Annotated in this window: 42 protein-coding genes, 1 tRNA gene, 6 rRNA genes and 1 other annotated feature (1 of these 50 running past the window's edge); of the genes, 44 read left to right on the plus strand and 5 right to left on the minus strand. The window is 36.4% G+C overall.

Annotation, left to right across the window (positions count from 1 at the left end):
- Window positions 1–102 precede the first annotated feature (102 nt).
- From JG553_RS00005 to rrf (JG553_RS00035), 7 genes are all read left to right on the plus strand, one after another.
- Window positions 103–1,654 (plus strand): 16S ribosomal RNA (locus JG553_RS00005).
- A gap of 94 nt (window positions 1,655–1,748) precedes the next feature.
- Window positions 1,749–1,825, plus strand: a tRNA-Ile gene (locus tag JG553_RS00010).
- Window positions 1,826–2,115: 290 nt separating this feature from the next.
- Window positions 2,116–5,036: ribosomal RNA gene (locus JG553_RS00015) — 23S ribosomal RNA — on the plus strand.
- A gap of 72 nt (window positions 5,037–5,108) precedes the next feature.
- Window positions 5,109–5,223 (plus strand): 5S ribosomal RNA (gene rrf, locus JG553_RS00020).
- 212 nt (window positions 5,224–5,435) lie between these two features.
- Window positions 5,436–6,989, plus strand: a 16S ribosomal RNA gene (locus JG553_RS00025).
- Between the two features lie 304 nt (window positions 6,990–7,293).
- Window positions 7,294–10,228, plus strand: a 23S ribosomal RNA gene (locus JG553_RS00030).
- Window positions 10,229–10,300: 72 nt separating this feature from the next.
- Window positions 10,301–10,415, plus strand: a 5S ribosomal RNA gene (rrf, locus tag JG553_RS00035).
- Together the 16S, 23S and 5S rRNA genes with 1 tRNA gene alongside form the textbook arrangement of a ribosomal RNA operon.
- Window positions 10,416–10,939: 524 nt before the next feature.
- On the opposite strand, the gene pdxR is transcribed toward rrf (JG553_RS00035), so the two are convergent.
- On the minus strand, window positions 10,940–12,322 hold the full coding sequence (gene pdxR, locus JG553_RS00040) for a MocR-like pyridoxine biosynthesis transcription factor PdxR (protein WP_000799248.1): 1,383 nt from the start codon (window positions 12,320–12,322) through the stop codon (window positions 10,940–10,942).
- A 103-nt stretch (window positions 12,323–12,425) separates the two neighbouring features.
- Here pdxR and pdxS point away from each other — a divergent pair, with 103 nt between their 5' ends.
- Together pdxS and pdxT are read left to right on the plus strand one after the other, a co-directional pair.
- Window positions 12,426–13,313 carry a pyridoxal 5'-phosphate synthase lyase subunit PdxS gene (gene pdxS / locus JG553_RS00045; protein ID WP_000034728.1) on the plus strand — a complete coding sequence of 296 codons (888 nt, stop codon included), beginning with the start codon at window positions 12,426–12,428 and terminating at the stop codon, window positions 13,311–13,313.
- 3 nt (window positions 13,314–13,316) lie between these two features.
- A complete protein-coding gene (gene pdxT / locus JG553_RS00050) occupies window positions 13,317–13,877 on the plus strand; it encodes a pyridoxal 5'-phosphate synthase glutaminase subunit PdxT (RefSeq protein ID WP_000690439.1) in 561 nt (186 codons plus the stop codon).
- Window positions 13,878–14,084: 207 nt separating this feature from the next.
- On the opposite strand, the gene JG553_RS00055 is transcribed toward pdxT, so the two are convergent.
- On the minus strand, window positions 14,085–15,299 hold the full coding sequence (locus tag JG553_RS00055) for a NupC/NupG family nucleoside CNT transporter (protein ID WP_000547794.1): 1,215 nt from the start codon (window positions 15,297–15,299) through the stop codon (window positions 14,085–14,087).
- A 157-nt stretch (window positions 15,300–15,456) separates the two neighbouring features.
- Between JG553_RS00055 and JG553_RS00060 the strand changes: the two genes are divergently transcribed.
- The 28 genes from JG553_RS00060 (at window position 15,457) to tuf (ending at window position 46,802) form a co-directional block, all read left to right on the plus strand.
- Window positions 15,457–15,918: a CtsR family transcriptional regulator gene (locus tag JG553_RS00060; protein ID WP_000551762.1), complete on the plus strand. Its 462-nt coding sequence runs from the start codon at window positions 15,457–15,459 to the stop codon at window positions 15,916–15,918.
- 18 nt (window positions 15,919–15,936) lie between these two features.
- Window positions 15,937–16,503 carry a UvrB/UvrC motif-containing protein gene (locus JG553_RS00065; protein ID WP_000882069.1) on the plus strand — a complete coding sequence of 189 codons (567 nt, stop codon included), beginning with the start codon at window positions 15,937–15,939 and terminating at the stop codon, window positions 16,501–16,503.
- Window positions 16,493–17,500: a protein arginine kinase gene (locus JG553_RS00070; protein WP_000149503.1), complete on the plus strand. Its 1,008-nt coding sequence runs from the start codon at window positions 16,493–16,495 to the stop codon at window positions 17,498–17,500. The genes JG553_RS00065 and JG553_RS00070 overlap by 11 nt, the downstream gene beginning before the upstream one ends.
- 13 nt (window positions 17,501–17,513) lie before the next feature.
- Window positions 17,514–19,970: an ATP-dependent Clp protease ATP-binding subunit gene (locus tag JG553_RS00075; protein WP_000897132.1), complete on the plus strand. Its 2,457-nt coding sequence runs from the start codon at window positions 17,514–17,516 to the stop codon at window positions 19,968–19,970.
- Window positions 19,971–20,454: 484 nt separating this feature from the next.
- Window positions 20,455–21,819: a DNA repair protein RadA gene (gene radA, locus JG553_RS00080; RefSeq protein WP_001085220.1), complete on the plus strand. Its 1,365-nt coding sequence runs from the start codon at window positions 20,455–20,457 to the stop codon at window positions 21,817–21,819.
- A gap of 24 nt (window positions 21,820–21,843) precedes the next feature.
- On the plus strand, window positions 21,844–22,917 hold the full coding sequence (locus JG553_RS00085; protein WP_001028376.1) for a PIN/TRAM domain-containing protein: 1,074 nt from the start codon (window positions 21,844–21,846) through the stop codon (window positions 22,915–22,917).
- Between the two features lie 556 nt (window positions 22,918–23,473).
- A complete protein-coding gene (gene gltX, locus JG553_RS00090; RefSeq protein ID WP_001283792.1) occupies window positions 23,474–24,928 on the plus strand; it encodes a glutamate--tRNA ligase in 1,455 nt (484 codons plus the stop codon).
- Between the two features lie 422 nt (window positions 24,929–25,350).
- On the plus strand, window positions 25,351–25,998 hold the full coding sequence (gene cysE / locus JG553_RS00095) for a serine O-acetyltransferase (protein ID WP_001805237.1): 648 nt from the start codon (window positions 25,351–25,353) through the stop codon (window positions 25,996–25,998).
- Entirely contained in the window at window positions 25,982–27,382 is a 1,401-nt protein-coding gene (cysS, locus tag JG553_RS00100; protein WP_000631963.1) for a cysteine--tRNA ligase, read from the plus strand. Before cysE ends, cysS begins: the two co-directional genes overlap by 17 nt.
- Complete coding sequence (locus tag JG553_RS00105; RefSeq protein ID WP_000370182.1) at window positions 27,375–27,779, plus strand: Mini-ribonuclease 3; 405 nt, start codon at window positions 27,375–27,377, stop codon at window positions 27,777–27,779. Before cysS ends, JG553_RS00105 begins: the two co-directional genes overlap by 8 nt.
- 7 nt (window positions 27,780–27,786) lie before the next feature.
- Complete coding sequence (rlmB, locus tag JG553_RS00110) at window positions 27,787–28,533, plus strand: 23S rRNA (guanosine(2251)-2'-O)-methyltransferase RlmB (RefSeq protein ID WP_000390328.1); 747 nt, start codon at window positions 27,787–27,789, stop codon at window positions 28,531–28,533.
- A complete protein-coding gene (locus JG553_RS00115) occupies window positions 28,533–29,057 on the plus strand; it encodes an NYN domain-containing protein (protein ID WP_000664738.1) in 525 nt (174 codons plus the stop codon). The genes rlmB and JG553_RS00115 overlap by 1 nt, the downstream gene beginning before the upstream one ends.
- Before the next feature lie 80 nt (window positions 29,058–29,137).
- On the plus strand, window positions 29,138–29,707 hold the full coding sequence (locus tag JG553_RS00120; protein ID WP_000872873.1) for a sigma-70 family RNA polymerase sigma factor: 570 nt from the start codon (window positions 29,138–29,140) through the stop codon (window positions 29,705–29,707).
- 114 nt (window positions 29,708–29,821) lie between these two features.
- Window positions 29,822–29,965 carry a 50S ribosomal protein L33 gene (gene rpmG / locus JG553_RS00125; protein ID WP_001788193.1) on the plus strand — a complete coding sequence of 48 codons (144 nt, stop codon included), beginning with the start codon at window positions 29,822–29,824 and terminating at the stop codon, window positions 29,963–29,965.
- A 55-nt stretch (window positions 29,966–30,020) separates the two neighbouring features.
- Window positions 30,021–30,203, plus strand: a complete 183-nt coding sequence (gene secE, locus JG553_RS00130; protein ID WP_001074473.1) for a preprotein translocase subunit SecE — start codon at window positions 30,021–30,023, stop codon at window positions 30,201–30,203.
- A 12-nt stretch (window positions 30,204–30,215) separates the two neighbouring features.
- On the plus strand, window positions 30,216–30,764 hold the full coding sequence (nusG, locus tag JG553_RS00135) for a transcription termination/antitermination protein NusG (RefSeq protein ID WP_001288302.1): 549 nt from the start codon (window positions 30,216–30,218) through the stop codon (window positions 30,762–30,764).
- 180 nt (window positions 30,765–30,944) lie between these two features.
- Complete coding sequence (rplK, locus tag JG553_RS00140) at window positions 30,945–31,367, plus strand: 50S ribosomal protein L11 (protein WP_001085792.1); 423 nt, start codon at window positions 30,945–30,947, stop codon at window positions 31,365–31,367.
- Between the two features lie 207 nt (window positions 31,368–31,574).
- Window positions 31,575–32,267, plus strand: coding sequence for a 50S ribosomal protein L1 (gene rplA / locus JG553_RS00145; RefSeq protein ID WP_001074619.1), 693 nt, complete (start codon window positions 31,575–31,577; stop codon window positions 32,265–32,267).
- A gap of 87 nt (window positions 32,268–32,354) precedes the next feature.
- Window positions 32,355–32,501 (plus strand) — a sequence feature (ribosomal protein L10 leader region).
- A 37-nt stretch (window positions 32,502–32,538) separates the two neighbouring features.
- The gene (gene rplJ, locus JG553_RS00150; RefSeq protein ID WP_001273085.1) at window positions 32,539–33,039 is read left to right on the plus strand and encodes a 50S ribosomal protein L10; all 501 of its coding nucleotides are present in this window, start codon (window positions 32,539–32,541) and stop codon (window positions 33,037–33,039) included.
- Between the two features lie 42 nt (window positions 33,040–33,081).
- Window positions 33,082–33,450, plus strand: a complete 369-nt coding sequence (rplL, locus tag JG553_RS00155; protein WP_001273586.1) for a 50S ribosomal protein L7/L12 — start codon at window positions 33,082–33,084, stop codon at window positions 33,448–33,450.
- A gap of 174 nt (window positions 33,451–33,624) precedes the next feature.
- Window positions 33,625–34,233, plus strand: a complete 609-nt coding sequence (locus JG553_RS00160; RefSeq protein WP_000020304.1) for a class I SAM-dependent methyltransferase — start codon at window positions 33,625–33,627, stop codon at window positions 34,231–34,233.
- Between the two features lie 214 nt (window positions 34,234–34,447).
- On the plus strand, window positions 34,448–37,999 hold the full coding sequence (gene rpoB, locus JG553_RS00165) for a DNA-directed RNA polymerase subunit beta (protein ID WP_000918667.1): 3,552 nt from the start codon (window positions 34,448–34,450) through the stop codon (window positions 37,997–37,999).
- A 163-nt stretch (window positions 38,000–38,162) separates the two neighbouring features.
- Window positions 38,163–41,759, plus strand: coding sequence for a DNA-directed RNA polymerase subunit beta' (rpoC, locus tag JG553_RS00170; protein ID WP_001788197.1), 3,597 nt, complete (start codon window positions 38,163–38,165; stop codon window positions 41,757–41,759).
- A gap of 136 nt (window positions 41,760–41,895) precedes the next feature.
- Complete coding sequence (locus tag JG553_RS00175; RefSeq protein WP_000031892.1) at window positions 41,896–42,150, plus strand: ribosomal L7Ae/L30e/S12e/Gadd45 family protein; 255 nt, start codon at window positions 41,896–41,898, stop codon at window positions 42,148–42,150.
- Between the two features lie 97 nt (window positions 42,151–42,247).
- Complete coding sequence (gene rpsL, locus JG553_RS00180) at window positions 42,248–42,661, plus strand: 30S ribosomal protein S12 (protein ID WP_001142337.1); 414 nt, start codon at window positions 42,248–42,250, stop codon at window positions 42,659–42,661.
- A gap of 65 nt (window positions 42,662–42,726) precedes the next feature.
- The gene (rpsG, locus tag JG553_RS00185; protein ID WP_001137495.1) at window positions 42,727–43,197 is read left to right on the plus strand and encodes a 30S ribosomal protein S7; all 471 of its coding nucleotides are present in this window, start codon (window positions 42,727–42,729) and stop codon (window positions 43,195–43,197) included.
- Window positions 43,198–43,319: 122 nt separating this feature from the next.
- Window positions 43,320–45,401 (plus strand): elongation factor G, encoded by a 2,082-nt coding sequence (gene fusA / locus JG553_RS00190; RefSeq protein WP_000090315.1) that lies wholly within the window; start codon window positions 43,320–43,322, stop codon window positions 45,399–45,401.
- 216 nt (window positions 45,402–45,617) lie between these two features.
- Window positions 45,618–46,802 (plus strand): elongation factor Tu, encoded by a 1,185-nt coding sequence (gene tuf / locus JG553_RS00195; RefSeq protein ID WP_001040568.1) that lies wholly within the window; start codon window positions 45,618–45,620, stop codon window positions 46,800–46,802.
- A 281-nt stretch (window positions 46,803–47,083) separates the two neighbouring features.
- On the opposite strand, the gene JG553_RS00200 is transcribed toward tuf, so the two are convergent.
- Window positions 47,084–48,259: a M20 family metallopeptidase gene (locus tag JG553_RS00200; RefSeq protein WP_000887915.1), complete on the minus strand. Its 1,176-nt coding sequence runs from the start codon at window positions 48,257–48,259 to the stop codon at window positions 47,084–47,086.
- Window positions 48,260–48,429: 170 nt separating this feature from the next.
- Between JG553_RS00200 and JG553_RS00205 the strand changes: the two genes are divergently transcribed.
- The 6 genes from JG553_RS00205 to JG553_RS00230 all read left to right on the plus strand — a co-directional run bounded on the left by JG553_RS00205 (window position 48,430) and on the right by JG553_RS00230 (window position 56,080).
- Window positions 48,430–49,617, plus strand: coding sequence for a glycine C-acetyltransferase (locus JG553_RS00205; protein WP_000250824.1), 1,188 nt, complete (start codon window positions 48,430–48,432; stop codon window positions 49,615–49,617).
- 265 nt (window positions 49,618–49,882) lie between these two features.
- Window positions 49,883–50,761: a glyoxalase III HchA gene (gene hchA / locus JG553_RS00210; protein ID WP_000076404.1), complete on the plus strand. Its 879-nt coding sequence runs from the start codon at window positions 49,883–49,885 to the stop codon at window positions 50,759–50,761.
- 158 nt (window positions 50,762–50,919) lie between these two features.
- Entirely contained in the window at window positions 50,920–52,557 is a 1,638-nt protein-coding gene (locus tag JG553_RS00215; RefSeq protein ID WP_000122340.1) for a ribulokinase, read from the plus strand.
- A gap of 213 nt (window positions 52,558–52,770) precedes the next feature.
- Window positions 52,771–53,736 carry an NAD-dependent epimerase/dehydratase family protein gene (locus JG553_RS00220; protein WP_000723301.1) on the plus strand — a complete coding sequence of 322 codons (966 nt, stop codon included), beginning with the start codon at window positions 52,771–52,773 and terminating at the stop codon, window positions 53,734–53,736.
- Window positions 53,737–54,070: 334 nt separating this feature from the next.
- Window positions 54,071–55,147: a branched-chain amino acid aminotransferase gene (locus tag JG553_RS00225; RefSeq protein WP_000076036.1), complete on the plus strand. Its 1,077-nt coding sequence runs from the start codon at window positions 54,071–54,073 to the stop codon at window positions 55,145–55,147.
- A 249-nt stretch (window positions 55,148–55,396) separates the two neighbouring features.
- Window positions 55,397–56,080, plus strand: coding sequence for an HAD family hydrolase (locus JG553_RS00230; protein WP_000454784.1), 684 nt, complete (start codon window positions 55,397–55,399; stop codon window positions 56,078–56,080).
- A 115-nt stretch (window positions 56,081–56,195) separates the two neighbouring features.
- On the opposite strand, the gene JG553_RS00235 is transcribed toward JG553_RS00230, so the two are convergent.
- Together JG553_RS00235 and JG553_RS00240 are read right to left on the minus strand one after the other, a co-directional pair.
- Window positions 56,196–56,858, minus strand: a complete 663-nt coding sequence (locus tag JG553_RS00235; protein ID WP_001067262.1) for a deoxynucleoside kinase — start codon at window positions 56,856–56,858, stop codon at window positions 56,196–56,198.
- The gene (locus JG553_RS00240) at window positions 56,851–57,468 is read right to left on the minus strand and encodes a deoxynucleoside kinase (protein ID WP_001039519.1); all 618 of its coding nucleotides are present in this window, start codon (window positions 57,466–57,468) and stop codon (window positions 56,851–56,853) included. Before JG553_RS00240 ends, JG553_RS00235 begins: the two co-directional genes overlap by 8 nt.
- A gap of 66 nt (window positions 57,469–57,534) precedes the next feature.
- On the opposite strand from JG553_RS00240, the gene tadA reads away from it, so the two are divergent.
- A protein-coding gene (gene tadA / locus JG553_RS00245; protein WP_000180281.1) for a tRNA adenosine(34) deaminase TadA crosses the window boundary here: on the plus strand, window positions 57,535–57,671 show its 5' end (the start). Its footprint extends 334 nt past the window's final position; 137 of the gene's 471 nt are visible here — the first part of the coding sequence; the start codon lies at window positions 57,535–57,537; the stop codon falls past the right edge of the window.

Consider the following 57,671-nt stretch of genomic DNA (forward strand, 5'->3'; position numbering starts at 1 on the left):
ATTGAAAACTGAATGACAATATGTCAACGTTAATTCCAAAAAAACGTAACTATAAGTTACAAACATTATTTAGTATTTATGAGCTAATCAAACATCATAATTTTTATGGAGAGTTTGATCCTGGCTCAGGATGAACGCTGGCGGCGTGCCTAATACATGCAAGTCGAGCGAACGGACGAGAAGCTTGCTTCTCTGATGTTAGCGGCGGACGGGTGAGTAACACGTGGATAACCTACCTATAAGACTGGGATAACTTCGGGAAACCGGAGCTAATACCGGATAATATTTTGAACCGCATGGTTCAAAAGTGAAAAGACGGTCTTGCTGTCACTTATAGATGGATCCGCGCTGCATTAGCTAGTTGGTAAGGTAACGGCTTACCAAGGCAACGATGCATAGCCGACCTGAGAGGGTGATCGGCCACACTGGAACTGAGACACGGTCCAGACTCCTACGGGAGGCAGCAGTAGGGAATCTTCCGCAATGGGCGAAAGCCTGACGGAGCAACGCCGCGTGAGTGATGAAGGTCTTCGGATCGTAAAACTCTGTTATTAGGGAAGAACATATGTGTAAGTAACTGTGCACATCTTGACGGTACCTAATCAGAAAGCCACGGCTAACTACGTGCCAGCAGCCGCGGTAATACGTAGGTGGCAAGCGTTATCCGGAATTATTGGGCGTAAAGCGCGCGTAGGCGGTTTTTAAGTCTGATGTGAAAGCCCACGGCTCAACCGTGGAGGGTCATTGGAAACTGGAAAACTTGAGTGCAGAAGAGGAAAGTGGAATTCCATGTGTAGCGGTGAAATGCGCAGAGATATGGAGGAACACCAGTGGCGAAGGCGACTTTCTGGTCTGTAACTGACGCTGATGTGCGAAAGCGTGGGGATCAAACAGGATTAGATACCCTGGTAGTCCACGCCGTAAACGATGAGTGCTAAGTGTTAGGGGGTTTCCGCCCCTTAGTGCTGCAGCTAACGCATTAAGCACTCCGCCTGGGGAGTACGACCGCAAGGTTGAAACTCAAAGGAATTGACGGGGACCCGCACAAGCGGTGGAGCATGTGGTTTAATTCGAAGCAACGCGAAGAACCTTACCAAATCTTGACATCCTTTGACAACTCTAGAGATAGAGCCTTCCCCTTCGGGGACAAAGTGACAGGTGGTGCATGGTTGTCGTCAGCTCGTGTCGTGAGATGTTGGGTTAAGTCCCGCAACGAGCGCAACCCTTAAGCTTAGTTGCCATCATTAAGTTGGGCACTCTAAGTTGACTGCCGGTGACAAACCGGAGGAAGGTGGGGATGACGTCAAATCATCATGCCCCTTTATGATTTGGGCTACACACGTGCTACAATGGACAATACAAAGGGCAGCGAAACCGCGAGGTCAAGCAAATCCCATAAAGTTGTTCTCAGTTCGGATTGTAGTCTGCAACTCGACTACATGAAGCTGGAATCGCTAGTAATCGTAGATCAGCATGCTACGGTGAATACGTTCCCGGGTCTTGTACACACCGCCCGTCACACCACGAGAGTTTGTAACACCCGAAGCCGGTGGAGTAACCTTTTAGGAGCTAGCCGTCGAAGGTGGGACAAATGATTGGGGTGAAGTCGTAACAAGGTAGCCGTATCGGAAGGTGCGGCTGGATCACCTCCTTTCTAAGGATATATTCGGAACATCTTCTTCAGAAGATGCGGAATAACGTGACATATTGTATTCAGTTTTGAATGTTTATTTAACATTCAAAAAAATGGGCCTATAGCTCAGCTGGTTAGAGCGCACGCCTGATAAGCGTGAGGTCGGTGGTTCGAGTCCACTTAGGCCCACCATTATTTGTACATTGAAAACTAGATAAGTAAGTAAAATATAGATTTTACCAAGCAAAACCGAGTGAATAAAGAGTTTTAAATAAGCTTGAATTCATAAGAAATAATCGCTAGTGTTCGAAAGAACACTCACAAGATTAATAACGCGTTTAAATCTTTTTATAAAAGAAAACGTTTAGCAGACAATGAGTTAAATTATTTTAAAGCAGAGTTTACTTATGTAAATGAGCATTTAAAATAATGAAAACGAAGCCGTATGTGAGCGTTTGACTTATAAAAATGGTGGAAACATAGATTAAGTTATTAAGGGCGCACGGTGGATGCCTTGGCACTAGAAGCCGATGAAGGACGTTACTAACGACGATATGCTTTGGGGAGCTGTAAGTAAGCTTTGATCCAGAGATTTCCGAATGGGGAAACCCAGCATGAGTTATGTCATGTTATCGATATGTGAATACATAGCATATCAGAAGGCACACCCGGAGAACTGAAACATCTTAGTACCCGGAGGAAGAGAAAGAAAATTCGATTCCCTTAGTAGCGGCGAGCGAAACGGGAAGAGCCCAAACCAACAAGCTTGCTTGTTGGGGTTGTAGGACACTCTATACGGAGTTACAAAGGACGACATTAGACGAATCATCTGGAAAGATGAATCAAAGAAGGTAATAATCCTGTAGTCGAAAATGTTGTCTCTCTTGAGTGGATCCTGAGTACGACGGAGCACGTGAAATTCCGTCGGAATCTGGGAGGACCATCTCCTAAGGCTAAATACTCTCTAGTGACCGATAGTGAACCAGTACCGTGAGGGAAAGGTGAAAAGCACCCCGGAAGGGGAGTGAAATAGAACCTGAAACCGTGTGCTTACAAGTAGTCAGAGCCCGTTAATGGGTGATGGCGTGCCTTTTGTAGAATGAACCGGCGAGTTACGATTTGATGCAAGGTTAAGCAGTAAATGTGGAGCCGTAGCGAAAGCGAGTCTGAATAGGGCGTTTAGTATTTGGTCGTAGACCCGAAACCAGGTGATCTACCCTTGGTCAGGTTGAAGTTCAGGTAACACTGAATGGAGGACCGAACCGACTTACGTTGAAAAGTGAGCGGATGAACTGAGGGTAGCGGAGAAATTCCAATCGAACCTGGAGATAGCTGGTTCTCTCCGAAATAGCTTTAGGGCTAGCCTCAAGTGATGATTATTGGAGGTAGAGCACTGTTTGGACGAGGGGCCCCTCTCGGGTTACCGAATTCAGACAAACTCCGAATGCCAATTAATTTAACTTGGGAGTCAGAACATGGGTGATAAGGTCCGTGTTCGAAAGGGAAACAGCCCAGACCACCAGCTAAGGTCCCAAAATATATGTTAAGTGGAAAAGGATGTGGCGTTGCCCAGACAACTAGGATGTTGGCTTAGAAGCAGCCATCATTTAAAGAGTGCGTAATAGCTCACTAGTCGAGTGACACTGCGCCGAAAATGTACCGGGGCTAAACATATTACCGAAGCTGTGGATTGTCCTTTGGACAATGGTAGGAGAGCGTTCTAAGGGCGTTGAAGCATGATCGTAAGGACATGTGGAGCGCTTAGAAGTGAGAATGCCGGTGTGAGTAGCGAAAGACGGGTGAGAATCCCGTCCACCGATTGACTAAGGTTTCCAGAGGAAGGCTCGTCCGCTCTGGGTTAGTCGGGTCCTAAGCTGAGGCCGACAGGCGTAGGCGATGGATAACAGGTTGATATTCCTGTACCACCTATAATCGTTTTAATCGATGGGGGGACGCAGTAGGATAGGCGAAGCGTGTGATTGGATTGCACGTCTAAGCAGTAAGGCTGAGTATTAGGCAAATCCGGTACTCGTTAAGGCTGAGCTGTGATGGGGAGAAGACATTGTGTCTTCGAGTCGTTGATTTCACACTGCCGAGAAAGCCTCTAGATAGAAAATAGGTGCCCGTACCGCAAACCGACACAGGTAGTCAAGATGAGAATTCTAAGGTGAGCGAGCGAACTCTCGTTAAGGAACTCGGCAAAATGACCCCGTAACTTCGGGAGAAGGGGTGCTCTTTAGGGTTAACGCCCAGAAGAGCCGCAGTGAATAGGCCCAAGCGACTGTTTATCAAAAACACAGGTCTCTGCTAAACCGTAAGGTGATGTATAGGGGCTGACGCCTGCCCGGTGCTGGAAGGTTAAGAGGAGTGGTTAGCTTCTGCGAAGCTACGAATCGAAGCCCCAGTAAACGGCGGCCGTAACTATAACGGTCCTAAGGTAGCGAAATTCCTTGTCGGGTAAGTTCCGACCCGCACGAAAGGCGTAACGATTTGGGCACTGTCTCAACGAGAGACTCGGTGAAATCATAGTACCTGTGAAGATGCAGGTTACCCGCGACAGGACGGAAAGACCCCGTGGAGCTTTACTGTAGCCTGATATTGAAATTCGGCACAGCTTGTACAGGATAGGTAGGAGCCTTTGAAACGTGAGCGCTAGCTTACGTGGAGGCGCTGGTGGGATACTACCCTAGCTGTGTTGGCTTCTAACCCGCACCACTTATCGTGGTGGGAGACAGTGTCAGGCGGGCAGTTTGACTGGGGCGGTCGCCTCCTAAAAGGTAACGGAGGCGCTCAAAGGTTCCCTCAGAATGGTTGGAAATCATTCATAGAGTGTAAAGGCATAAGGGAGCTTGACTGCGAGACCTACAAGTCGAGCAGGGTCGAAAGACGGACTTAGTGATCCGGTGGTTCCGCATGGAAGGGCCATCGCTCAACGGATAAAAGCTACCCCGGGGATAACAGGCTTATCTCCCCCAAGAGTTCACATCGACGGGGAGGTTTGGCACCTCGATGTCGGCTCATCGCATCCTGGGGCTGTAGTCGGTCCCAAGGGTTGGGCTGTTCGCCCATTAAAGCGGTACGCGAGCTGGGTTCAGAACGTCGTGAGACAGTTCGGTCCCTATCCGTCGTGGGCGTAGGAAATTTGAGAGGAGCTGTCCTTAGTACGAGAGGACCGGGATGGACATACCTCTGGTGTACCAGTTGTCGTGCCAACGGCATAGCTGGGTAGCTATGTGTGGACGGGATAAGTGCTGAAAGCATCTAAGCATGAAGCCCCCCTCAAGATGAGATTTCCCAACTTCGGTTATAAGATCCCTCAAAGATGATGAGGTTAATAGGTTCGAGGTGGAAGCATGGTGACATGTGGAGCTGACGAATACTAATCGATCGAAGACTTAATCAAAATAAATGTTTTGCGAAGCAAAATCACTTTTACTTACTATCTAGTTTTGAATGTATAAATTACATTCATATGTCTGGTGACTATAGCAAGGAGGTCACACCTGTTCCCATGCCGAACACAGAAGTTAAGCTCCTTAGCGTCGATGGTAGTCGAACTTACGTTCCGCTAGAGTAGAACGTTGCCAGGCAGTTTTTTAATCAAATTTTGGTTAAAAAATAAAATGGACAAGATAAAAAAAGTTATTGACTTAAATGTTAATAAAATGTATAATTAATTCTTGTCGGTAAGAAAAATGAACATTGAAAACTGAATGACAATATGTCAACGTTAATTCCAAAAAACGTAACTATAAGTTACAAACATTATTTAGTATTTATGAGCTAATCAAACATCATAATTTTTATGGAGAGTTTGATCCTGGCTCAGGATGAACGCTGGCGGCGTGCCTAATACATGCAAGTCGAGCGAACGGACGAGAAGCTTGCTTCTCTGATGTTAGCGGCGGACGGGTGAGTAACACGTGGATAACCTACCTATAAGACTGGGATAACTTCGGGAAACCGGAGCTAATACCGGATAATATTTTGAACCGCATGGTTCAAAAGTGAAAGACGGTCTTGCTGTCACTTATAGATGGATCCGCGCTGCATTAGCTAGTTGGTAAGGTAACGGCTTACCAAGGCAACGATGCATAGCCGACCTGAGAGGGTGATCGGCCACACTGGAACTGAGACACGGTCCAGACTCCTACGGGAGGCAGCAGTAGGGAATCTTCCGCAATGGGCGAAAGCCTGACGGAGCAACGCCGCGTGAGTGATGAAGGTCTTCGGATCGTAAAACTCTGTTATTAGGGAAGAACATATGTGTAAGTAACTGTGCACATCTTGACGGTACCTAATCAGAAAGCCACGGCTAACTACGTGCCAGCAGCCGCGGTAATACGTAGGTGGCAAGCGTTATCCGGAATTATTGGGCGTAAAGCGCGCGTAGGCGGTTTTTTAAGTCTGATGTGAAAGCCCACGGCTCAACCGTGGAGGGTCATTGGAAACTGGAAAACTTGAGTGCAGAAGAGGAAAGTGGAATTCCATGTGTAGCGGTGAAATGCGCAGAGATATGGAGGAACACCAGTGGCGAAGGCGACTTTCTGGTCTGTAACTGACGCTGATGTGCGAAAGCGTGGGGATCAAACAGGATTAGATACCCTGGTAGTCCACGCCGTAAACGATGAGTGCTAAGTGTTAGGGGGTTTCCGCCCCCTTAGTGCTGCAGCTAACGCATTAAGCACTCCGCCTGGGGAGTACGACCGCAAGGTTGAAACTCAAAGGAATTGACGGGGACCCGCACAAGCGGTGGAGCATGTGGTTTAATTCGAAGCAACGCGAAGAACCTTACCAAATCTTGACATCCTTTGACAACTCTAGAGATAGAGCCTTCCCCTTCGGGGGACAAAGTGACAGGTGGTGCATGGTTGTCGTCAGCTCGTGTCGTGAGATGTTGGGTTAAGTCCCGCAACGAGCGCAACCCTTAAGCTTAGTTGCCATCATTAAGTTGGGCACTCTAAGTTGACTGCCGGTGACAAACCGGAGGAAGGTGGGGATGACGTCAAATCATCATGCCCCCTTATGATTTGGGCTACACACGTGCTACAATGGACAATACAAAGGGCAGCGAAACCGCGAGGTCAAGCAAATCCCATAAAGTTGTTCTCAGTTCGGATTGTAGTCTGCAACTCGACTACATGAAGCTGGAATCGCTAGTAATCGTAGATCAGCATGCTACGGTGAATACGTTCCCGGGTCTTGTACACACCGCCCGTCACACCACGAGAGTTTGTAACACCCGAAGCCGGTGGAGTAACCTTTTAGGAGCTAGCCGTCGAAGGTGGGACAAATGATTGGGGTGAAGTCGTAACAAGGTAGCCGTATCGGAAGGTGCGGCTGGATCACCTCCTTTCTAAGGATATATTCGGAACATCTTCTTCAGAAGATGCGGAATAATGTGACATATTGTATTCAGTTTTGAATGTTTATTTAACATTCAAATATTTTTTGGTTAAAGTGATATTGCTTATGCGAGCGCTTGACTAAAAAGAAATTGTACATTGAAAACTAGATAAGTAAGTAAAATATAGATTTTACCAAGCAAAACCGAGTGAATAAAGAGTTTTAAATAAGCTTGAATTCATAAGAAATAATCGCTAGTGTTCGAAAGAACACTCACAAGATTAATAACGCGTTTCCTGTAGGATGGAAACATAGATTAAGTTATTAAGGGCGCACGGTGGATGCCTTGGCACTAGAAGCCGATGAAGGACGTTACTAACGACGATATGCTTTGGGGAGCTGTAAGTAAGCTTTGATCCAGAGATTTCCGAATGGGGAAACCCAGCATGAGTTATGTCATGTTATCGATATGTGAATACATAGCATATCAGAAGGCACACCCGGAGAACTGAAACATCTTAGTACCCGGAGGAAGAGAAAGAAAATTCGATTCCCTTAGTAGCGGCGAGCGAAACGGGAAGAGCCCAAACCAACAAGCTTGCTTGTTGGGGTTGTAGGACACTCTATACGGAGTTACAAAGGACGACATTAGACGAATCATCTGGAAAGATGAATCAAAGAAGGTAATAATCCTGTAGTCGAAAAATGTTGTCTCTCTTGAGTGGATCCTGAGTACGACGGAGCACGTGAAATTCCGTCGGAATCTGGGAGGACCATCTCCTAAGGCTAAATACTCTCTAGTGACCGATAGTGAACCAGTACCGTGAGGGAAAGGTGAAAAGCACCCCGGAAGGGGAGTGAAATAGAACCTGAAACCGTGTGCTTACAAGTAGTCAGAGCCCGTTAATGGGTGATGGCGTGCCTTTTGTAGAATGAACCGGCGAGTTACGATTTGATGCAAGGTTAAGCAGTAAATGTGGAGCCGTAGCGAAAGCGAGTCTGAATAGGGCGTTTAGTATTTGGTCGTAGACCCGAAACCAGGTGATCTACCCTTGGTCAGGTTGAAGTTCAGGTAACACTGAATGGAGGACCGAACCGACTTACGTTGAAAAAGTGAGCGGATGAACTGAGGGTAGCGGAGAAATTCCAATCGAACCTGGAGATAGCTGGTTCTCTCCGAAATAGCTTTAGGGCTAGCCTCAAGTGATGATTATTGGAGGTAGAGCACTGTTTGGACGAGGGGCCCCTCTCGGGTTACCGAATTCAGACAAACTCCGAATGCCAATTAATTTAACTTGGGAGTCAGAACATGGGTGATAAGGTCCGTGTTCGAAAGGGAAACAGCCCAGACCACCAGCTAAGGTCCCCAAAATATATGTTAAGTGGAAAAAGGATGTGGCGTTGCCCAGACAACTAGGATGTTGGCTTAGAAGCAGCCATCATTTAAAAGAGTGCGTAATAGCTCACTAGTCGAGTGACACTGCGCCGAAAATGTACCGGGGCTAAACATATTACCGAAGCTGTGGATTGTCCTTTGGACAATGGTAGGAGAGCGTTCTAAGGGCGTTGAAGCATGATCGTAAGGACATGTGGAGCGCTTAGAAGTGAGAATGCCGGTGTGAGTAGCGAAAGACGGGTGAGAATCCCGTCCACCGATTGACTAAGGTTTCCAGAGGAAGGCTCGTCCGCTCTGGGTTAGTCGGGTCCTAAGCTGAGGCCGACAGGCGTAGGCGATGGATAACAGGTTGATATTCCTGTACCACCTATAATCGTTTTAATCGATGGGGGGACGCAGTAGGATAGGCGAAGCGTGCGATTGGATTGCACGTCTAAGCAGTAAGGCTGAGTATTAGGCAAATCCGGTACTCGTTAAGGCTGAGCTGTGATGGGGAGAAGACATTGTGTCTTCGAGTCGTTGATTTCACACTGCCGAGAAAAAGCCTCTAGATAGAAAAATAGGTGCCCGTACCGCAAACCGACACAGGTAGTCAAGATGAGAATTCTAAGGTGAGCGAGCGAACTCTCGTTAAGGAACTCGGCAAAAATGACCCCGTAACTTCGGGAGAAGGGGTGCTCTTTAGGGTTAACGCCCAGAAGAGCCGCAGTGAATAGGCCCAAGCGACTGTTTATCAAAAAAACACAGGTCTCTGCTAAACCGTAAGGTGATGTATAGGGGCTGACGCCTGCCCGGTGCTGGAAGGTTAAGAGGAGTGGTTAGCTTCTGCGAAGCTACGAATCGAAGCCCCAGTAAACGGCGGCCGTAACTATAACGGTCCTAAGGTAGCGAAATTCCTTGTCGGGTAAGTTCCGACCCGCACGAAAGGCGTAACGATTTGGGCACTGTCTCAACGAGAGACTCGGTGAAATCATAGTACCTGTGAAGATGCAGGTTACCCGCGACAGGACGGAAAGACCCCGTGGAGCTTTACTGTAGCCTGATATTGAAATTCGGCACAGCTTGTACAGGATAGGTAGGAGCCTTTGAAACGTGAGCGCTAGCTTACGTGGAGGCGCTGGTGGGATACTACCCTAGCTGTGTTGGCTTTTCTAACCCGCACCACTTATCGTGGTGGGAGACAGTGTCAGGCGGGCAGTTTGACTGGGGCGGTCGCCTCCTAAAAAGGTAACGGAGGCGCTCAAAGGTTCCCTCAGAATGGTTGGAAATCATTCATAGAGTGTAAAGGCATAAGGGAGCTTGACTGCGAGACCTACAAGTCGAGCAGGGTCGAAAGACGGACTTAGTGATCCGGTGGTTCCGCATGGAAGGGCCATCGCTCAACGGATAAAAAGCTACCCCGGGGATAACAGGCTTATCTCCCCAAGAGTTCACATCGACGGGGAGGTTTGGCACCTCGATGTCGGCTCATCGCATCCTGGGGCTGTAGTCGGTCCCAAGGGTTGGGCTGTTCGCCCATTAAAGCGGTACGCGAGCTGGGTTCAGAACGTCGTGAGACAGTTCGGTCCCTATCCGTCGTGGGCGTAGGAAATTTGAGAGGAGCTGTCCTTAGTACGAGAGGACCCGGGATGGACATACCTCTGGTGTACCAGTTGTCGTGCCAACGGCATAGCTGGGTAGCTATGTGTGGACGGGATAAGTGCTGAAAGCATCTAAGCATGAAGCCCCCTCAAGATGAGATTTCCCAACTTCGGTTATAAGATCCCTCAAAGATGATGAGGTTAATAGGTTCGAGGTGGAAGCATGGTGACATGTGGAGCTGACGAATACTAATCGATCGAAGACTTAATCAAAATAAATGTTTTGCGAAGCAAAATCACTTTTACTTACTATCTAGTTTTGAATGTATAAATTACATTCATATGTCTGGTGACTATAGCAAGGAGGTCACACCTGTTCCCATGCCGAACACAGAAGTTAAGCTCCTTAGCGTCGATGGTAGTCGAACTTACGTTCCGCTAGAGTAGAACGTTGCCAGGCAAAAAATGGATGCGATGAGCCGCATTGAGACCGCAAGGTCTCTTTTTTTTATGTCTAAAACGTCAAAATAAAAAGCAAACACAAAGAAAAATGGCTTGGCGAAGTGAAAACGTTTGAATCTGACGAAACGAGAAAAGAACGCAACGAGTTTAGTAGAGCTAAATGAGTAAGTGAGAGCCGAAGGAGAGGAAAGAAGCAAGCGATTGTCACAAGTCAAGAAAGGTTCTTAGCGAGGATGGTAGCCAACTTACGTTCCGCTAGAGTAGAACTGGAAATGATAATTTAATAATGTACACTTTCGATTGTCTAAGTATGTACAACTTTAATTTTGTGTTTATATAAATTTAAAATGATATCATCGAAAACAAAATATTGTATAAATAGAGAAGAGCAGTAAGACGGTATCTAATTGAAAATGATCTTACTGCTCTTTTATATACTTTATTGAAATACAAAAAGGAAATTAATTATTATACAATAGACAAGCTATTGCATAAGTAACACTAACTTTTATCAAAGAAGTGTTACTTTATAATTAATGATTTTATTAGAGCGTCTACATGCGGTTTTAAAGCATCATCGTCTATACCGCCAAAGCCTAATATAAATTTAGGGGTTTTCTTATAGTCTTGATCATCATCAAAATTATAAACTTGTAATTTTAACTTTACTTTGTTTGCTCTATCAAGACACTCTTGTAATGTTAATCCATTTTTTACTGTAATTGTAAAATGCATACCCGTTTCAGCACCTTGAATATCAAGCTGCTCTTTGTAAGGTTTCAATCTTTTTAAAATATAGGTTAGTTTTCTACGATAAATTCGTCTCATTTTATTTAAATGCCTTTCAAAACCACCGGAAGATATAAACGTTGCAATAAGGTTTTGCATATGAACAGGTACAGTGTTGCCTTCAATGTGATTTTGAGAATGATATTTTTTCATTATAGAATAGGGTAACACCATATATGCAACTCGACAGCTAGGAAAAATAGACTTTGAAAATGTACTGATATAAATCACTTTTTCTCCTCTTGAATATAGACCTTGAATTGCTGGAATGGGTTTGCCGAAATATCTAAACTCGGAATCATAATCATCTTCTATAATAAATCGTTCTTCTTTTTCTTGAGCCCATTGTATTAATTGAGTTCGTTTTTTTAAGTCCATCACATATCCAGTTGGAAATTGATGGGAAGGCGTTATATATACTATATTTTTTTGTGATTTAATAACTTCATCTACGTTTATTCCATTATCTTCAACTTCAATTTGTTCATATTCAACTTGTTTTTTATCTAAAATATTTTTGATTGGTGGATAACTAGGTTTTTCGATAATAAATGTTGAAGTATAAAGTAAATCGACTAATTGATTTACTAATTGTTCGGTAGATGAGCCAATTATAATTTGATTAGGATCACAAATTACGCCACGATTAGTAAATAAATAAAATGCCAGTTGAAACCGCAAATGTAATTCTCCTTGAAAATGTCCTCTACGTAATTGATTTAAATGATTTGTATCATAAAGATCTTTGGAATACTTTCTGAAAAGTTCTATAGGGAAATGTTTCGTATCTATTTCATCCAAATTAAAAGCATAATCATAAGCTTCATCACTCGCTTTTGGTTTATATGAATCATCATCAAAAAGAGAGGGGATAGGTTGATTGTTTAAAATTGTTAAAGATTCAATTTCGGACACAAAATATCCAGAGCGAGGTCTTGAATAAATGTAACCTTCGTCTAATAGAAGTTGATATGCATGCTCTACGGTTGTTTGGCTAATAGATAAATGTTTGCTTAATTGTCTTTTAGAATAAAATTTATCGCCTTCTTTAAATTGACCTTCAATTATTTGTTTTTTTAATTTTTCATAAAGTTGATGGTATAAAGTGTTTTTCAATTTTATAACTGACCTCCTAAATTTATCTTATTTTGTACCTTTTTAAATATCAGTTTATACATTACAATGTATTTAATCAACTTGAAAAGGGGTTTTATGTATAATGAGTAAAATTATTGGATCAGACAGAGTCAAAAGAGGTATGGCTGAAATGCAAAAAGGCGGCGTTATTATGGATGTCGTTAATGCTGAGCAAGCAAGAATTGCAGAAGAAGCTGGCGCGGTAGCAGTTATGGCATTAGAACGAGTACCTTCTGATATTAGAGCTGCTGGTGGTGTTGCACGTATGGCAAACCCTAAAATTGTAGAAGAAGTAATGAATGCTGTTTCTATTCCAGTCATGGCTAAAGCACGTATTGGTCATATCACTGAAGCAAGAGTATTAGAGGCGATGGGTGTTGACTATATTGATGAATCAGAAGTGTTAACACCAGCAGATGAGGAATATCACTTAAGAAAAGATCAATTTACAGTACCATTTGTATGTGGATGTCGTAATTTAGGTGAAGCTGCGCGTAGAATTGGTGAAGGTGCTGCTATGTTACGTACTAAAGGTGAACCAGGTACAGGTAATATTGTTGAAGCTGTAAGACATATGAGACAAGTTAATTCAGAAGTTAGTCGATTGACTGTAATGAATGATGATGAGATTATGACTTTTGCGAAAGATATCGGTGCGCCTTATGAAATTTTAAAACAAATTAAAGACAATGGTCGTTTACCGGTAGTTAACTTTGCAGCTGGTGGCGTTGCGACTCCTCAAGATGCTGCTTTAATGATGGAATTAGGTGCTGACGGTGTATTCGTTGGATCAGGTATTTTTAAATCAGAAGATCCAGAAAAATTTGCTAAAGCAATTGTTCAAGCAACAACACATTACCAAGACTATGAACTAATTGGAAGATTAGCAAGTGAACTTGGCACTGCTATGAAAGGTTTAGATATCAATCAATTATCATTAGAAGAACGTATGCAAGAGCGTGGTTGGTAAGATATGAAAATAGGTGTATTAGCATTACAAGGTGCAGTACGTGAACATATTAGACATATTGAATTAAGTGGTCATGAAGGTATTGCAGTTAAAAAAGTTGAACAATTAGAAGAAATCGAGGGCTTAATATTACCTGGTGGCGAGTCTACAACGTTACGTCGATTAATGAATTTATATGGATTTAAAGAGGCTTTACAAAATTCAACTTTACCTATGTTTGGTACATGCGCAGGATTAATAGTTCTAGCGCAAGATATAGTTGGTGAAGAAGGATACCTTAACAAGTTGAATATTACTGTACAACGAAACTCATTCGGTAGACAAGTTGACAGCTTTGAAACAGAATTAGATATTAAAGGTATCGCTACAGATATTGAAGGTGTCTTTATAAGAGCCCCACATATTGAAAAAGTAGGTCAAGGCGTAGATATCCTATGTAAGGTTAATGAGAAAATTGTAGCTGTTCAGCAAGGTAAATATTTAGGCGTATCATTCCATCCTGAATTAACAGATGACTATAGAGTAACTGATTACTTTATTAATCATATTGTAAAAAAAGCATAGCTTAATGTATGCTAAATCAACGAATTATTGATATTTATAGATTTGTTGAGAAGAAAATATCTCCTTCAAACTTAGCTTTGGAGGAGTTATTTTTTATGTCAAAATTAAAAATGATAAAAAATAAAGCTATACATAAGAAAAAAACCCTTCAAAGAGACTGAGAATAGTCAAAATTTTGAAGGGGTTAATTCGATGTTGATGTATTTGTTAAATAAAGAATCCAGCGATTGCAGCTGAAATGAAAGATACTAGTGTTGCACCGAATAATAATTTCAAACCAAAGCGGGCAACTGTATCTCCTTTTTTGTCATTAAGTGATTTAATCGCACCTGAAATAATACCGATAGAGCTAAAGTTAGCAAATGATACTAAGAATACAGATGTAACACCTTTTGCGTGTTCAGATAAATCACTAAGTTTACCAAGTGCTTGCATTGCTACAAATTCGTTAGATAATAGTTTTGTCGCCATAACTGAACCGGCTTGAACTGCATCTTGCCATGGCACACCGACTAAGAATGCAAATGGTGCAAAGACAAAACCAATTAATGTTTGGAAATCCCAAGAAATAGCGCCACCTGAAACTGTACTAAAGATATTGCTTACAATTCCATTTAATAGAGCGATAATGGCAATGTATCCGATTAACATTGCGCCTACAATGACAGCTACTTTAAATCCATCTAAAATATATTCTCCTAGCATTTCGAAGAATGATTGTTGTCTTTCTTCAGTTTCTTCAACTAATAATTTGTCATCTTCTTCATTAACTTTATAAGGGTTAATAATTGAAGCGATGATGAAACCACCAAATAAGTTTAAGACAACAGCCGTTACAACATATTTAGGTTCAATTAAGGTAAAGTATGCACCGATAATTGAAGCAGAAACAGTCGACATTGCTGAAGCTGTTAATGTGTATAAACGTTGCTTAGGTATGTATGGTAATTGTTTTTTAATTGAAATAAATACTTCAGATTGTCCCAAAATTGCTGCAGCAACTGCATTGTATGATTCTAAACGTCCCATACCATTAATTTTAGAAATTAAGAATCCTAAAACATTAATGATTAAAGGTAAAATCTTTGTGTATTGAAGGATACCGATAATCGCTGAAATAAATACGATAGGTAATAATACACTGAAGAAGAATGGTGGTTGCTTAGGATCGATATATTGAATACCACCGAATACAAAGTTAACACCATCTGCTGCTTTTAATAATAAGTAGTTAAAACCGTTTGAAATACCACCAATAACCTTGATTCCCATTGTAGTTTTAAGCAAGATAAATGCAAAGATAAGCTGAATTGCAAGTAAAATTCCTACATATTTCCAGCGAATATTTTTCCTGTCTGAGCTAAATAGAAACGCAAGTGCTAAAAAGAAGATAATTCCGATAATCCCAATTAGAATATGCATATATTTCTCATTCCTTTAGTTTTTTCTACAATCTATCATACAATAAAATGGAAGGGCTAACATCATAAATTTTTGAAAATATAAAAACAAATTAATTGAAAAAGGTCAAAATAGGTCATATAATATAGTCAAAGAAGGTCAAAAAGGGGTGATATACATGCACAATATGTCTGACATCATAGAACAATACATCAAACGTTTATTTGAAGAGTCGAATGAAGATGTCGTTGAAATTCAGAGAGCGAATATCGCACAGCGTTTTGATTGCGTACCATCACAATTAAATTATGTAATCAAAACACGATTCACTAATGAACATGGTTATGAAATCGAAAGTAAACGTGGTGGTGGTGGTTACATCCGAATCACTAAAATTGAAAATAAAGATGCAACAGGTTATATTAATCATTTGCTTCAGCTGATTGGACCTTCTATTTCTCAACAACAAGCTTATTATATTATTGATGGGCTTTTAGATAAAATGTTAATAAATGAACGTGAAGCTAAAATGATTCAAGCAGTTATTGATAGAGAAACGCTATCAATGGATATGGTTTCTAGAGATATTATTAGAGCAAATATTTTAAAACGTTTGTTACCAGTTATAAATTATTACTAAATGAAATGAGGTGTTGAAGTGCTTTGTGAAAATTGTCAACTTAATGAAGCGGAATTAAAAGTTAAAGTTACAAGTAAAAATAAAACAGAAGAAAAAATGGTGTGTCAAACTTGTGCTGAGGGGCACCATCCGTGGAATCAAGCTAATGAACAACCTGAATATCAAGAACATCAAGATAATTTCGAAGAAGCATTTGTTGTTAAGCAAATTTTACAACATTTAGCTACGAAACATGGAATTAATTTTCAAGAAGTAGCGTTTAAAGAAGAAAAACGTTGCCCATCATGTCATATGACTTTGAAAGATATTGCACATGTTGGTAAATTTGGGTGTGCTAATTGTTATGCAACATTTAAAGATGACATCATTGATATCGTCCGCAGAGTTCAAGGTGGACAATTTGAGCACGTTGGAAAGACACCACATTCTTCACATAAAAAGATAGCTTTAAAGCGAAAAATCGAAGAAAAGAATGAATATTTGAAAAAACTTATTGAAATCCAAGATTTTGAGGAAGCAGCCATTGTTAGAGATGAAATTAAAGCACTAAAAGCTGAGAGTGAGGTGCAACATGATGACGCATAATATTCATGATAATATCAGCCAATGGATGAAAAGTAATGAAGAAACACCAATTGTTATGTCTTCTAGAATTCGGTTAGCGCGTAATTTAGAAAATCATGTGCATCCACTAATGTATGCTACTGAAAATGATGGATTTAGAGTTATAAATGAGGTACAAGATGCCTTGCCAAACTTTGAATTAATGCGTCTTGATCAAATGGATCAACAAAGTAAAATGAAAATGGTTGCAAAGCATTTGATTAGTCCTGAACTAATAAAACAACCAGCAGCCGCAGTATTAGTGAATGACGATGAATCTTTAAGTGTCATGATAAATGAAGAGGACCATATTCGTATTCAAGCTATGGGAACTGACACGACATTACAGGCTTTATATAATCAAGCTTCATCAATTGATGATGAATTAGATCGAAGCCTTGATATAAGTTATGATGAACAACTTGGTTATTTAACTACATGTCCTACCAATATAGGTACTGGTATGAGAGCAAGCGTGATGCTACATTTGCCAGGTCTATCTATTATGAAAAGAATGACACGGATTGCTCAAACCATTAATCGTTTTGGATATACAATCAGAGGTATTTACGGTGAAGGTTCGCAAGTTTATGGACATACTTATCAAGTATCCAACCAACTTACACTTGGTAAATCTGAGTTAGAAATCATAGAAACATTAACAGAAGTTGTTAATCAAATCATTCATGAAGAAAAACAAATACGACAAAAGTTAGACACTTATAATCAATTAGAAACACAAGACCGTGTTTTTCGCTCGCTAGGTATTTTACAAAACTGTAGAATGATAACTATGGAAGAGGCTTCTTATAGATTAAGCGAAGTTAAACTTGGTATAGATTTAAATTACATTGAATTACAAAACTTTAAATTTAATGAATTGATGGTAGCTATACAGTCACCATTTTTATTAGATGAAGAAGATGACAAATCTGTAAAAGAAAAACGAGCAGATATACTAAGAGAACATATAAAGTAGGAGGTCATTATTTATGTTATTTGGTAGATTAACTGAGCGTGCACAGCGCGTATTAGCACATGCCCAAGAAGAAGCAATTCGTTTAAATCATTCAAATATAGGAACAGAACACCTATTATTGGGGTTAATGAAAGAACCTGAAGGAATTGCTGCAAAAGTATTAGAAAGTTTTAATATCACTGAAGATAAAGTAATTGAAGAAGTTGAAAAATTAATCGGACATGGTCAAGATCATGTTGGTACATTGCATTATACACCTAGAGCTAAAAAAGTCATTGAATTATCGATGGATGAAGCTAGAAAATTACATCACAATTTTGTTGGAACGGAACATATTTTATTAGGCTTGATTCGTGAAAATGAAGGTGTTGCAGCAAGAGTTTTTGCAAATCTAGATTTAAATATTACTAAAGCACGTGCACAAGTTGTGAAAGCTTTAGGAAACCCTGAAATGAGTAATAAAAATGCACAAGCTAGTAAGTCAAATAATACTCCAACTTTAGATAGTTTAGCTCGTGACTTAACAGTCATTGCCAAAGACGGTACATTAGATCCTGTTATAGGACGTGATAAAGAAATTACACGTGTAATTGAAGTATTAAGTAGACGTACGAAAAACAATCCTGTGCTTATTGGAGAGCCAGGTGTTGGTAAAACTGCTATTGCTGAAGGTTTAGCGCAAGCCATAGTGAATAATGAGGTACCAGAGACATTAAAAGATAAGCGTGTTATGTCTTTAGATATGGGAACAGTAGTTGCAGGTACTAAATATCGTGGTGAATTTGAAGAGCGTCTGAAAAAGGTTATGGAAGAAATCCAACAAGCAGGTAATGTCATCCTATTTATTGATGAGTTGCATACTTTAGTTGGTGCTGGTGGTGCTGAAGGTGCTATCGATGCTTCGAATATTTTGAAGCCGGCATTAGCACGTGGTGAATTACAATGTATTGGTGCTACTACATTAGATGAATATCGCAAAAATATTGAAAAAGACGCGGCTTTAGAACGTCGTTTCCAACCTGTACAAGTTGATGAACCTTCAGTAGTAGATACAGTTGCTATTTTAAAAGGATTAAGAGATCGTTACGAAGCACACCATCGTATTAATATTTCAGACGAAGCTATTGAAGCAGCTGTTAAATTAAGTAACAGATACGTTTCAGATCGTTTCTTACCAGATAAAGCAATTGATTTAATTGATGAAGCAAGTTCTAAAGTAAGACTTAAGAGTCATACGACACCTAATAATTTAAAAGAAATTGAACAAGAAATTGAAAAAGTTAAAAATGAAAAAGATGCCGCAGTACATGCTCAAGAGTTTGAAAATGCTGCTAACCTGCGTGATAAACAAACAAAACTTGAAAAGCAATATGAAGAAGCTAAAAATGAATGGAAGAATGCACAAAATGGCATGTCAACTTCATTGTCAGAAGAAGATATTGCTGAAGTTATTGCAGGATGGACAGGTATCCCATTAACTAAAATCAATGAAACAGAATCTGAAAAACTTCTTAGTCTAGAAGATACATTACATGAGAGAGTTATTGGGCAAAAAGATGCTGTTAATTCAATCAGTAAAGCGGTTAGACGTGCCCGTGCAGGGTTAAAAGATCCTAAACGACCAATTGGTAGCTTTATCTTCCTTGGACCAACTGGTGTTGGTAAAACTGAATTAGCTAGAGCTTTAGCTGAATCAATGTTTGGCGATGATGATGCGATGATCCGTGTAGACATGAGTGAATTTATGGAAAAACACGCAGTGAGCCGATTAGTTGGTGCTCCTCCAGGATATGTTGGTCATGATGATGGTGGACAATTAACTGAAAAAGTTAGACGTAAACCATATTCTGTAATTTTATTTGATGAAATTGAAAAAGCTCATCCAGATGTATTTAATATTCTATTACAAGTTTTAGATGATGGACATTTGACAGATACAAAAGGACGTACAGTTGATTTCAGAAATACAATTATCATAATGACATCAAACGTTGGGGCACAAGAATTACAAGATCAACGATTTGCTGGATTCGGTGGTTCAAGTGATGGACAAGATTATGAAACAATTCGAAAAACGATGTTAAAAGAATTAAAAAATTCATTCCGTCCAGAATTTTTAAACCGTGTAGATGATATCATTGTATTCCATAAACTAACAAAAGAAGAATTAAAAGAAATTGTAACAATGATGGTTAATAAATTAACAAATCGATTATCTGAACAAAACATAAATATTATTGTAACTGATAAAGCGAAAGACAAAATCGCAGAAGAAGGATATGATCCAGAATATGGTGCAAGACCATTAATTAGAGCGATACAAAAAACTATCGAAGATAATTTAAGTGAATTAATATTAGATGGTAATCAAATTGAAGGTAAGAAAGTTACAGTAGATCATGATGGTAAAGAGTTTAAATATGACATTGCTGAACAAACTTCAGAAACTAAAACACCATCGCAAGCATAATTATAAAACAGTCCAAAACAAATTAAAGTTTTGGGCTGTTTTTTTAGTAGCATTGAACTATAGAAATTCGTGAAAGTATCCATCAACGAAACAATCTAATAAAACAATCATCAAAGGATAGTTAAGAATTATATGTAACAAGTTAATGAGCCTACAGCGATAGCATAAAGGTATGAATTTTTATAAAGGTTTTTTGTTTGAAGATACTAGCAACTTACGTCAAAATAAAATAGGTCTATATAATATTGTGATAAATCTAGAGAAAAGAGTTTACTAAGAAATTATTAAGATTTTATCTTTGAAAGATACCGACTATCAACATGATGTAAGTTTATTTTATAATATTCATAAAAAATAAATCTGGTAAAACAGTTTGCGTTAGTAGTCATGTTAAAATACAAACAAATGTAACTCACATTTAATTTGTCATAATGGGAATGTGCGTTTAAAATAGATTTGTTCAAAGGAAAGTGGAGGTGCAATTTTGGCCAAGAAAAAAGTGATTTTTGAATGTATGGCTTGTGGTTATCAATCTCCTAAATGGATGGGGAAATGTCCTAATTGTGGCGCTTGGAATCAAATGGAGGAAATTGTTGAAAAAGCAGCCAATCCTAAACATGGAGTTAAAACCAAGGAATTAGCAGGTAAAGTACAAAAATTAAATAGTATTAAACATGAAACAACGCCGAGAGTGTTAACAGATTCAGCAGAATTCAACCGTGTATTAGGTGGAGGTATTGTGAGCGGATCGTTAGTACTTATTGGTGGGGATCCAGGTATTGGTAAGTCAACGTTACTTTTACAAATTTGTGCATCGTTATCTCAAAAGAAAAAAGTACTATATATTACTGGAGAAGAATCGCTTAGTCAGACTAAATTACGTGCAGAGCGATTAGATGAAGATTCAAGTGAATTGCAAGTATTAGCTGAAACAGATCTTGAAGTTATTTATCAAACAGTAAAAGAAGAACAACCTGATTTATTAGTAGTGGATTCGATTCAAACAATATATCATCCTGAAATCAGCTCTGCGCCAGGTTCTGTTTCACAAGTTCGTGAAAGTACACAAAGTTTAATGAATATTGCTAAACAAATGAACATTGCAACTTTTATAGTGGGTCATGTAACGAAAGAAGGTCAAATTGCTGGCCCAAGATTGCTAGAACACATGGTTGATACTGTGCTTTATTTTGAAGGCGATGAACACCACGCATATCGAATTTTGCGAGCTGTTAAAAACCGTTTTGGTTCAACGAATGAAATGGGAATCTTCGAAATGAAGCAAAGTGGATTAAAAGGTGTAAATAATCCATCTGAAATGTTTTTAGAAGAACGTTCAACAAATGTTCCAGGTTCAACAATTGTTGCAACCATGGAGGGAACCAGACCACTTTTAATAGAAGTTCAAGCGCTGGTAACTCCAACGACTTTTAACAATCCGAGACGAATGGCAACAGGGATTGATCATAATCGATTAAGTTTGTTGATGGCTGTTTTGGAAAAGAAAGAAAATTATCTATTACAACAACAAGATGCTTATATCAAAGTAGCTGGCGGTGTAAAGTTAACGGAGCCAGCAGTTGATTTAAGTGTAATTGTAGCAACTGCATCTAGCTTTAAAGATAAAGCTGTCGACGGATTAGATTGCTATATTGGAGAAGTTGGTTTAACGGGTGAGGTACGTCGTGTATCTCGGATAGAACAACGCGTGCAAGAGGCTGCAAAACTAGGTTTCAAACGTGTAATTATTCCTAAAAATAATATAGGCGGATGGACATATCCTGAAGGTATACAAGTAATAGGTGTAACTACTGTACATGAAGTATTGTCATTTGCTCTTCATTCATAAAACATCAAGAAAGGAGGACATTGTGTGAATATCGTTAAACTAATGGTTATTATTATTTACTTAATTATTGGGAGCGCATTAGGAATAATTATTATTCCTGAAATTGCAAATGATCTTGGATTACAAAACTCCAGCTTTTTAAAAAATCACTATGTAGATGGCATTATCGGTAGTATTTTTATGTTCTTAATTTTTGGTGTATTTATTAGACGAGTTACTAACGCTATAAAAGGTTTAGAACATTTTATTATGCGTAGAAGTGCTGTTGAAATACTATTCGCAACAATAGGTTTAATAATCGGATTACTTATTTCTGTTATGGTGTCGTTTATATTAGAATCAATTGGCAACTCTATTTTTAATCATTTCATTCCTGTCATAATTACGATATTACTATGTTATTTCGGTTTCCAATTTGGCCTTAAAAAACGAGATGAAATGTTAATGTTTTTACCTGAGAATATAGCGCGTTCCATGTCACAACATACTAAAAGTGCTACGCCAAAAATTATCGACACAAGCGCAATTATTGATGGTCGTATTTTAGAAGTCATTCGTTGCGGTTTTATCGATGGCAATATTTTAATTCCACAAGGTGTTATTAATGAATTACAAATTGTTGCAGATTCAAATGACAGTGTTAAACGTGAAAAGGGTAAAAGAGGCTTAGATATTTTAAATGAATTGTATGATTTAGACTATCCTACAAAGGTTATACATCCAACTAAAACACATAGTGATATTGATACGATGTTATTAAAATTAGCAAAACAATATCATGCAAGTATTATAACGACAGATTTCAACCTAAATAAAGTTTGTCATGTACATGGTATCAAAGCATTAAATGTTAATGATTTATCAGAAGCAATCAAACCTAATGTACATCAAGGTGATCAACTGCATATTTTACTGACAAAAATGGGTAAGGAGCCTGGTCAGGCAGTAGGATATCTAGATGATGGTACGATGGTAGTTGTTGATAATGCTAAAAATCTTATTGGCAGTCATGTCAATTTAGAAGTAGTCAGCTTATTGCAAACATCTTCAGGAAGAATTGTTTTTGCTAAAAAAATCGAAGATACAGTATCATTATAAAAACTGTAGTTGACGAAAACAAAATAGATATTAAAAGGTATATGAAATGGCGAAGTTTGTAATTTGAAGTATAACTATAAATAAATGCAAAACATATTAGTTATCAAAAAATACAAATAGTGCTAATATATCATTGAAACAAGTTCATTAAGTGTTAAATTTTAGATATTAATAAAGTTATTCTTATAGCAATCAAGACATACAAAATTAGAATCAATTTTAACGTATTTGAATAGTTAATTTGAAGTTTAATTTCACAGTACATAATATTCATTTTTAAGTCGTTGAAATGTTTATGTAGTGCAGTCTTGATTCTTAGGGATAGCTTTTTTAAAGTGTTGAAAAAACAACAGCTTTCTATTTAAAATTTAAGCATATTACCCAGGGAATTATGTTATGATTAAACAATGAAATTATTTTAAGGTCATGTTAAAAAGCATTGTTTCGTTTTAACAATAAGACGAGTTAGACATTTGTTATGACGGTCGAAGATAGCAAATGAACAATTTATATGAACTAACTTGAAAATCTGATATTTAATTTAGGAGTGAAAAAAATGAGCGATCGTATAAGAGTAAGATATGCACCAAGTCCAACTGGGTATCTTCATATTGGTAATGCAAGAACAGCATTATTCAATTACTTGTATGCTAAACATTACAACGGAGATTTTGTGATTCGAATTGAAGATACTGATAAAAAACGTAATTTAGAAGATGGAGAAACATCACAATTTGATAATCTTAAATGGTTAGGATTAGATTGGGATGAGTCTGTAGATAAAGACAATGGCTACGGACCATATCGTCAATCTGAACGTCAACATATCTACCAACCATTAATAGATCAGTTACTAGCAGAAGATAAAGCATATAAATGCTATATGACAGAAGAAGAATTAGAAGCTGAACGTGAAGCGCAAATCGCTCGTGGTGAAATGCCTCGCTATGGTGGTCAACATGCGCATTTGACTGAAGAACAACGTCAACAATTTGAAGCAGAAGGACGCCAACCATCAATTCGTTTCCGAGTACCTCAAAACCAAACGTATTCATTTGATGATATGGTAAAAGGAAATATTTCATTTGATTCAAATGGTATTGGTGACTGGGTTATCGTAAAAAAAGATGGCATTCCAACGTACAATTTTGCAGTAGCTATAGATGATCATTACATGCAAATTTCAGATGTAATTCGTGGTGATGATCATATTTCAAACACGCCTAAACAAATTATGATTTATGAAGCATTTGGCTGGGAGCCACCTCGTTTTGGTCATATGTCATTAATTGTTAATGAAGAACGTAAAAAGTTAAGTAAACGTGATGGGCAAATTTTACAATTTATTGAGCAATATCGTGACTTAGGTTATTTACCTGAAGCGTTATTTAATTTTATTGCGTTATTAGGTTGGTCTCCTGAAGGTGAAGAAGAAATCTTTTCTAAAGAAGAATTTATCAAAATCTTTGATGAAAAGCGTTTGTCAAAATCACCAGCATTTTTCGATAAGCAAAAATTAGCATGGGTTAATAACCAATATATGAAACAAAAAGATACTGAAACAGTATTCCAATTAGCATTACCTCATTTAATTAAAGCAAATTTGATTCCTGAGGTGCCGTCAGAAGAGGATTTATCTTGGGGACGCAAATTAATTGCGCTTTATCAAAAAGAAATGAGTTATGCCGGTGAAATTGTACCTTTATCAGAAATGTTCTTTAAAGAAATGCCAGCTCTTGGTGAAGAAGAACAACAAGTGATTAATGGAGAGCAAGTACCAGAGTTAATGACGCACTTATTCAGTAAATTAGAAGCACTTGAACCATTTGAAGCGGCTGAAATTAAAAAGACAATTAAAGAAGTTCAAAAAGAAACAGGAATAAAAGGCAAGCAATTATTTATGCCTATTCGTGTTGCTGTAACAGGCCAAATGCATGGTCCTGAATTACCAAATACAATTGAAGTACTTGGTAAAGAAAAAGTGCTAAACCGTTTAAAACAATATAAGTAATGAAATAGACAAGATCAAGGTAGTATATACTTGAATTTTATAACGTAACCACATATGATAAAGTTGTATTAACAAATTACAACAATATGAATAAAGTATTTTATATAAAACGAAGGATTAGTAATTAAATTTATACGATGCAGAGAGTGTACGGTTGCTGTGAGTACAACGTAGAAATTAATGAATGCACCTTCGTAAAATGAATTAAATATATAATGAGAGTGATGAGCATTAAGTTGACTTAGTTTCCTTGATAATTTGGAAGCGCCCGCAATATTATTAATGTTATTCGCTAAATTCAGAGTGGAACCGTGCGGAAGCGCCTCTAACAATACAATTTGTATGTTAGTGGTGCTTTTTTGATATTTAATTTCGCAGGTACTTCAATTATGTATTTACGTAGTTCAATCATTGAGGAGGAAATGATCTTGTTAAAAAGAATGAGAGACGATATAAAAATGGTATTTGAGCAGGATCCAGCGGCACGTTCAACATTAGAAGTCATTACAACGTATGCAGGTTTACATGCAGTTTGGAGTCATTTGATTGCACATAAGTTATACAACCAAAAAAAATATGTTGCAGCACGCGCGATATCTCAAATTTCAAGATTTTTCACAGGTATAGAAATCCATCCAGGTGCTAAAATTGGAAAGCGTCTATTTATAGATCATGGTATGGGCGTTGTAATAGGAGAAACATGTACAATTGGTGATAATGTGACAATCTATCAAGGCGTGACACTTGGTGGGACAGGGAAAGAAAGAGGGAAAAGACACCCAGATATAGGAGACAATGTTTTAATAGCAGCCGGTGCGAAAGTTTTAGGAAATATTAAAATAAATTCAAATGTAAATATTGGTGCAAATTCAGTTGTTTTACAATCAGTTCCAAGTTATTCAACGGTTGTTGGTATACCAGGACATATTGTTAAGCAAGATGGTGTTCGAGTTGGAAAAACATTTGATCATCGCCATCTACCTGATCCAATTTATGAACAAATTAAGCATTTAGAACGACAACTTGAAAAGACTAGGAATGGAGAGATTCAAGATGATTACATTATATAATACGCTTACACGTCAAAAAGAAGTGTTCAAGCCTATAGAACCAGGGAAAGTAAAAATGTATGTATGTGGTCCTACTGTATATAACTACATTCATATTGGTAACGCAAGACCAGCAATTAATTATGACGTAGTGAGACGTTACTTTGAATACCAAGGATATAATGTAGAATATGTATCAAATTTTACAGACGTAGATGATAAATTAATTAAACGTTCTCAAGAATTAAATCAGTCTGTTCCCGAAATTGCAGAAAAATATATCGCTGCTTTTCATGAAGATGTTGGTGCGTTAAATGTTAGAAAAGCGACTTCAAATCCAAGGGTAATGGACCATATGGATGACATTATTCAATTTATTAAAGATTTGGTGGATCAAGGTTATGCATATGAAAGTGGTGGCGATGTTTACTTTAGAACACGTAAATTTGAAGGTTATGGTAAATTAAGTCATCAATCCATAGATGACTTAAAAGTGGGTGCTCGTATAGATGCAGGAGAGCATAAAGAAGATGCACTTGATTTTACATTGTGGAAAAAAGCGAAGCCTGGCGAGATTAGTTGGGATAGCCCATTTGGTGAAGGTAGACCAGGATGGCATATAGAATGTTCTGTAATGGCATTTCATGAGCTAGGACCTACAATTGATATACATGCGGGTGGTTCAGATTTACAATTTCCACATCATGAAAATGAAATAGCACAATCAGAAGCACATAATCATGCGCCATTTGCTAATTATTGGATGCATAATGGTTTCATTAATATTGATAATGAAAAAATGAGTAAATCACTAGGCAACTTTATTTTAGTTCACGATATTATTAAAGAAGTTGATCCAGATGTACTAAGATTCTTTATGATTAGCGTACATTATAGAAGCCCAATTAACTATAATCTAGAATTGGTAGAATCAGCACGTAGTGGACTAGAGCGTATTCGCAATAGTTATCAATTAATTGAAGAGCGCGCACAAATTGCTACTAATATTGAAAATCAACAGACATATATTGATCAAATTGATGCGATTTTAAATCGTTTTGAAACAGTTATGAATGATGATTTTAATACAGCTAATGCAATTACAGCTTGGTATGATTTAGCAAAACTTGCGAATAAATATGTACTAGAGAACACAACATCAACAGAAGTAATTGATAAATTTAAAGCAGTTTATCAAATTTTCAGCGATGTTTTAGGTGTACCGTTAAAATCTAAAAATGCAGATGAATTATTGGATGAAGATGTTGAAAAATTAATCGAAGAGCGTAATGAAGCAAGGAAAAACAAAGATTTTGCACGAGCAGATGAAATTCGAGACATGCTGAAATCACAAAACATTATATTAGAAGACACACCTCAAGGGGTTAGATTTAAACGTGGATAATCAACAAGATAATCACATTAAATTATTGAATCCATTGACCTTAGCATATATGGGAGACGCAGTCTTAGATCAATATGTACGTACCTATATCGTTTTAAAGCTTAAAAGTAAGCCTAATAAACTACATCAAATGTCTAAAAAATATGTATCTGCCAAAAGTCAGGCGCAAACGTTAGAATATTTAATGGAGCAAGAATGGTTTACAGACGAAGAAATGGATATTTTGAAGCGAGGGCGTAACGCGAAAAGTCATACTAAAGCTAAAAACACTGATGTTCAAACATATCGTAAAAGTTCAGCGATAGAAGCAGTGATAGGTTTTCTTTATTTAGAAAAAAGAGAAGAACGATTAGAGGCATTATTAAATAAAATAATAACAATAGTAAACGAAAGGTAGTGACGATGTGGAAGATACGGTTATTGTTGGTAGGCATGCTGTTAGAGAAGCGATTATTACTGGGCATCCGATAAATAAGATATTGATTCAAGAAGGTATTAAAAAGCAACAAATTAATGAAATTTTAAAAAATGCAAAAGATCAAAAAATCATTGTTCAAACTGTACCAAAATCTAAATTAGATTTTTTAGCAAATGCACCACATCAGGGTGTTGCAGCGCTTATTGCACCATATGAATATGCTGACTTCGATCAATTTTTAAAACAGCAAAAAGAAAAAGAAGGTTTATTGACAGTACTTATATTAGACGGCTTAGAAGACCCACATAACTTGGGATCAATTTTAAGAACAGCCGATGCAACGGGAGTTGATGGTGTTATTATTCCTAAACGTCGTTCAGTTACACTAACGCAAACAGTTGCAAAAGCCTCAACAGGTGCAATTGAACATGTACCAGTTATTCGAGTGACAAATTTAGCTAAAACTATCGATGAACTAAAAGATAATGGCTTTTGGGTAGCTGGCACTGAAGCTAATAATGCAACAGATTATAGAAATCTAGAAGCGGACATGTCATTGGCTATTGTAATTGGTAGCGAAGGACAGGGTATGAGTCGCCTAGTAAGTGATAAATGCGATTTTTATATTAAGATTCCAATGGTTGGACATGTAAACAGTTTGAATGCTTCGGTTGCAGCAAGTTTAATGATGTACGAAGTATTTCGAAAAAGACATGATGTTGGAGAAATATAATGAAAGAACGTTACTTAATCATTGATGGATACAATATGATAGGACAATCACCAACGCTAAGCGCCATTGCAAAAGAGAATTTAGAAGAAGCTAGAATGCAATTAATAGATGCAATTGCAAATTATAATGCAGTTATTTCAGATGAAATTATTTGTGTTTTCGATGCTTATGACCAATCGGGTGTTGAAAGAGAATACATGTATCATGGCGTTAAAACGATTTTTACCAAGGAAAAAGAAACAGCTGATAGTTTCATAGAACGTTATGTTTATGAACTTTATGACAAGCATACTAAGCATATTACAGTTGTAACAAGTGATATGAGTGAGCAACATGCTATCTTTGGATCAGGTGCATATAGAATATCATCTCGCGAAATGTGGAGAGATTTAAAAGAAAATGAAATTGATGTGAGTAAATCATTAGATGATATAAGTGAAAACAAGCCAAGAACTCGAATTCCGTTATCTTCTGAAATCCTTGCAGAATTTGAAAAAATACGAAGAGGACATCATAAGAAATGACATTTCCGTCATCTTGAAATTTTGAATGTAACAATATTAAACTAACCTTAAATTTTAGATAGAAGGGGTTAGTTTAATATTTGAAATACGATTTGACAACTCAAGACAGTACAATCAAACGTAACAATGCAATAAATGATAAAGACTTCGAAAAGTTAGTAATGGATCTACAACCATTAATTATTCGACGCATCAAAACATTTGGATTTAATCATTATGATTTAGAAGACTTATATCAAGAAATACTTATACGGATGTATAGGTCGGTCCAAACATTTGATTTTAGTGGAGAGCAGCCTTTCACAAATTATGTTCAATGTTTAATTACGTCTGTAAAGTATGATTATTTGAGAAAATATTTAGCTACAAATAAAAGAATGGATAATTTGATTAATGAATATAGAGTTACGTATCCATGTGCAATAAAGCGTTTTGATGTTGAAAACAATTATTTGAATAAATTAGCAATTAAAGAGTTGATTTGTCAGTTTAAGTATTTGAGTGCATTTGAAAAAGATGTCATGTATTTAATGTGTGAACAATATAAGCCGAGAGAAATTGCTCAATTGATGCATGTAAAAGAGAAAGTGATTTATAATGCCATACAACGATGTAAAAATAAAATAAAACGTTATTTCAAAATGATTTGAAAAGCGCCTTAGGACGTGAATTGAATTATAACGTGTTACTTACTGATGGTTTGACATTTGTTATAAATTTTATGTATAGTATACTGGTATTATAATGAATAAAGGTGAATTATTGTGAGAAAAATACCTTTAAATTGTGAAGCTTGTGGCAATAGAAATTATAATGTTCCTAAGCAAGAAGGCTCGGCAACAAGATTAACCTTAAAGAAATATTGTCCAAAATGTAACGCGCACACAATTCATAAAGAATCGAAATAAATACATTCGAAATAATACTTTGATAATATGTTCAAAGGATTTGGAGGTTGAGCAGATGGCTAAAAAAGAAAGTTTCTTTAAAGGCGTTAAGTCTGAAATGGAAAAAACAAGTTGGCCGACGAAAGAAGAGCTATTTAAATATACTGTAATTGTAGTTTCTACTGTTATATTCTTCTTAGTCTTTTTCTATGCCTTAGATTTAGGAATTACAGCATTGAAAAATTTATTATTTGGTTAGAGGAGTGAAGACATGTCTGAAGAAGTTGGCGCAAAGCGTTGGTATGCAGTGCATACATATTCTGGATATGAAAATAAAGTTAAAAAGAATTTAGAAAAAAGAGTAGAATCTATGAATATGACTGAACAAATCTTTAGAGTAGTCATACCGGAAGAAGAAGAAACTCAAGTAAAAGATGGCAAAGCTAAAACGACTGTTAAAAAAACATTCCCTGGATATGTTTTAGTGGAATTAATCATGACAGATGAATCATGGTATGTGGTAAGAAATACACCAGGCGTTACTGGTTTTGTAGGTTCTGCAGGTGCAGGGTCTAAGCCAAATCCATTGTTACCAGAAGAAGTTCGCTTCATCTTAAAACAAATGGGTCTTAAAGAAAAGACTATCGATGTTGAACTCGAAGTTGGCGAGCAAGTTCGTATTAAATCAGGTCCATTTGCGAATCAAGTTGGTGAAGTTCAAGAAATTGAAACAGATAAGTTTAAGCTAACAGTATTAGTAGATATGTTTGGCCGAGAAACACCAGTAGAAGTTGAATTCGATCAAATAGAAAAGCTTTAATTAACAATTAAAGTTATTAAACTAACCAAAAGATAAAAAAGAGTATTGATTTTTTAATTAGAAAAGTGTTAAAATTATGTGGTCGCGCTTTTAGAGCGCCCATTTCGTCACGAAATGTTAAGAGTGGGAGGGCAAAACTGAGCCCTGTGACCACATCACGATATCAAGGAGGTGCACATCGTGGCTAAAAAAGTAGATAAAGTTGTTAAATTACAAATTCCTGCAGGTAAAGCGAATCCAGCACCACCAGTTGGTCCAGCATTAGGTCAAGCAGGTGTGAACATCATGGGATTCTGTAAAGAGTTCAATGCACGTACTCAAGATCAAGCAGGTTTAATTATTCCGGTAGAAATCAGTGTTTATGAAGATCGTTCATTTACATTTATTACAAAAACTCCACCGGCTCCAGTATTACTTAAAAAAGCAGCTGGTATTGAAAAAGGTTCAGGCGAACCAAACAAAACTAAAGTTGCTACAGTAACTAAAGATCAAGTACGCGAAATTGCTAACAGCAAAATGCAAGACTTAAACGCTGCTGACGAAGAAGCAGCTATGCGTATTATCGAAGGTACTGCACGTAGTATGGGTATCGTTGTAGAATAATTTTACGAATATTAAATTTGATTACATGATTTAAACGATGAAGCAGATAACAGAGATAATAATGATGAATTATAAATATAATCTGAATGACTAGATTAATGATTGATTTATTCATAAGATTAATTCTTCTGTTGTCTGCTCTTAACTTGCATATAGCAAGTAATGTGGGAGGAAATTCCGCTAAAACCACTAAAGGAGGAACTATAAATGGCTAAAAAAGGTAAAAAGTATCAAGAAGCAGCTAGTAAAGTTGACCGTACTCAGCACTACAGTGTTGAAGAAGCAATTAAATTAGCTAAAGAAACAAGCATTGCTAACTTTGACGCTTCTGTTGAAGTTGCATTCCGTTTAGGAATTGATACACGTAAAAATGACCAACAAATCCGTGGTGCAGTTGTATTACCAAACGGAACTGGTAAATCACAAAGTGTATTAGTATTCGCTAAAGGTGACAAAATTGCTGAAGCTGAAGCAGCAGGTGCTGACTATGTAGGTGAAGCAGAATACGTTCAAAAAATCCAACAAGGTTGGTTCGACTTCGATGTAGTAGTTGCTACACCAGACATGATGGGTGAAGTTGGTAAATTAGGTCGTGTATTAGGACCAAAAGGTTTAATGCCAAACCCTAAAACTGGAACTGTAACAATGGATGTTAAAAAAGCTGTTGAAGAAATCAAAGCTGGTAAAGTAGAATATCGTGCTGAAAAAGCTGGTATCGTACATGCATCAATTGGTAAAGTTTCATTTACTGATGAACAATTAATTGAAAACTTCAATACTTTACAAGATGTATTAGCTAAAGCTAAACCATCATCTGCTAAAGGTACATACTTCAAATCTGTTGCTGTAACTACAACAATGGGTCCTGGAGTTAAAATTGATACTGCAAGTTTCAAATAATAAATGATATAAACAATTACAGGCTGAAAGAAATATCTTTCAGTCTGTAAAAATATATTGACAATAAGTAATTTCCAAGTTATATTACTTATTGTGATTATTTTACCTAAGACAGTAGGAGTTATTTATAACTTAAAATTTATCCTGCCGAGGCTAAAATTGACTTGAACGTGATGATCTATGATCTTTCAAGCACTTTTTGCCGTGGGTAGAAAGTGCTTTTTTTATTAATTTTAAAAAAAGCACCAAAAATTTAAATGGAGGTGTCTGAATGTCTGCTATCATTGAAGCTAAAAAACAACTAGTTGATGAAATTGCTGAGGTACTATCAAATTCAGTTTCAACAGTAATCGTTGACTACCGTGGATTAACAGTAGCTGAAGTTACTGACTTACGTTCACAATTACGTGAAGCTGGTGTTGAGTATAAAGTATACAAAAACACTATGGTACGTCGTGCAGCTGAAAAAGCTGGTATCGAAGGCTTAGATGAATTCTTAACAGGTCCTACTGCTATTGCAACTTCAAGTGAAGATGCTGTAGCTGCAGCGAAAGTAATTTCTGGATTTGCTAAAGATCATGAAGCATTAGAAATTAAATCAGGCGTTATGGAAGGCAATGTTATTACAGCAGAAGAAGTTAAAACTGTTGGTTCATTACCTTCACACGATGGTCTTGTATCTATGCTTTTATCAGTATTACAAGCTCCTGTACGCAACTTCGCTTATGCGGTTAAAGCTATTGGAGAACAAAAAGAAGAAAACGCTGAATAATTTTTAGCGTAAAAAAATTAAAAATAATGGAGGAATTATAAAATGGCTAATCATGAACAAATCATTGAAGCGATTAAAGAAATGTCAGTATTAGAATTAAACGACTTAGTAAAAGCAATTGAAGAAGAATTTGGTGTAACTGCAGCTGCTCCAGTAGCAGTAGCAGGTGCAGCTGGTGGCGCTGACGCTGCAGCAGAAAAAACTGAATTTGACGTTGAGTTAACTTCAGCTGGTTCATCTAAAATCAAAGTTGTTAAAGCTGTTAAAGAAGCAACTGGTTTAGGATTAAAAGATGCTAAAGAATTAGTAGACGGAGCTCCTAAAGTAATCAAAGAAGCTTTACCTAAAGAAGAAGCTGAAAAACTTAAAGAACAATTAGAAGAAGTTGGAGCTACTGTAGAATTAAAATAATTCAAGTATCTTAAACTTAATAATCAAAGTTTTATAGCAAGTATTGCTATAATATAATGATTCTTTGAGAAGTTAAAACCCCGTTATTTTGATAACGGGGTTTTATTCATTTAAAGACTGAGTGAAATGTTATAATTATAATGACGAGTTACAAAGTGAAGATGAGGTGGAATAATGAGTCATTATTACGATGAAGATCCAAGTGTAATTAGCAATGAACAACGTATTCAATATCAATTAAACCATCATAAAATTGATTTAATAACTGATAACGGAGTGTTTTCGAAAGATAAAGTAGATTATGGTTCAGATGTTCTTGTTCAAACTTTTTTAAAAGCGCATCCACCTGGTCCAAGTAAGCGAATTGCCGATGTTGGTTGTGGTTACGGACCAATTGGTTTGATGATTGCTAAAGTATCACCACATCATTCAATTACAATGCTAGATGTTAATCACAGAGCGCTAGCCTTAGTTGAAAAAAACAAAAAATTAAATGGTATTGATAATGTGATCGTAAAGGAAAGTGATGCTTTGTCTGCTGTGGAAGACAAAAGTTTTGATTTTATTTTAACCAATCCACCAATAAGAGCAGGGAAAGAAACCGTGCATCGTATATTCGAGCAAGCATTACATAGATTAGACTCGAACGGTGAACTATTCGTTGTAATTCAGAAGAAGCAAGGTATGCCATCTGCAAAGAAAAGAATGAATGAACTTTTTGGAAATGTAGAAGTGGTAAATAAAGATAAAGGATATTACATTCTGAGAAGTATAAAAGCTTGAAATGAAATGGATATTCTGTTATAGTTATATAATGTAAAAATTTATGTTCAATAAGTGTGTACTTTTACGTTAAATAGATAAGTTAATTAAGAATAAATATAGAATCGAAAATGGTGTCATCATTAGTGTTGCCGTTTTCTTTTTGTCTTTTTATTAATATGCTTATGGTATTTAGCTAAAAGCGGATCACATAATTTTTGAGGGGTGAATCTGTTTGGCAGGTCAAGTTGTCCAATATGGAAGACATCGTAAACGTAGAAACTACGCGAGAATTTCAGAAGTATTAGAATTACCAAACTTAATAGAAATTCAAACTAAATCTTACGAGTGGTTCCTAAGAGAAGGTTTAATCGAAATGTTTAGAGACATTTCTCCAATTGAAGATTTTACTGGTAATTTGTCATTAGAGTTTGTGGATTACCGTTTAGGAGAACCAAAATATGATTTAGAAGAATCTAAAAACCGTGACGCTACTTATGCTGCACCTCTTCGTGTAAAAGTGCGTCTAATCATTAAAGAAACAGGAGAAGTTAAAGAACAAGAAGTCTTTATGGGTGATTTCCCATTAATGACTGATACAGGTACGTTCGTTATCAATGGTGCAGAACGTGTAATCGTATCTCAATTAGTTCGTTCACCATCCGTTTATTTCAATGAAAAAATCGACAAAAATGGTCGTGAAAACTATGATGCAACAATTATTCCAAACCGTGGTGCATGGTTAGAATATGAAACAGATGCTAAAGATGTTGTATACGTACGTATTGATAGAACACGTAAACTACCATTAACAGTATTGTTACGTGCATTAGGTTTCTCAAGCGACCAAGAAATTGTTGACCTTTTAGGTGACAATGAATATTTACGTAATACTTTAGAGAAAGACGGCACTGAAAACACTGAACAAGCGTTATTAGAAATCTATGAACGTTTACGTCCAGGTGAACCACCAACTGTTGAAAATGCTAAAAGTCTATTGTATTCACGTTTCTTTGATCCAAAACGCTATGACTTAGCAAGCGTGGGTCGTTATAAAACAAACAAAAAATTACATTTAAAACATCGTTTATTTAATCAAAAATTAGCTGAGCCAATTGTAAATACTGAAACTGGTGAAATTGTAGTTGAAGAAGGTACAGTGCTTGATCGTCGTAAAATCGACGAAATCATGGATGTACTTGAATCAAATGCAAACAGCGAAGTGTTTGAATTGCATGGTAGCGTTATAGACGAGCCAGTAGAAATTCAATCAATTAAAGTATATGTTCCTAACGATGATGAAGGTCGTACGACAACTGTAATTGGTAATGCTTTCCCTGACTCAGAAGTTAAATGCATTACACCAGCAGATATCATTGCTTCAATGAGTTACTTCTTTAACTTATTAAGCGGTATTGGATATACAGATGATATTGACCATTTAGGTAACCGTCGTTTACGTTCTGTAGGTGAATTACTACAAAACCAATTCCGTATCGGTTTATCAAGAATGGAAAGAGTTGTACGTGAAAGAATGTCAATTCAAGATACTGAGTCTATCACACCTCAACAATTAATTAATATTCGACCTGTTATTGCATCTATTAAAGAATTCTTTGGTAGCTCTCAATTATCACAATTCATGGACCAAGCAAACCCATTAGCTGAGTTAACGCATAAACGTCGTCTATCAGCATTAGGACCTGGTGGTTTAACACGTGAACGTGCTCAAATGGAAGTACGTGACGTTCACTACTCTCACTATGGCCGTATGTGTCCAATTGAAACACCTGAGGGACCAAACATTGGATTGATTAACTCATTATCAAGTTATGCACGTGTAAATGAATTCGGCTTTATTGAAACACCATATCGTAAAGTTGATTTAGATACACATGCTATCACTGATCAAATTGACTATTTAACAGCTGACGAAGAAGATAGCTATGTTGTAGCACAAGCAAACTCTAAATTAGATGAAAATGGTCGTTTCATGGATGATGAAGTTGTATGTCGTTTCCGTGGTAACAATACAGTTATGGCTAAAGAAAAAATGGATTATATGGATGTATCGCCGAAGCAAGTTGTTTCAGCAGCGACAGCATGTATTCCATTCTTAGAAAATGATGACTCAAACCGTGCATTGATGGGTGCGAACATGCAACGTCAAGCAGTGCCTTTGATGAATCCAGAAGCACCATTTGTTGGTACAGGTATGGAACACGTTGCAGCACGTGATTCTGGTGCGGCTATTACAGCTAAGCACAGAGGTCGTGTTGAACATGTTGAATCTAATGAAATTCTTGTTCGTCGTCTAGTTGAAGAGAACGGCGTTGAGCATGAAGGTGAATTAGATCGCTATCCATTAGCTAAATTTAAACGTTCAAACTCAGGTACATGTTACAACCAACGTCCAATCGTTGCAGTTGGAGATGTTGTTGAGTATAACGAGATTTTAGCAGATGGACCATCTATGGAATTAGGAGAAATGGCATTAGGTAGAAACGTAGTAGTTGGTTTCATGACTTGGGACGGTTACAACTATGAGGATGCCGTTATCATGAGTGAAAGACTTGTGAAAGATGACGTGTATACTTCTATTCATATTGAAGAGTATGAATCAGAAGCACGTGATACTAAGTTAGGACCTGAAGAAATCACAAGAGATATTCCTAATGTTTCTGAAAGTGCACTTAAGAACTTAGACGATCGTGGTATCGTTTATATTGGTGCAGAAGTAAAAGATGGAGATATTTTAGTTGGTAAAGTAACGCCTAAAGGTGTAACTGAGTTAACTGCCGAAGAAAGATTGTTACATGCAATCTTTGGTGAAAAAGCACGTGAAGTTAGAGATACTTCATTACGTGTACCTCACGGCGCTGGCGGTATCGTTCTTGATGTAAAAGTATTCAATCGTGAAGAAGGCGACGATACATTATCACCTGGTGTAAACCAATTAGTACGTGTATATATCGTTCAAAAACGTAAAATTCATGTTGGTGATAAGATGTGTGGTCGACATGGTAACAAAGGTGTCATTTCTAAGATTGTTCCTGAAGAAGATATGCCTTACTTACCAGATGGACGTCCGATCGATATCATGTTAAATCCTCTTGGTGTACCATCTCGTATGAACATCGGACAAGTATTAGAGCTACACTTAGGTATGGCTGCTAAAAATCTTGGTATTCACGTTGCATCACCAGTATTTGACGGTGCAAACGATGACGATGTATGGTCAACAATTGAAGAAGCTGGTATGGCTCGTGATGGTAAAACTGTACTTTATGATGGACGTACAGGTGAACCATTCGATAACCGTATTTCAGTAGGTGTAATGTACATGTTGAAACTTGCGCACATGGTTGATGATAAATTACATGCGCGTTCAACAGGACCATATTCACTTGTTACACAACAACCACTTGGCGGTAAAGCGCAATTCGGTGGACAACGTTTTGGTGAGATGGAGGTATGGGCACTTGAAGCATATGGTGCTGCATACACATTACAAGAAATCTTAACTTACAAATCCGATGATACAGTAGGACGTGTGAAAACATACGAGGCTATTGTTAAAGGTGAAAACATCTCTAGACCAAGTGTTCCAGAATCATTCCGAGTATTGATGAAAGAATTACAAAGTTTAGGTTTAGATGTAAAAGTTATGGATGAGCAAGATAATGAAATCGAAATGACAGACGTTGATGACGATGATGTTGTAGAACGCAAAGTAGATTTACAACAAAATGATGCTCCTGAAACACAAAAAGAAGTTACTGATTAATACGCAATTTACAAAACAGGCAAAAAGATACTAAGCTGAATTTTATTGATGATTCAGTTTAGTACTTTAAGCCATTTTAAATAAATGCAAATCAATCAAATAGCACAGCTAATCTAAATTGAAGGAGGTAGGCTCCTTGATTGATGTAAATAATTTCCATTATATGAAAATAGGATTGGCTTCACCTGAAAAAATCCGTTCTTGGTCTTTTGGTGAAGTTAAAAAACCTGAAACAATCAACTACCGTACATTAAAACCTGAAAAAGATGGTCTATTCTGTGAAAGAATTTTCGGACCTACAAAAGACTGGGAATGTAGTTGTGGTAAATACAAACGTGTTCGCTACAAAGGCATGGTCTGTGACAGATGTGGAGTTGAAGTAACTAAATCTAAAGTACGTCGTGAAAGAATGGGTCACATTGAACTTGCTGCTCCAGTTTCTCACATTTGGTATTTCAAAGGTATACCAAGTCGTATGGGATTATTACTTGACATGTCACCAAGAGCATTAGAAGAAGTTATTTACTTTGCTTCTTATGTTGTTGTAGATCCAGGTCCAACTGGTTTAGAAAAGAAAACTTTATTATCTGAAGCTGAATTCAGAGATTATTATGATAAATACCCAGGTCAATTCGTTGCAAAAATGGGTGCAGAAGGTATTAAAGATTTACTTGAAGAGATTGATCTTGACGAAGAACTTAAATTGTTACGCGATGAGTTGGAATCAGCTACTGGTCAAAGACTTACTCGTGCAATTAAACGTTTAGAAGTTGTTGAATCATTCCGTAATTCAGGTAACAAACCTTCATGGATGATTTTAGATGTACTTCCAATCATCCCACCAGAAATTCGTCCAATGGTTCAATTAGATGGTGGACGATTTGCAACAAGTGACTTAAACGACTTATACCGTCGTGTAATTAATCGAAATAATCGTTTGAAACGTTTATTAGATTTAGGTGCACCTGGTATCATCGTTCAAAACGAAAAACGTATGTTACAAGAAGCCGTTGACGCTTTAATTGATAATGGTCGTCGTGGTCGTCCAGTTACTGGCCCAGGTAACCGTCCATTAAAATCTTTATCTCATATGTTAAAAGGTAAACAAGGTCGTTTCCGTCAAAACTTACTTGGTAAACGTGTTGACTATTCAGGACGTTCAGTTATTGCAGTAGGTCCAAGCTTGAAAATGTACCAATGTGGTTTACCAAAAGAAATGGCACTTGAACTATTTAAACCATTCGTAATGAAAGAATTAGTTCAACGTGAAATTGCAACTAACATTAAAAATGCGAAGAGTAAAATCGAACGTATGGATGATGAAGTTTGGGACGTATTGGAAGAAGTAATTAGAGAACATCCTGTATTACTTAACCGTGCACCAACACTTCATAGACTTGGTATTCAAGCATTTGAACCAACTTTAGTTGAAGGTCGTGCGATTCGTCTACATCCACTTGTAACAACAGCTTATAACGCTGACTTTGACGGTGACCAAATGGCGGTTCACGTTCCTTTATCAAAAGAGGCACAAGCTGAAGCAAGAATGTTGATGTTAGCAGCACAAAACATCTTGAACCCTAAAGATGGTAAACCTGTAGTTACACCATCACAAGATATGGTACTTGGTAACTATTACCTTACTTTAGAAAGAAAAGATGCAGTAAATACAGGCGCAATCTTTAATAATACAAATGAAGTATTAAAAGCATATGCAAATGGCTTTGTACATTTACACACTAGAATTGGTGTACATGCAAGTTCGTTCAATAATCCAACATTTACTGAAGAACAAAACAAAAAGATTCTTGCTACGTCAGTAGGTAAAATTATATTCAATGAAATCATTCCAGATTCATTTGCTTATATTAATGAACCTACGCAAGAAAACTTAGAAAGAAAGACACCAAACAGATATTTCATCGATCCTACAACTTTAGGTGAAGGTGGATTAAAAGAATACTTTGAAAATGAAGAATTAATTGAACCTTTCAACAAAAAATTCTTAGGTAATATTATTGCAGAAGTATTCAACAGATTTAGCATCACTGATACATCAATGATGTTAGACCGTATGAAAGACTTAGGATTCAAATTCTCATCTAAAGCTGGTATTACAGTAGGTGTTGCTGATATCGTAGTATTACCTGATAAGCAACAAATACTTGATGAGCATGAAAAATTAGTCGACAGAATTACAAAACAATTCAACCGTGGTTTAATCACTGAAGAAGAAAGATATAATGCAGTTGTTGAAATTTGGACAGATGCAAAAGATCAAATTCAAGGTGAATTGATGCAATCACTTGATAAAACTAACCCAATCTTCATGATGAGTGATTCAGGTGCCCGTGGTAACGCATCTAACTTTACACAGTTAGCAGGTATGCGTGGATTGATGGCCGCACCATCTGGTAAGATTATCGAATTACCAATCACATCTTCATTCCGTGAAGGTTTAACAGTACTTGAATACTTCATCTCAACTCACGGTGCACGTAAAGGTCTTGCCGATACAGCACTTAAAACAGCTGACTCAGGATATCTTACTCGTCGTCTTGTTGACGTGGCACAAGATGTTATTGTTCGTGAAGAAGACTGTGGTACTGATAGAGGTTTATTAGTTTCTGATATTAAAGAAGGTACAGAAATGATTGAACCATTTATCGAACGTATTGAAGGTCGTTATTCTAAAGAAACAATTCGTCATCCTGAAACTGATGAAATAATCATTCGTCCTGATGAATTAATTACACCTGAAATTGCTAAGAAAATTACAGATGCTGGTATTGAACAAATGTATATTCGCTCAGCATTTACTTGTAACGCACGACATGGTGTTTGTGAAAAATGTTACGGTAAAAACCTTGCTACTGGTGAAAAAGTTGAAGTTGGTGAAGCAGTTGGTACAATTGCAGCCCAATCTATCGGTGAACCAGGTACACAGCTTACAATGCGTACATTCCATACAGGTGGGGTAGCAGGTAGCGATATCACACAAGGTCTTCCTCGTATTCAAGAGATTTTCGAAGCACGTAACCCTAAAGGTCAAGCGGTAATTACGGAAATCGAAGGTGTCGTAGAAGATATTAAATTAGCAAAAGATAGACAACAAGAAATTGTTGTTAAAGGTGCTAATGAAACAAGATCATACCTTGCTTCAGGTACTTCAAGAATTATTGTAGAAATCGGTCAACCAGTTCAACGTGGTGAAGTATTAACTGAAGGTTCTATTGAACCTAAGAATTACTTATCTGTTGCTGGATTAAACGCGACTGAAAGCTACTTATTAAAAGAAGTACAAAAAGTTTACCGTATGCAAGGTGTAGAAATCGACGATAAACACGTTGAGGTTATGGTTCGACAAATGTTACGTAAAGTTAGAATTATCGAAGCAGGTGATACGAAGTTATTACCAGGTTCATTAGTTGATATTCATAACTTTACAGATGCAAATAGAGAAGCATTTAAACACCGTAAGCGTCCTGCAACAGCTAAACCAGTATTACTTGGTATTACTAAAGCATCACTTGAAACAGAAAGTTTCTTATCTGCAGCATCATTCCAAGAAACAACAAGAGTTCTTACAGATGCAGCAATTAAAGGTAAGCGTGATGACTTATTAGGTCTTAAAGAAAACGTAATTATTGGTAAGTTAATTCCAGCTGGTACTGGTATGAGACGTTATAGCGACGTAAAATACGAAAAAACAGCTAAACCAGTTGCAGAAGTTGAATCTCAAACTGAAGTAACGGAATAACAAGTATATAACAGAGGCTAATGCTTTAGCCTCTTGTTATTTTTATGTAAATTATTTGATTTAATGTTGACGAATTCTCTTGTTCAATGTTAATATATTAAAGGTTGATGCAAGCAGAACTTTGGAGGATAAATTATTGTCTAAGGAAAAAGTTGCACGCTTTAACAAACAACATTTTGTAGTTGGTCTTAAAGAAACGCTTAAAGCGTTAAAGAAAGATCAAGTTACATCTTTGATTATTGCTGAAGACGTTGAAGTATATTTAATGACTCGCGTGTTAAGCCAAATCAATCAGAAAAATATACCTGTATCTTTTTTCAAAAGCAAACATGCTTTGGGTAAACATGTAGGTATTAACGTCAATGCGACAATAGTAGCATTGATTAAATGAGAATTAGTAAGTGTTTTACTTACTAAATTTTATTTAACCTAAAAATGAACCACCTGGATGTGTGGGATTAAAAAGTGAAGAGAGGAGGACATATCACATGCCAACTATTAACCAATTAGTACGTAAACCAAGACAAAGCAAAATCAAAAAATCAGATTCTCCAGCTTTAAATAAAGGTTTCAACAGTAAAAAGAAAAAATTTACTGACTTAAACTCACCACAAAAACGTGGTGTATGTACTCGTGTAGGTACAATGACACCTAAAAAACCTAACTCAGCGTTACGTAAATATGCACGTGTGCGTTTATCAAACAACATCGAAATTAACGCATACATCCCTGGTATCGGACATAACTTACAAGAACACAGTGTTGTACTTGTACGTGGTGGACGTGTAAAAGACTTACCAGGTGTGCGTTACCATATTGTACGTGGAGCACTTGATACTTCAGGTGTTGACGGACGTAGACAAGGTCGTTCATTATACGGAACTAAGAAACCTAAAAACTAAGAATTTAGTTTTTAATTAAATCTTAAACTTAAAATATTTAATATAAGGAAGGGAGGATTTACATTATGCCTCGTAAAGGATCAGTACCTAAAAGAGACGTATTACCAGATCCAATTCATAACTCTAAGTTAGTAACTAAATTAATTAACAAAATTATGTTAGATGGTAAACGTGGAACAGCACAAAGAATTCTTTATTCAGCATTCGACCTAGTTGAACAACGCAGTGGTCGTGATGCATTAGAAGTATTCGAAGAAGCAATCAACAACATTATGCCAGTATTAGAAGTTAAAGCTCGTCGCGTAGGTGGTTCTAACTATCAAGTACCAGTAGAAGTTCGTCCAGAGCGTCGTACTACTTTAGGTTTACGTTGGTTAGTTAACTATGCACGTCTTCGTGGTGAAAAAACGATGGAAGATCGTTTAGCTAACGAAATTTTAGATGCAGCAAATAATACAGGTGGTGCCGTTAAGAAACGTGAGGACACTCACAAAATGGCTGAAGCAAACAAAGCATTTGCTCACTACCGTTGGTAAGATAAAAGCTTTTACCCTGAGTGTGTTCTATATTAATGAATTTTCATTAAGCGTTCATGCTTAGGGCATCGCCATATCTATCGTATTTATTCAGTAATATAAACTGGAAGGAGAAAAAATACATGGCTAGAGAATTTTCATTAGAAAAAACTCGTAATATCGGTATCATGGCTCACATTGATGCTGGTAAAACGACTACGACTGAACGTATTCTTTATTACACTGGCCGTATCCACAAAATTGGTGAAACACACGAAGGTGCTTCACAAATGGACTGGATGGAGCAAGAACAAGACCGTGGTATTACTATCACATCTGCTGCAACAACAGCAGCTTGGGAAGGTCACCGTGTAAACATTATCGATACACCTGGACACGTAGACTTCACTGTAGAAGTTGAACGTTCATTACGTGTACTTGACGGAGCAGTTACAGTACTTGATGCACAATCAGGTGTTGAACCTCAAACTGAAACAGTTTGGCGTCAGGCTACAACTTATGGTGTTCCACGTATCGTATTTGTAAACAAAATGGACAAATTAGGTGCTAACTTCGAATACTCTGTAAGTACATTACATGATCGTTTACAAGCTAACGCTGCTCCAATCCAATTACCAATTGGTGCGGAAGACGAATTCGAAGCAATCATTGACTTAGTTGAAATGAAATGTTTCAAATATACAAATGATTTAGGTACTGAAATTGAAGAAATTGAAATTCCTGAAGACCACTTAGATAGAGCTGAAGAAGCTCGTGCTAGCTTAATCGAAGCAGTTGCAGAAACTAGCGACGAATTAATGGAAAAATATCTTGGTGACGAAGAAATTTCAGTTTCTGAATTAAAAGAAGCTATCCGCCAAGCTACTACTAACGTAGAATTCTACCCAGTACTTTGTGGTACAGCTTTCAAAAACAAAGGTGTTCAATTAATGCTTGACGCTGTAATTGATTACTTACCTTCACCACTAGACGTTAAACCAATTATTGGTCACCGTGCTAGCAACCCTGAAGAAGAAGTAATCGCGAAAGCAGACGATTCAGCTGAATTCGCTGCATTAGCGTTCAAAGTTATGACTGACCCTTATGTTGGTAAATTAACATTCTTCCGTGTGTATTCAGGTACAATGACATCTGGTTCATACGTTAAGAACTCTACTAAAGGTAAACGTGAACGTGTAGGTCGTTTATTACAAATGCACGCTAACTCACGTCAAGAAATCGATACTGTATACTCTGGAGATATCGCTGCTGCGGTAGGTCTTAAAGATACAGGTACTGGTGATACTTTATGTGGTGAGAAAAATGACATTATCTTGGAATCAATGGAATTCCCAGAGCCAGTTATTCACTTATCAGTAGAGCCAAAATCTAAAGCTGACCAAGATAAAATGACTCAAGCTTTAGTTAAATTACAAGAAGAAGACCCAACATTCCATGCACACACTGACGAAGAAACTGGACAAGTTATCATCGGTGGTATGGGTGAGCTTCACTTAGACATCTTAGTAGACCGTATGAAGAAAGAATTCAACGTTGAATGTAACGTAGGTGCTCCAATGGTTTCATATCGTGAAACATTCAAATCATCTGCACAAGTTCAAGGTAAATTCTCTCGTCAATCTGGTGGTCGTGGTCAATACGGTGATGTTCACATTGAATTCACACCAAACGAAACAGGCGCAGGTTTCGAATTCGAAAACGCTATCGTTGGTGGTGTAGTTCCTCGTGAATACATTCCATCAGTAGAAGCTGGTCTTAAAGATGCTATGGAAAATGGTGTTTTAGCAGGTTATCCTTTAATTGATGTTAAAGCTAAATTATATGATGGTTCATACCATGATGTCGATTCATCTGAAATGGCCTTCAAAATTGCTGCATCATTAGCACTTAAAGAAGCTGCTAAAAAATGTGATCCTGTAATCTTAGAACCAATGATGAAAGTAACTATTGAAATGCCTGAAGAGTACATGGGTGATATCATGGGTGACGTAACATCTCGTCGTGGACGTGTTGATGGTATGGAACCTCGTGGTAATGCACAAGTTGTTAATGCTTATGTACCACTTTCAGAAATGTTCGGTTATGCAACATCATTACGTTCAAACACTCAAGGTCGCGGTACTTACACTATGTACTTCGATCACTATGCTGAAGTTCCAAAATCAATCGCTGAAGATATTATCAAGAAAAATAAAGGTGAATAATATAACTTGTTTTGACTAGCTAGCCTAGGTTAAAATACAAGGTGAGCTTAAATGTAAGCTATCATCTTTATAGTTTGATTTTTTGGGGTGAATGCATTATAAAAGAATTGTAAAATTCTTTTTGCATCGCTATAAATAATTTCTCATGATGGTGAGAAACTATCATGAGAGATAAATTTAAATATTATTTTTAATTAGAATAGGAGAGATTTTATAATGGCAAAAGAAAAATTCGATCGTTCTAAAGAACATGCCAATATCGGTACTATCGGTCACGTTGACCATGGTAAAACAACATTAACAGCAGCAATCGCTACTGTATTAGCAAAAAATGGTGACTCAGTTGCACAATCATATGACATGATTGACAACGCTCCAGAAGAAAAAGAACGTGGTATCACAATCAATACTTCTCACATTGAGTACCAAACTGACAAACGTCACTACGCTCACGTTGACTGCCCAGGACACGCTGACTACGTTAAAAACATGATCACTGGTGCTGCTCAAATGGACGGCGGTATCTTAGTAGTATCTGCTGCTGACGGTCCAATGCCACAAACTCGTGAACACATTCTTTTATCACGTAACGTTGGTGTACCAGCATTAGTAGTATTCTTAAACAAAGTTGACATGGTTGACGATGAAGAATTATTAGAATTAGTAGAAATGGAAGTTCGTGACTTATTAAGCGAATATGACTTCCCAGGTGACGATGTACCTGTAATCGCTGGTTCAGCATTAAAAGCTTTAGAAGGCGATGCTCAATACGAAGAAAAAATCTTAGAATTAATGGAAGCTGTAGATACTTACATTCCAACTCCAGAACGTGATTCTGACAAACCATTCATGATGCCAGTTGAGGACGTATTCTCAATCACTGGTCGTGGTACTGTTGCTACAGGCCGTGTTGAACGTGGTCAAATCAAAGTTGGTGAAGAAGTTGAAATCATCGGTTTACATGACACATCTAAAACAACTGTTACAGGTGTTGAAATGTTCCGTAAATTATTAGACTACGCTGAAGCTGGTGACAACATTGGTGCATTATTACGTGGTGTTGCTCGTGAAGACGTACAACGTGGTCAAGTATTAGCTGCTCCTGGTTCAATTACACCACATACTGAATTCAAAGCAGAAGTATACGTATTATCAAAAGACGAAGGTGGACGTCACACTCCATTCTTCTCAAACTATCGTCCACAATTCTATTTCCGTACTACTGACGTAACTGGTGTTGTTCACTTACCAGAAGGTACTGAAATGGTAATGCCTGGTGATAACGTTGAAATGACAGTAGAATTAATCGCTCCAATCGCGATTGAAGACGGTACTCGTTTCTCAATCCGTGAAGGTGGACGTACTGTAGGATCAGGCGTTGTTACTGAAATCATTAAATAATTTCTAATTTCTTAGATTTTATATAAAAAGAAGATCCCTCAATCGAGGGGTCTTTTTTTAATGTGTAAATTTTGTAATGGCTATTCGATTTAGAAGAACAATAATTGATGAAAGACTGACTAATAAAACTTATAACTGATAATACTGTTTAAATAAAATTGTTGAGTCTTGGACATTGTAAAATGCTCCCTTCAAAGTTTTCATTTTTTCAATGTCTACTTTGAAGGGAGCATTTCATTAGTTTATGTCTCAGATTCATATCTTTCAATTAATTTAAATGCTTAATTTGTTTTAAATACTTGCTCTAATTCTATGATTTTTAAAAATACAGCTACAGCGTATTTTAATGATTTTTCATCAATATCAAATTTGGGATTATGGTGTGGCGCTGTAATACCTTTACTTTCATTACCACAACCAGTCAGAAAGAATGCACCTGGTCGTACTTTCAAATAATGTGAAAAATCTTCTCCAATCATCATTAAATCTGATTCATTAAAGCGTACATGTAAGTCATTTGTTGCTTCTTTAATAACTTGATATGCTTTCTCGTTATTATGGACAGGCAAATACCCTTTAATATAATTCAAATCATAGTTAATATCATTTGCTATTGCTAAACCTTGTAGAAGCTTATCCATTTTGTCCATTACATGATTCTGTATATCTGAATCGAAAGTTCTAACTGTACCTTTACAAAATGCTTGATCAGGAATAACGCTATCTGTGGTGCCTGCTTGAATCATTCCAAATGAAAGTACAGCTTGTTTAACTGGATCGATCGTACGTGAAATTATTTTTTGTGCACTTAAAATGAACTCTGCCATGATTACTATTGGGTCAATGGTTTCATGAGGTTTGGCACCATGACCACCACGACCTTTAAATGTGACGCTAAATTCATCTGGAGAGGCCATGATTGCCCCCGCACGTGAATGAATAGTTCCAGTAGGATAACCACTCCATAAATGTGTACCGTAAATTCTATCTACATTTTCCAGACATCCAGCATCTATCATTTCTTGAGAACCACCTGGCATGATTTCTTCACCGTACTGGAATATTAATACAACATTACCTTCTAATAAATGTTTATGTTCATCTAAAATCTCTGCTACAGTAAGTAAAATTGCTGTATGACCATCATGCCCACACGCATGCATACATCCTGGATTTTTAGACTTATAAGGCACATCGTTTAATTCCTCGACAGGTAACGCATCAAAGTCAGCTCTTAATGCAATGGTAGGTCCTGTGCCCAAGCCTTTAAATGTGGCTTTGATACCATTGCGGCCGATAGGAGTTTCAATATCACAAGATAACTGGCTTAATTGGTTAACAATATAATCATGTGTTTGAAATTCTTCAAAAGATAACTCAGGATATTGGTGTAAATAACGTCTGAGTTGAATTGTTTTATTTTCTTTATTATTTGCTAGTTGGAACCAATCTAACACCCTTATCACTACTTTCTAAAATAATGTTTATAGTATAACATTTTATGAAATTATCGTACTAAATGATTGCTTTGAGATATTTTATCTATGAATGATAAGGCTTTCAAGTTATGTAGAATTACTGTATGATAAAGGTATTACCAAACAATACTTAAGGGGGATTATATACTGTGGTTCAATCATTACATGAGTTTTTAGAGGAAAATATAAATTATCTAAAAGAAAATGGTTTGTATAATGAAATAGATACAATTGAAGGTGCAAACGGACCAGAAATCAAAATCAATGGGAAATCATACATTAACTTATCTTCAAATAATTATTTAGGACTAGCAACAAATGAAGATTTGAAATCAGCTGCAAAAGCAGCTATTGATACACATGGTGTAGGTGCAGGCGCTGTTCGTACAATCAATGGTACATTAGATTTACACGACGAATTAGAAGAAACACTAGCAAAATTTAAAGGAACAGAAGCTGCAATAGCTTATCAATCAGGATTTAATTGTAATATGGCTGCTATTTCAGCTGTCATGAATAAAAATGATGCTATTTTATCAGATGAGCTTAATCATGCATCAATTATTGATGGATGTCGCTTATCTAAAGCTAAAATTATTCGAGTTAACCATTCAGACATGGATGATTTACGTGCGAAAGCAAAAGAAGCAGTTGAATCAGGTCAATACAATAAAGTGATGTATATCACTGATGGCGTTTTTAGTATGGATGGTGATGTGGCTAAATTACCTGAAATTGTAGAAATTGCAGAAGAATTTGGTTTATTAACTTATGTTGACGACGCTCATGGTTCAGGTGTTATGGGTAAAGGCGCTGGTACGGTTAAACATTTTGGTTTACAAGATAAAATCGATTTCCAAATAGGTACGCTTTCTAAAGCAATTGGTGTCGTTGGCGGTTATGTAGCAGGTACAAAAGAGTTAATAGATTGGTTAAAAGCACAATCACGACCATTCTTATTCTCTACATCATTAGCACCTGGGGATACCAAAGCAATAACTGAAGCAGTTAAAAAGTTAATGGATTCAACTGAATTACATGATAAATTATGGAACAATGCACAATATTTAAAAAATGGATTGTCAAAATTAGGATATGATACAGGTGAGTCAGAAACTCCAATTACACCAGTAATTATTGGTGATGAAAAAACAACTCAAGAATTTAGTAAGCGTTTAAAAGACGAAGGTGTCTATGTGAAATCTATCGTTTTCCCAACAGTACCAAGAGGTACAGGACGTGTAAGAAATATGCCTACAGCTGCACATACAAAAGACATGTTAGATGAAGCAATTGCGGCTTATGAAAAAGTAGGAAAAGAAATGAAGTTGATTTAATATTTATTTATTCCCACGGCAAATATTGTCGTGGGCTTTTTTTAATGTTTAGTTTATTAACAGTAAGTTCGTATATCAATGTTTAGTGCTCCCCAAAATTGAAGTTTGAATTTTAAAAGCATCTTGTAGAATTTAGTTGTATTTTTTTCAAAGAAATTCATTTTGATTATTTTTGATAATGAGCATTTTAATAGTAATACATGTTTATAGTGTGTAGTATATGTCTATACTAGTAGTAACTATATAGAGAAAGTAGGAATAAACTATGTCACAAGATGTAAATGAATTAAGTAAGCAACCAACGCCAGATAAAGCAGAAGATAACGCATTTTTCCCATCACCATATTCCCTTAGTCAATATACAGCACCTAAAACAGATTTTGATGGTGTTGAACACAAAGGTGCCTATAAAGATGGTAAATGGAAAGTATTGATGATTGCTGCTGAAGAGCGATATGTATTATTGGAAAATGGAAAAATGTTCTCTACGGGTAATCATCCTGTTGAAATGTTATTACCTTTACATCATTTAATGGAAGCAGGTTTTGACGTTGATGTTGCGACATTATCTGGTTATCCAGTTAAATTAGAATTATGGGCTATGCCAACTGAAGACGAGGCAGTTATAAGTACTTATAATAAATTGAAAGAAAAATTAAAACAGCCAAAAAAATTAGCAGATGTGATTAAAAATGAATTAGGACCTGATTCAGACTATTTATCTGTCTTTATCCCAGGCGGACATGCTGCAGTTGTTGGTATTTCTGAAAGTGAGGACGTTCAACAAACATTAGATTGGGCATTAGACAATGACCGCTTTATAGTTACATTATGTCATGGACCAGCAGCACTACTTTCAGCAGGGCTTAACAGAGAAAAATCTCCATTAGAAGGATACTCTGTTTGTGTCTTCCCTGACTCATTAGATGAAGGTGCAAATATTGAAATAGGTTATTTACCTGGACGCTTGAAATGGTTAGTTGCTGATTTATTAACTAAACAAGGATTAAAAGTAGTTAACGACGATATGACAGGAAGAACGTTAAAAGATCGTAAATTATTAACAGGTGACAGTCCTTTAGCTTCAAATGAGTTAGGAAAATTAGCAGTTAATGAAATGTTAAATGCAATACAAAATAAATAATTAAATATTAATTAGAGGAGCCTCATATGTAAATGTATGAGGGCTCTTTTTTTTGGCAAAATTTAAGTGATACTTGTAAAATAGAACCTATTATGAGTATGATTTAAGAAAACGCTTGCAAAACTAATAACCGCAACTAGCGATATGGAGGAAACATGATGTCTTATAGCATTGGAATTGATTATGGAACTGCTTCAGGCCGTGTGTTTTTAATTAATACAACTAACGGTCAAGTAGTATCAAAATTTGTGAAACCATATACACATGGTGTCATTGAGAGTGAATTAAATGGTTTGAAAATACCACATACATATGCACTTCAAAATAGTAATGATTATTTAGAAATTATGGAAGAAGGAATATCATATATAGTACGTGAATCAAAAATAGATCCAGACAATATAGTAGGTATTGGTATAGACTTTACTTCATCTACTATTATTTTTACTGACGAAAACCTTAACCCGGTACATAACTTAAAACAATTTAAAAACAATCCACATGCGTATGTGAAACTTTGGAAACATCATGGTGCATATAAAGAGGCAGAGAAATTATATCAAACTGCTATTGAAAATAATAATAAGTGGTTAGGCCATTATGGATATAATGTTAGTAGTGAATGGATGATTCCCAAAATAATGGAGGTCATGAATCGAGCACCAGAAATTATGGAAAAAACGGCTTATATTATGGAAGCGGGCGATTGGATTGTAAATAAATTAACTAATAAAAATGTACGCTCGAATTGTGGATTAGGTTTCAAAGCATTTTGGGAAGAAGAAACAGGGTTTCATTATGATTTATTTGATAAAATAGACCCCAAATTATCAAAAGTAATTCAAGATAAAGTATCTGCACCGGTTGTTAATATTGGTGAAGCAGTAGGGAAACTGGATGATAAAATGGCACAGAAATTAGGATTATCAAAAGAAACTATGGTAAGTCCTTTTATTATTGATGCCCATGCTAGTTTATTAGGTATTGGGTCTGAAAAAGATAAAGAAATGACTATGGTGATGGGAACAAGCACATGCCATCTTATGTTAAATGAAAAGCAACATCAAGTGCCAGGTATATCAGGTTCTGTAAAAGGAGCAATTATTCCAGAATTATTTGCTTATGAAGCGGGGCAATCAGCAGTAGGTGATTTGTTTGAGTATGTCGCTAAGCAAGCACCAAAGTCATATGTAGATGAAGCAGAAAATAGAAATATGACTGTATTTGAATTAATGAATGAAAAGATAAAACATCAAATGCCAGGTGAAAGTGGGCTCATTGCTCTTGATTGGCATAATGGAAATCGAAGTGTATTAAGTGATAGCAATTTAACAGGTTGTATCTTTGGATTAACTTTACAAACTAAGCATGAGGATATTTATAGAGCATATTTAGAAGCTACAGCATTTGGTACTAAGATGATTATGCAACAGTATCAAGATTGGCATATGGAAGTAGAAAAGGTATTTGCATGTGGCGGTATACCTAAAAAGAATGCTGTTATGATGGATATCTATGCGAATGTACTGAATAAAAAACTAATTGTTATGGATAGTGAGTATGCACCAGCAATAGGCGCAGCAATATTAGGTGCAGTCAGTGGTGGCGCACATAATTCAATTAATGACGCAGTTGATGCTATGAAAGAGCCAATTTTATACGAAATTAATCCAGAAGCGGAAAAAGTACAAAGGTATGAAACATTATTTAAAGCTTATAAGGCTTTACATGATATCCATGGTTATAAAAAAGCTAATATAATGAAAGATATCCAGAGTTTAAGAGTTGAGGGATAAAAAATTTAATTTGACAGTAATTAGCAATAATAAACGCTATAAATTACTAAAATCAATTAATACAACTAGAATTTCCATTTACAGAAATATCAGCAACATGTACATGTCATATATACAAGAAAGCGCTTTTATATTATAATTATTATGAAAATGAATATTATGTCCGCTTGTGATGGACTATAGCTATATAGAAGAGACAAAGGAGATATTTCTATGAAAAAAATTATGATTACTGGTGCATTAGGACAAATTGGTACAGAATTAGTTGTTAAGTGCAGAGAAATTTATGGGACAGATAATGTTCTTGCTACAGATATTAGGGAACCTGAAGCAGACTCACCTGTACAAAATGGACCATTTGAAATCTTAGACGTAACAGATCGTGACCGTATGTTTGAGTTAGTTAGGGACTTTGAAGCGGATAGTCTAATGCATATGGCAGCATTATTATCAGCAACTGCTGAGAAAAATCCAATTCTAGCTTGGGATTTAAATATGGGTGGATTAATGAATGCATTAGAAGCTGCAAGAACTTATAATTTGCACTTTTTCACACCAAGTTCAATTGGTGCATTTGGAGACTCAACTCCTAAAGTTAATACGCCACAAGTAACGATTCAGCAACCTACGACAATGTATGGTGTAAATAAAGTAGCTGGAGAATTATTGTGTCAATACTATTTCAAACGTTTTGGTGTAGATACAAGAAGTGTTAGATTCCCAGGTTTAATCTCGCATGTTAAAGAGCCAGGTGGCGGTACTACAGACTATGCTGTTGAAATATACTTCAAAGCAGTAAGAGAGGGTCATTATACAAGCTTCATAGATAAAGGCACGTATATGGATATGATGTATATGGATGATGCAATTGAAGCAATTATTAAACTTATGGAAGCAGACGACGCTAAATTAGAAACTAGAAATGGTTATAATTTGAGCGCAATGAGTTTTGATCCAGAGATGGTAAAAGAAGCAATTCAAGAATACTATCCCAATTTTACATTAGATTACGATGTTGATCCTATTAGACAAGGTATCGCTAATAGTTGGCCGGATTCTATTGATACAAGCTGTTCACGTGGCGAATGGGGATTTGATCCTAAATATGATTTAGCGAGCATGACTAAATTAATGTTAGAAGCTATTGAACAAAAAGATACTGTTAAAAATAATAACTAATCATTTCCATTCACTTTAATACACGGAATGATATTTTAAATTACTCTTTATTTTAATAAACTAGTGCATGAATTCTAATATTATTCATTATACTTATTGAATTCGCGAGCTTAGTTCATTTTAAAGTAAAGAGTTTTTTGTATGTAAAGTATATTAGTAAAACACAGATTACTTGTCTCTGTGAAATTAATACGTTTATACTAAAAGATATAGTCTTTCTAGAAATCTGTTAATTAATTTTGAATTTTTAGAAAATTTGTTGAACAGCAAAATATGGATTGTTATAATTTAAGTTAAACAAATTCTTATACAATATTATTAGGAGGCAATCACCATGTCACAAGCAGTTAAAGTTGAACGACGAGAAACATTAAAACAAAAACCAAATACATCTCAACTAGGTTTTGGTAAATATTTTACTGATTATATGTTGAGTTATGATTATGATGCAGATAAAGGATGGCATGATTTGAAGATAGTACCTTATGGTCCTATTGAAATTTCACCTGCTGCACAAGGTGTTCATTATGGTCAATCGGTATTCGAAGGATTAAAAGCATATAAAAGAGATGGGGAAGTTGCACTTTTCCGTCCTGAAGAAAATTTTAAGCGTCTTAATAACTCGTTAGCACGATTAGAAATGCCTCAAGTAGACGAAGCAGAATTGTTAGAGGGGCTAAAACAATTAGTTGATATTGAAAGAGATTGGATTCCTGAAGGGGAAGGTCAATCATTATATATTCGTCCATTTGTTTTTGCAACAGAAGGGGCACTTGGCGTTGGTGCATCACATCAGTATAAATTATTAATTATTTTATCTCCTTCAGGTGCATATTATGGTGGTGAAACTTTAAAACCAACTAAAATCTATGTAGAAGATGAATATGTGCGTGCTGTTCGTGGCGGTGTAGGCTTTGCAAAAGTTGCAGGTAACTATGCGGCAAGTTTATTAGCACAAACTAATGCAAATAAATTAGGTTATGACCAAGTATTATGGCTTGATGGTGTTGAACAGAAATATATCGAAGAAGTTGGTAGCATGAACATTTTCTTCGTTGAAAATGGCAAAGTAATTACACCAGAGTTGAATGGCAGTATTTTACCTGGTATTACACGTAAATCTATTATCGAATTAGCTAAAAACTTAGGATATGAAGTCGAAGAGCGCCGCGTTTCAATCGATGAATTATTCGAATCATATGATAAAGGTGAGTTAACAGAAGTATTTGGTAGTGGTACTGCAGCAGTTATTTCACCTGTGGGTACATTGAGATACGAAGATCGTGAAATCGTTATTAATAATAATGAGACTGGTGAAATTACTCAAAAATTATACGACGTCTATACTGGTATTCAAAATGGTACTTTAGAAGATAAAAATGGTTGGAGAGTCGTTGTACCAAAATATTAATAAAAATTGAATATAATCATGAAAACAATATGCAAAAGTTAATCATGACTAAAATCCCTTTCAATGAAGCGAAGCATGGTAATAAATTAAGTTTACAATGTTTATTGTTAAGTATTGAAGGGGATTTCACTTATTATTATATTTAATTCAATATTTAAATAGAACAATACTACGAGTTCATTTTCAGGGGATAACGAATATCATAGAATCAGCATAATACGAAATAAATAAATAGGAGTATTGATATCAATGGAATGGATATTATTTGATAAAGATGGTACGTTAATTGAATTTGATAGAAGTTGGGAAAAAATAGGGGTACGATTTGTACAATCATTGCTTGAGACTTTCCCAGTACATAATAAAGAAGCTGCTTTAAGACAACTCGGTGTCATTAAAGAATCTATTGATCCAAAATCAGTGATGGGTTCAGGATCTTTACAACAAATTATCCAGGCATTTAATGATGTGACGGGACAAGATACAACCGACTGGTCCAAGTCAACAAGTCAAAAGCTGGTAGATGAACGTATTCCTGAAATTAATTGGGTAGAAGGTGTTAAAGAAGCACTTATCGATTTGAAAGCAAAAGGCTATCAACTTGGTATTGTTACGAGTGATACTAAAAAAGGTGTAGAACAATTTTTAGCACATACCAATGCTACCTCGTTGTTCGATTTGATCATTTCTACCGAAGCGGATGCCTATGAGAAGCCAAATCCTAAAGTATTATCGCCTTTATTTGAGCAATATAATGTAGATCCTCAGAAAGTAGCTATAGTAGGAGACACTGCTAATGATATGAAGACAGCAAGTAATGCAAATTTAGGTATGGCAATAGGTGTATTAACAGGTATTGCAACAAAAGAAGAATTACATGAAGCTGATATTATTTTAAATAGTGCGGCAGATATTTTAGAAGCTTTAAATTAAAAAGAAAGACATAGTGTATATGTGAATTAATGTATTCGATAGAATTGATAAAATAATCGATAATATCTATGGAATATACATTGAATATAAACATATACGCTATGTCTTTAGTCTTTTATCGTGTATCTACTTGTCGATATGTTTGAATAATTCGAGCAATTTTGTTTATCATAGGATTTAAAGATTCGGGGTCCTTATGGATATCATATTCATTAATATTGATACGTACAACTGGACATGCATTAAAGCTATTAATCCAATCGTCATAGCGTTTAAATAGCTTTTTCCAGTATTCAGGGTCTGTATTAATTTCCATTTCGCGACCACGTTCAATAATACGATCAATGACCTCATCATAGTTACATTCTAAATAAATCATTACATCAGGTTTAGGAAAATAAGGTGTCATGACCATGGCATTAAATAAGTCTGAATATGTTTTGAAATCTTCTTTACTCATTGTGCCTTCTTCTTCATGCATTTTTGCAAAAATATCAACATCTTCATAAATTGATCGATCTTGGACAAAGCCACCACCATATTCAAACATACGCTTTTGTTCTTTAAAACGTTCAGCTAAGAAGTAAATTTGCAAATGGAAACTCCATCGTTCAAAATCGCTGTAAAATTTATCTAAATATGGATTATGTTCGACATTTTCAAAAGACGTTTTAAAGTTTAATTTATCTGCAAGTGCTTGCGTTAGTGTTGATTTTCCAACACCAACTGTACCTGCAATGGTTATAATGGCATTTTGTGGAATACCGTAATTATTCATTGGTAATATCTCCTATCATAGGTAATATAATATGTAATATATCTTCGTAATCTTGTTCATTTTTAAGAAAATCAATAGAAGTTGTATCGATTAAAACTACATTTGAACCATTACTTTGTAAGGACTCATAATACTCACGATAATCTTTTTTTAACTTTAACAGATATTCATCTTCTATTTGATGCTCAAAACTACGGTTACGTTTAGCAATTCTAGATTTTAACACATCAAGGTCTGCATCTAAAAAGATAATCATATTCGGCATAATCATATCTTCAGTTAAAATATCATAAATTTTACTGAATTTCTGAAATTCAACAGAACTCAAAGTATTTTTAGCAAATATCTTATTTTTATGTATATGATAATCACTAACTACACCTTGATTTAGTTGTGTTACATCTTGAAATTGCTTATATCTATTGCATAAAAAGAACATTTCAGTTTGAAAACTCCATTTAGAGATATCTTCATAAAAGTCTGATAAAAATGGATTTTCTGTGATGATTTCTTTTTCTTCATAAAAATCTAAAGTTTGACTTAATTTGTGTGCAAGTGAAGATTTACCTACGCCAATAGGACCTTCAATTGCTATAAAAGGTTTGTTCATATTCACATCTCCAAATGTTAAAATAGACATTGAGTATTGTACCATAAGTGAGGTATCTGGACATAAATGACAAATGATATATATTTTATGACATTAGCGATTGAAGAAGCTAAAAAAGCAGCTCAACTAGGCGAAGTACCTATAGGTGCTATCATCACTAAAGATGATGAAGTTATCGCTAGAGCACATAATTTAAGAGAAAC

The sequence above is a fragment of the Staphylococcus sp. T93 genome, assembly GCF_016743875.1.
GTDB lineage: Bacteria > Bacillota > Bacilli > Staphylococcales > Staphylococcaceae > Staphylococcus > Staphylococcus aureus.

What these genes read in the sequence shown, in the direction of transcription:
- rplA (WP_001074619.1), top strand. Translation starts at nt 31,575, where the DNA reads ATGGCTAAAAAAGGTAAAAAGTATCAAGAAGCAGCTAGTAAAGTTGAC.
- JG553_RS00070 (WP_000149503.1), top strand. Translation starts at nt 16,493, where the DNA reads ATGACGCATAATATTCATGATAATATCAGCCAATGGATGAAAAGTAAT.
- JG553_RS00225 (WP_000076036.1), top strand. Translation starts at nt 54,071, where the DNA reads ATGTCACAAGCAGTTAAAGTTGAACGACGAGAAACATTAAAACAAAAA.
- JG553_RS00055 (WP_000547794.1), bottom strand. Translation starts at nt 15,299, where the DNA reads ATGCATATTCTAATTGGGATTATCGGAATTATCTTCTTTTTAGCACTT.
- JG553_RS00230 (WP_000454784.1), top strand. Translation starts at nt 55,397, where the DNA reads ATGGAATGGATATTATTTGATAAAGATGGTACGTTAATTGAATTTGAT.
- JG553_RS00240 (WP_001039519.1), bottom strand. Translation starts at nt 57,468, where the DNA reads ATGAACAAACCTTTTATAGCAATTGAAGGTCCTATTGGCGTAGGTAAA.
- gltX (WP_001283792.1), top strand. Translation starts at nt 23,474, where the DNA reads ATGAGCGATCGTATAAGAGTAAGATATGCACCAAGTCCAACTGGGTAT.
- secE (WP_001074473.1), top strand. Translation starts at nt 30,021, where the DNA reads ATGGCTAAAAAAGAAAGTTTCTTTAAAGGCGTTAAGTCTGAAATGGAA.
- JG553_RS00160 (WP_000020304.1), top strand. Translation starts at nt 33,625, where the DNA reads ATGAGTCATTATTACGATGAAGATCCAAGTGTAATTAGCAATGAACAA.
- nusG (WP_001288302.1), top strand. Translation starts at nt 30,216, where the DNA reads ATGTCTGAAGAAGTTGGCGCAAAGCGTTGGTATGCAGTGCATACATAT.
- JG553_RS00215 (WP_000122340.1), top strand. Translation starts at nt 50,920, where the DNA reads ATGTCTTATAGCATTGGAATTGATTATGGAACTGCTTCAGGCCGTGTG.
- tuf (WP_001040568.1), top strand. Translation starts at nt 45,618, where the DNA reads ATGGCAAAAGAAAAATTCGATCGTTCTAAAGAACATGCCAATATCGGT.
- JG553_RS00235 (WP_001067262.1), bottom strand. Translation starts at nt 56,858, where the DNA reads ATGAATAATTACGGTATTCCACAAAATGCCATTATAACCATTGCAGGT.
- cysE (WP_001805237.1), top strand. Translation starts at nt 25,351, where the DNA reads ATGATCTTGTTAAAAAGAATGAGAGACGATATAAAAATGGTATTTGAG.
- cysS (WP_000631963.1), top strand. Translation starts at nt 25,982, where the DNA reads ATGATTACATTATATAATACGCTTACACGTCAAAAAGAAGTGTTCAAG.
- pdxS (WP_000034728.1), top strand. Translation starts at nt 12,426, where the DNA reads ATGAGTAAAATTATTGGATCAGACAGAGTCAAAAGAGGTATGGCTGAA.
- rplL (WP_001273586.1), top strand. Translation starts at nt 33,082, where the DNA reads ATGGCTAATCATGAACAAATCATTGAAGCGATTAAAGAAATGTCAGTA.
- rplJ (WP_001273085.1), top strand. Translation starts at nt 32,539, where the DNA reads ATGTCTGCTATCATTGAAGCTAAAAAACAACTAGTTGATGAAATTGCT.
- pdxT (WP_000690439.1), top strand. Translation starts at nt 13,317, where the DNA reads ATGAAAATAGGTGTATTAGCATTACAAGGTGCAGTACGTGAACATATT.
- hchA (WP_000076404.1), top strand. Translation starts at nt 49,883, where the DNA reads ATGTCACAAGATGTAAATGAATTAAGTAAGCAACCAACGCCAGATAAA.
- JG553_RS00075 (WP_000897132.1), top strand. Translation starts at nt 17,514, where the DNA reads ATGTTATTTGGTAGATTAACTGAGCGTGCACAGCGCGTATTAGCACAT.
- rpoC (WP_001788197.1), top strand. Translation starts at nt 38,163, where the DNA reads ATGAAAATAGGATTGGCTTCACCTGAAAAAATCCGTTCTTGGTCTTTT.
- JG553_RS00220 (WP_000723301.1), top strand. Translation starts at nt 52,771, where the DNA reads ATGAAAAAAATTATGATTACTGGTGCATTAGGACAAATTGGTACAGAA.
- rpsL (WP_001142337.1), top strand. Translation starts at nt 42,248, where the DNA reads ATGCCAACTATTAACCAATTAGTACGTAAACCAAGACAAAGCAAAATC.
- rpsG (WP_001137495.1), top strand. Translation starts at nt 42,727, where the DNA reads ATGCCTCGTAAAGGATCAGTACCTAAAAGAGACGTATTACCAGATCCA.
- JG553_RS00060 (WP_000551762.1), top strand. Translation starts at nt 15,457, where the DNA reads ATGCACAATATGTCTGACATCATAGAACAATACATCAAACGTTTATTT.
- JG553_RS00115 (WP_000664738.1), top strand. Translation starts at nt 28,533, where the DNA reads ATGAAAGAACGTTACTTAATCATTGATGGATACAATATGATAGGACAA.
- fusA (WP_000090315.1), top strand. Translation starts at nt 43,320, where the DNA reads ATGGCTAGAGAATTTTCATTAGAAAAAACTCGTAATATCGGTATCATG.